General features: G+C 75.4%; 55 protein-coding genes and 4 pseudogenes (1 of these 59 only partly in view). 23 read left to right on the forward strand and 36 right to left on the reverse strand.

The genetic code is table 11. The annotated features are described in order from the left end of the window. The first annotated feature begins 312 nt into the window (after positions 1-312). From ACQPYN_RS12255 to ACQPYN_RS12275, 5 genes are all read left to right on the forward strand, one after another. Positions 313-1260: a manganese catalase family protein gene (locus tag ACQPYN_RS12255; protein ID WP_433037149.1), complete on the forward strand. Its 948-nt coding sequence runs from the start codon at positions 313-315 to the stop codon at positions 1258-1260. 97 nt (positions 1261-1357) lie between these two features. Beyond that, positions 1358-2674 carry an Nramp family divalent metal transporter gene (locus tag ACQPYN_RS12260; RefSeq protein WP_433037151.1) on the forward strand — a complete coding sequence of 439 codons (1317 nt, stop codon included), beginning with the start codon at positions 1358-1360 and terminating at the stop codon, positions 2672-2674. Between the two features lie 5 nt (positions 2675-2679). Then, a complete protein-coding gene (locus tag ACQPYN_RS12265; RefSeq protein WP_433037153.1) occupies positions 2680-2901 on the forward strand; it encodes a hypothetical protein in 222 nt (73 codons plus the stop codon). Positions 2902-3008: 107 nt separating this feature from the next. Continuing rightward, on the forward strand, positions 3009-3428 hold the full coding sequence (locus ACQPYN_RS12270; protein ID WP_274189308.1) for a PASTA domain-containing protein: 420 nt from the start codon (positions 3009-3011) through the stop codon (positions 3426-3428). 137 nt (positions 3429-3565) lie between these two features. Continuing rightward, positions 3566-4708, forward strand: a complete 1143-nt coding sequence (locus ACQPYN_RS12275) for a serine hydrolase domain-containing protein (protein ID WP_433037155.1) — start codon at positions 3566-3568, stop codon at positions 4706-4708. Positions 4709-4735: 27 nt separating this feature from the next. Here the strand turns inward: ACQPYN_RS12275 and ACQPYN_RS12280 are convergent, their stop codons facing one another. Together ACQPYN_RS12280 and ACQPYN_RS12285 are read right to left on the reverse strand one after the other, a co-directional pair. Continuing rightward, positions 4736-5701, reverse strand: coding sequence for a hypothetical protein (locus tag ACQPYN_RS12280; protein ID WP_433037157.1), 966 nt, complete (start codon positions 5699-5701; stop codon positions 4736-4738). A 180-nt stretch (positions 5702-5881) separates the two neighbouring features. Next, entirely contained in the window at positions 5882-6361 is a 480-nt protein-coding gene (locus ACQPYN_RS12285; protein ID WP_433037159.1) for a VOC family protein, read from the reverse strand. Positions 6362-6419: 58 nt separating this feature from the next. Here ACQPYN_RS12285 and ACQPYN_RS12290 point away from each other — a divergent pair, with 58 nt between their 5' ends. Then, positions 6420-7022: a CGNR zinc finger domain-containing protein gene (locus ACQPYN_RS12290; protein WP_433037161.1), complete on the forward strand. Its 603-nt coding sequence runs from the start codon at positions 6420-6422 to the stop codon at positions 7020-7022. A 42-nt stretch (positions 7023-7064) separates the two neighbouring features. Further along, a complete protein-coding gene (locus tag ACQPYN_RS12295; protein ID WP_433037163.1) occupies positions 7065-8444 on the forward strand; it encodes a DUF222 domain-containing protein in 1380 nt (459 codons plus the stop codon). On the opposite strand, the gene ACQPYN_RS12300 is transcribed toward ACQPYN_RS12295, so the two are convergent. Next, positions 8434-9108 carry a GNAT family N-acetyltransferase gene (locus ACQPYN_RS12300; protein ID WP_433037165.1) on the reverse strand — a complete coding sequence of 225 codons (675 nt, stop codon included), beginning with the start codon at positions 9106-9108 and terminating at the stop codon, positions 8434-8436. The genes ACQPYN_RS12295 and ACQPYN_RS12300 overlap by 11 nt on opposite strands. Positions 9109-9326: 218 nt before the next feature. Between ACQPYN_RS12300 and ACQPYN_RS12305 the strand changes: the two are divergent. The 4 genes and pseudogenes from ACQPYN_RS12305 to ACQPYN_RS12320 all read left to right on the forward strand — a co-directional run. After that, a pseudogene (locus tag ACQPYN_RS12305) lies at positions 9327-10322 on the forward strand (phosphoribosyltransferase domain-containing protein); the annotation flags it as partial. A gap of 188 nt (positions 10323-10510) precedes the next feature. After that, positions 10511-11175, forward strand: a pseudogene (locus ACQPYN_RS12310) (cysteine protease StiP domain-containing protein); the annotation flags it as partial. 141 nt (positions 11176-11316) lie between these two features. Next, positions 11317-11574 (forward strand): RNA-binding protein, encoded by a 258-nt coding sequence (locus tag ACQPYN_RS12315; RefSeq protein ID WP_433038855.1) that lies wholly within the window; start codon positions 11317-11319, stop codon positions 11572-11574. Next, on the forward strand, positions 11559-12377 hold the full coding sequence (locus ACQPYN_RS12320; protein ID WP_433037167.1) for an HAD family hydrolase: 819 nt from the start codon (positions 11559-11561) through the stop codon (positions 12375-12377). The genes ACQPYN_RS12315 and ACQPYN_RS12320 overlap by 16 nt, the downstream gene beginning before the upstream one ends. Positions 12378-12389: 12 nt before the next feature. Here the strand turns inward: ACQPYN_RS12320 and ACQPYN_RS12325 are convergent, their stop codons facing one another. The 4 genes and pseudogenes from ACQPYN_RS12325 to ACQPYN_RS12340 form a co-directional block, all read right to left on the reverse strand. Further along, positions 12390-13058: a DUF427 domain-containing protein gene (locus ACQPYN_RS12325; protein WP_433037169.1), complete on the reverse strand. Its 669-nt coding sequence runs from the start codon at positions 13056-13058 to the stop codon at positions 12390-12392. Beyond that, entirely contained in the window at positions 13055-13795 is a 741-nt protein-coding gene (locus ACQPYN_RS12330; protein ID WP_433037171.1) for a 2-keto-4-pentenoate hydratase, read from the reverse strand. The genes ACQPYN_RS12325 and ACQPYN_RS12330 overlap by 4 nt, the downstream gene beginning before the upstream one ends. Before the next feature lie 7 nt (positions 13796-13802). Then, entirely contained in the window at positions 13803-14216 is a 414-nt protein-coding gene (locus tag ACQPYN_RS12335; protein ID WP_433037173.1) for a glycosyltransferase, read from the reverse strand. A gap of 325 nt (positions 14217-14541) precedes the next feature. Then, positions 14542-15048 (reverse strand): annotated as a pseudogene (locus tag ACQPYN_RS12340) (glycosyltransferase); the annotation flags it as partial. Positions 15049-15174: 126 nt separating this feature from the next. Between ACQPYN_RS12340 and ACQPYN_RS12345 the strand changes: the two are divergent. Then, entirely contained in the window at positions 15175-15771 is a 597-nt protein-coding gene (locus tag ACQPYN_RS12345) for an RNA polymerase sigma factor (RefSeq protein WP_433037175.1), read from the forward strand. Beyond that, entirely contained in the window at positions 15768-16397 is a 630-nt protein-coding gene (locus ACQPYN_RS12350; protein WP_433037177.1) for an Asp23/Gls24 family envelope stress response protein, read from the forward strand. The genes ACQPYN_RS12345 and ACQPYN_RS12350 overlap by 4 nt, the downstream gene beginning before the upstream one ends. Here the strand turns inward: ACQPYN_RS12350 and tsaA are convergent. Next, complete coding sequence (gene tsaA, locus ACQPYN_RS12355; protein WP_433037179.1) at positions 16394-16861, reverse strand: tRNA (N6-threonylcarbamoyladenosine(37)-N6)-methyltransferase TrmO; 468 nt, start codon at positions 16859-16861, stop codon at positions 16394-16396. The two genes, ACQPYN_RS12350 and tsaA, sit on opposite strands and share 4 nt — an antisense overlap. A 54-nt stretch (positions 16862-16915) precedes the next feature. Between tsaA and ACQPYN_RS12360 the strand changes: the two genes are divergently transcribed. Continuing rightward, entirely contained in the window at positions 16916-17515 is a 600-nt protein-coding gene (locus tag ACQPYN_RS12360; protein ID WP_433037181.1) for a TetR/AcrR family transcriptional regulator, read from the forward strand. Between the two features lie 7 nt (positions 17516-17522). On the opposite strand, the gene ACQPYN_RS12365 is transcribed toward ACQPYN_RS12360, so the two are convergent. From ACQPYN_RS12365 to ACQPYN_RS12385, 5 genes are all read right to left on the reverse strand, one after another. Further along, on the reverse strand, positions 17523-17939 hold the full coding sequence (locus tag ACQPYN_RS12365) for an ATP-binding protein (protein WP_433037183.1): 417 nt from the start codon (positions 17937-17939) through the stop codon (positions 17523-17525). A gap of 241 nt (positions 17940-18180) precedes the next feature. Continuing rightward, positions 18181-19416 (reverse strand): acyl-CoA dehydrogenase family protein, encoded by a 1236-nt coding sequence (locus ACQPYN_RS12370; protein WP_433037185.1) that lies wholly within the window; start codon positions 19414-19416, stop codon positions 18181-18183. After that, the gene (locus ACQPYN_RS12375) at positions 19413-20384 is read right to left on the reverse strand and encodes an SDR family NAD(P)-dependent oxidoreductase (RefSeq protein WP_433037187.1); all 972 of its coding nucleotides are present in this window, start codon (positions 20382-20384) and stop codon (positions 19413-19415) included. The genes ACQPYN_RS12370 and ACQPYN_RS12375 overlap by 4 nt, the downstream gene beginning before the upstream one ends. A 53-nt stretch (positions 20385-20437) precedes the next feature. Next, entirely contained in the window at positions 20438-20803 is a 366-nt protein-coding gene (locus tag ACQPYN_RS12380; RefSeq protein WP_433037189.1) for an alpha/beta hydrolase, read from the reverse strand. 209 nt (positions 20804-21012) lie between these two features. After that, positions 21013-21666 (reverse strand): alpha/beta fold hydrolase, encoded by a 654-nt coding sequence (locus tag ACQPYN_RS12385; RefSeq protein WP_433037191.1) that lies wholly within the window; start codon positions 21664-21666, stop codon positions 21013-21015. Positions 21667-22155: 489 nt separating this feature from the next. On the opposite strand from ACQPYN_RS12385, the gene ACQPYN_RS12390 reads away from it, so the two are divergent. Next, positions 22156-23226 carry an ATP-dependent DNA ligase gene (locus ACQPYN_RS12390; RefSeq protein ID WP_433037193.1) on the forward strand — a complete coding sequence of 357 codons (1071 nt, stop codon included), beginning with the start codon at positions 22156-22158 and terminating at the stop codon, positions 23224-23226. 1 nt (position 23227) lies between these two features. Here ACQPYN_RS12390 and ACQPYN_RS12395 read toward each other — a convergent pair whose 3' ends face one another. From ACQPYN_RS12395 to ACQPYN_RS12435, 9 genes are all read right to left on the reverse strand, one after another. Further along, positions 23228-23833 (reverse strand): alkaline shock response membrane anchor protein AmaP, encoded by a 606-nt coding sequence (locus tag ACQPYN_RS12395; protein WP_433037195.1) that lies wholly within the window; start codon positions 23831-23833, stop codon positions 23228-23230. Further along, positions 23830-24363 carry a DUF6286 domain-containing protein gene (locus ACQPYN_RS12400; RefSeq protein WP_433037197.1) on the reverse strand — a complete coding sequence of 178 codons (534 nt, stop codon included), beginning with the start codon at positions 24361-24363 and terminating at the stop codon, positions 23830-23832. Before ACQPYN_RS12400 ends, ACQPYN_RS12395 begins: the two co-directional genes overlap by 4 nt. A 3-nt stretch (positions 24364-24366) precedes the next feature. Beyond that, complete coding sequence (locus ACQPYN_RS12405) at positions 24367-24888, reverse strand: Asp23/Gls24 family envelope stress response protein (protein WP_433037199.1); 522 nt, start codon at positions 24886-24888, stop codon at positions 24367-24369. Continuing rightward, complete coding sequence (locus ACQPYN_RS12410; RefSeq protein ID WP_274197018.1) at positions 24885-25064, reverse strand: hypothetical protein; 180 nt, start codon at positions 25062-25064, stop codon at positions 24885-24887. Before ACQPYN_RS12410 ends, ACQPYN_RS12405 begins: the two co-directional genes overlap by 4 nt. Before the next feature lie 53 nt (positions 25065-25117). After that, positions 25118-25390 carry a hypothetical protein gene (locus tag ACQPYN_RS12415; protein ID WP_433037201.1) on the reverse strand — a complete coding sequence of 91 codons (273 nt, stop codon included), beginning with the start codon at positions 25388-25390 and terminating at the stop codon, positions 25118-25120. Further along, positions 25387-25746, reverse strand: a complete 360-nt coding sequence (locus tag ACQPYN_RS12420) for a hypothetical protein (RefSeq protein ID WP_433037203.1) — start codon at positions 25744-25746, stop codon at positions 25387-25389. The genes ACQPYN_RS12415 and ACQPYN_RS12420 overlap by 4 nt, the downstream gene beginning before the upstream one ends. After that, a complete protein-coding gene (locus ACQPYN_RS12425) occupies positions 25743-26255 on the reverse strand; it encodes an Asp23/Gls24 family envelope stress response protein (protein WP_433037205.1) in 513 nt (170 codons plus the stop codon). The genes ACQPYN_RS12420 and ACQPYN_RS12425 overlap by 4 nt, the downstream gene beginning before the upstream one ends. 171 nt (positions 26256-26426) lie before the next feature. Further along, on the reverse strand, positions 26427-27197 hold the full coding sequence (locus ACQPYN_RS12430; protein WP_433037207.1) for a pyrimidine reductase family protein: 771 nt from the start codon (positions 27195-27197) through the stop codon (positions 26427-26429). After that, complete coding sequence (locus ACQPYN_RS12435; RefSeq protein WP_433037209.1) at positions 27194-27640, reverse strand: DUF3072 domain-containing protein; 447 nt, start codon at positions 27638-27640, stop codon at positions 27194-27196. Before ACQPYN_RS12435 ends, ACQPYN_RS12430 begins: the two co-directional genes overlap by 4 nt. Before the next feature lie 109 nt (positions 27641-27749). Between ACQPYN_RS12435 and ACQPYN_RS12440 the strand changes: the two genes are divergently transcribed. The 3 genes from ACQPYN_RS12440 to ACQPYN_RS12450 all read left to right on the forward strand — a co-directional run bounded on the left by ACQPYN_RS12440 (position 27750) and on the right by ACQPYN_RS12450 (position 35822). After that, complete coding sequence (locus tag ACQPYN_RS12440; protein ID WP_433037211.1) at positions 27750-29126, forward strand: glutamate decarboxylase; 1377 nt, start codon at positions 27750-27752, stop codon at positions 29124-29126. A 578-nt stretch (positions 29127-29704) separates the two neighbouring features. After that, a complete protein-coding gene (gltB, locus tag ACQPYN_RS12445; RefSeq protein ID WP_433037213.1) occupies positions 29705-34366 on the forward strand; it encodes a glutamate synthase large subunit in 4662 nt (1553 codons plus the stop codon). Continuing rightward, the gene (locus ACQPYN_RS12450) at positions 34359-35822 is read left to right on the forward strand and encodes a glutamate synthase subunit beta (RefSeq protein ID WP_433037215.1); all 1464 of its coding nucleotides are present in this window, start codon (positions 34359-34361) and stop codon (positions 35820-35822) included. Before gltB ends, ACQPYN_RS12450 begins: the two co-directional genes overlap by 8 nt. A gap of 12 nt (positions 35823-35834) precedes the next feature. Here the strand turns inward: ACQPYN_RS12450 and ACQPYN_RS12455 are convergent, their stop codons facing one another. The 5 genes from ACQPYN_RS12455 to ACQPYN_RS12475 form a co-directional block, all read right to left on the reverse strand. Beyond that, complete coding sequence (locus ACQPYN_RS12455) at positions 35835-36617, reverse strand: alpha/beta fold hydrolase (RefSeq protein WP_433037217.1); 783 nt, start codon at positions 36615-36617, stop codon at positions 35835-35837. 161 nt (positions 36618-36778) lie between these two features. After that, positions 36779-37075, reverse strand: a complete 297-nt coding sequence (locus tag ACQPYN_RS12460) for a hypothetical protein (protein ID WP_433037219.1) — start codon at positions 37073-37075, stop codon at positions 36779-36781. Between the two features lie 229 nt (positions 37076-37304). Further along, positions 37305-38102 (reverse strand): class I SAM-dependent methyltransferase, encoded by a 798-nt coding sequence (locus ACQPYN_RS12465; protein WP_433037221.1) that lies wholly within the window; start codon positions 38100-38102, stop codon positions 37305-37307. Then, a complete protein-coding gene (locus ACQPYN_RS12470) occupies positions 38099-39118 on the reverse strand; it encodes a methylenetetrahydrofolate reductase C-terminal domain-containing protein (RefSeq protein ID WP_433038857.1) in 1020 nt (339 codons plus the stop codon). Before ACQPYN_RS12470 ends, ACQPYN_RS12465 begins: the two co-directional genes overlap by 4 nt. A 47-nt stretch (positions 39119-39165) precedes the next feature. Next, the gene (locus tag ACQPYN_RS12475; RefSeq protein ID WP_433037223.1) at positions 39166-39978 is read right to left on the reverse strand and encodes a hypothetical protein; all 813 of its coding nucleotides are present in this window, start codon (positions 39976-39978) and stop codon (positions 39166-39168) included. A gap of 254 nt (positions 39979-40232) precedes the next feature. Between ACQPYN_RS12475 and ACQPYN_RS12480 the strand changes: the two genes are divergently transcribed. Further along, complete coding sequence (locus tag ACQPYN_RS12480) at positions 40233-40451, forward strand: hypothetical protein (RefSeq protein WP_433037225.1); 219 nt, start codon at positions 40233-40235, stop codon at positions 40449-40451. Here ACQPYN_RS12480 and ACQPYN_RS12485 read toward each other — a convergent pair. The 3 genes and pseudogenes from ACQPYN_RS12485 to ACQPYN_RS12495 all read right to left on the reverse strand — a co-directional run. Further along, positions 40442-40642 (reverse strand): annotated as a pseudogene (locus ACQPYN_RS12485) (DICT sensory domain-containing protein); the annotation flags it as partial. The gene ACQPYN_RS12480 and the pseudogene ACQPYN_RS12485 overlap by 10 nt on opposite strands. Before the next feature lie 163 nt (positions 40643-40805). Continuing rightward, positions 40806-40934, reverse strand: coding sequence for a hypothetical protein (locus ACQPYN_RS12490; RefSeq protein WP_433037227.1), 129 nt, complete (start codon positions 40932-40934; stop codon positions 40806-40808). Continuing rightward, the gene (locus ACQPYN_RS12495; protein ID WP_433037229.1) at positions 40931-42547 is read right to left on the reverse strand and encodes an Hsp70 family protein; all 1617 of its coding nucleotides are present in this window, start codon (positions 42545-42547) and stop codon (positions 40931-40933) included. Before ACQPYN_RS12495 ends, ACQPYN_RS12490 begins: the two co-directional genes overlap by 4 nt. A gap of 199 nt (positions 42548-42746) precedes the next feature. On the opposite strand from ACQPYN_RS12495, the gene ACQPYN_RS12500 reads away from it, so the two are divergent. Genes ACQPYN_RS12500 through ACQPYN_RS12510 form a run of 3 tightly spaced genes read left to right on the forward strand, consistent with a single transcriptional unit; the run spans position 42747 to position 48237 of the window. After that, the gene (locus ACQPYN_RS12500; RefSeq protein ID WP_433037231.1) at positions 42747-43343 is read left to right on the forward strand and encodes a histidine kinase; all 597 of its coding nucleotides are present in this window, start codon (positions 42747-42749) and stop codon (positions 43341-43343) included. Further along, positions 43334-43999 carry a response regulator transcription factor gene (locus tag ACQPYN_RS12505; protein WP_433037233.1) on the forward strand — a complete coding sequence of 222 codons (666 nt, stop codon included), beginning with the start codon at positions 43334-43336 and terminating at the stop codon, positions 43997-43999. The genes ACQPYN_RS12500 and ACQPYN_RS12505 overlap by 10 nt, the downstream gene beginning before the upstream one ends. A gap of 5 nt (positions 44000-44004) precedes the next feature. Next, positions 44005-48237, forward strand: a complete 4233-nt coding sequence (locus tag ACQPYN_RS12510; protein ID WP_433037235.1) for an ATP-binding protein — start codon at positions 44005-44007, stop codon at positions 48235-48237. Positions 48238-48243: 6 nt separating this feature from the next. Here the strand turns inward: ACQPYN_RS12510 and ppc are convergent, their stop codons facing one another. The 5 genes from ppc to ACQPYN_RS12535 all read right to left on the reverse strand — a co-directional run bounded on the left by ppc (position 48244) and on the right by ACQPYN_RS12535 (position 53963). Then, entirely contained in the window at positions 48244-51045 is a 2802-nt protein-coding gene (gene ppc / locus ACQPYN_RS12515) for a phosphoenolpyruvate carboxylase (protein WP_433037237.1), read from the reverse strand. A 98-nt stretch (positions 51046-51143) separates the two neighbouring features. Beyond that, positions 51144-51614, reverse strand: a complete 471-nt coding sequence (locus ACQPYN_RS12520) for an ester cyclase (RefSeq protein WP_433037239.1) — start codon at positions 51612-51614, stop codon at positions 51144-51146. A 58-nt stretch (positions 51615-51672) separates the two neighbouring features. After that, positions 51673-52893 (reverse strand): RNA polymerase sigma factor, encoded by a 1221-nt coding sequence (locus ACQPYN_RS12525; RefSeq protein WP_433037241.1) that lies wholly within the window; start codon positions 52891-52893, stop codon positions 51673-51675. Positions 52894-52900: 7 nt separating this feature from the next. Continuing rightward, a complete protein-coding gene (locus tag ACQPYN_RS12530) occupies positions 52901-53281 on the reverse strand; it encodes a YciI family protein (RefSeq protein WP_433037243.1) in 381 nt (126 codons plus the stop codon). 106 nt (positions 53282-53387) lie between these two features. Then, entirely contained in the window at positions 53388-53963 is a 576-nt protein-coding gene (locus ACQPYN_RS12535; RefSeq protein WP_433037245.1) for a dihydrofolate reductase family protein, read from the reverse strand. A 256-nt stretch (positions 53964-54219) separates the two neighbouring features. Here ACQPYN_RS12535 and ACQPYN_RS12540 point away from each other — a divergent pair, with 256 nt between their 5' ends. Continuing rightward, positions 54220-55257, forward strand: a complete 1038-nt coding sequence (locus ACQPYN_RS12540; RefSeq protein ID WP_433037247.1) for a glutathione S-transferase family protein — start codon at positions 54220-54222, stop codon at positions 55255-55257. A gap of 42 nt (positions 55258-55299) precedes the next feature. Here the strand turns inward: ACQPYN_RS12540 and ACQPYN_RS12545 are convergent, their stop codons facing one another. Beyond that, positions 55300-56074, reverse strand: partial view of an LLM class flavin-dependent oxidoreductase gene (locus ACQPYN_RS12545; RefSeq protein ID WP_433037249.1) — the 3' portion only. The gene runs 407 nt beyond the window's last position; only the last 775 of its 1182 coding nucleotides appear in the window; its start codon lies beyond the right edge, outside the window; its stop codon occupies positions 55300-55302.

Genomic DNA, 56074 nt, shown 5'->3' on the forward strand with positions numbered 1-56074 from the left:
GCCGGCCCGCACGGGACCGGGGAGGGCGGCGCGACTGTCGGCCTCAACGCGCACGGCTCACGGTAGGGACACCACACCCGACCGGCGACTCGGACGGACGTCACGGGGCGGGCAGAGATCGGGTGCCCACCGGAGACGCGATCGAGACACCGGGGAGACGGCGGGGAGACGGCGCAGGGACGGTGCGGGGACGGCGGGGCGACGCGGGGGGCACGCGGCGGGGACGGTCCCGGCGACGTCGAGGGGCACGACCGGGGGACGGCGGCCTCCGAGGGTGGGGCACGCACCGATCGACCCCTCGAGAGGATCCCTGTGTTCTTCCATGTGCAGCGCCTGATCAACGAGATCGTCCCGGACGAGCCGGACCCGGCGGCCGCGAACGCCCTGCAGGAGGGGCTGGGCGGTCAGTTCGGCGAGATGCGCACGATGATGCAGTACCTGTTCCAGAGCTTCAATTTCCGCGGGCCGACGGGCAAGCCGTTCCGCGACCTGCTCTACGGCGTGGGCACCGAGGAGATCGGCCACGTCGAGCTCATCGCCACGACGATCGCGCGCCTCGTCGACGGCTCGCCCCGGTACCAGGGCAACCCGACCCACCTCGACGAGCCCGGCGAGGGCGGGGCGACGCCGCTGTCGGTGGCGCTCGGCGGCGGCAACATCCACCACTGGCTGGTCGGCGCCCAGGGCGCGCTGCCGGTGGACGCGCAGGGTGACCCGTGGACGGGCAAGTACGTCTACGACAGCGGGAACCTGCCGCTGAACCTGCTCTACAACCTCATGCTCGAGTCGACCGGGCGCCTGCAGAAGTGCCGGCTCTACGAGATGACGGCCAACAAGACCGCACGGTCGACGATCGCGTACCTGATCGTGCGCGACCAGGCCCACGAGAACGCCTACGCGAAGGCCCTCGAGGCGCTCGGCGTGGAGTGGAACAAGCTCCTGCCGATCCCGAAGACCAGTGCGGAGCGCTTCCCCGAGGTCAAGACGCTGCTGGACCAGGGACTGCAGTCCAAGCAGTACACGTTCAACATCGACCAGCTCAACGAGGCCGCCAAGGTGTTCAACGGCCCGTCGCCGTCGAAGGACGGGACGGAGCTCTCCACCGAGCAGGCCCCCGAGGGCGCGCCCATGGAGATCGCGGTCGAGCGTCCGGAGGAGTTCGGGCCCGGGCTGGACAGCGAGCTCATGGAGCTCGTCCAGGCCACCGCGGACATGGAGATGTCCACCCCCGCCGGCCAGTACGGGCCGACCGGCAGCTGATCACCAGCTGACGTCCCCGTCACCGGCCCGTCGCCGGGCGGCCCGGGCCCTCGTGGGCCCGGGTCGCCCGGACCGGCCGCCCTGCCCGGAGAGGTCGATGACCGTCGCCCCACCGCACGTGACGCCCGCCCCGGACGTCGGGACCCCGAGCACCGACGCGAGCCCGGCCATCGAGACGACCCGGCCCCCGGCCCCGGCTCCCGGCCGGATCCGCCGCCTGCTCCCGCTGCTCGGACCCGCGGTCGTCGCGGCCACCGCGTACGTCGACCCCGGCAACTTCGCGACGAACACGCTCGCCGGCGCGTCCCACGGCACCCTGCTGCTCTGGGTGGTCGTCACGGCGAACCTCATGGCCGTCCTGGTCCAGTACCTCTCCGCGAAGCTCGGCGTGGCGACCGGCCGCAACCTCCCCCAGCTGTGCCGCGAGCACTACCCGCGCCCGCTGACCCGGACGCTGTGGGTGCAGGCCGAGGCCGTCGCGATCGCCACGGACCTCGCCGAGGTGGTCGGCGGCGCGATCGCGCTGAACCTGCTGTTCGGCGTGCCCCTGCTGCCCGGCGGCATCGCCGTCGGTGTCGTCGCGTGGGCGCTGCTCGCGGTGCACCAGCGCCGTCCCCGGCGCTTCGAGCTGCTCGTCGTCGCCCTCTTCGTCGGCGTCGTCGTCTGCCTCCTCACGACCCTCGGTCAGACCTCGCCCGACCCCGCCCTCGTCGCCGGCGGCCTCGTGCCGGGTCTCGACGGCACCGGCAGCCTCGTGCTCGCCACCGGCATCCTCGGCGCGACCGTGATGCCGCACGTCATCTACCTGCACTCCGATCTCACCCCCACCGCCCGCCGGCGCGCGGGCGGGACACGGGCCGCGCTGCGGGGCCAGCGCGTCGACCTCGCCGTCGGGATGGGCGCGGCGGGCGTGCTCAACGCGGTGATGCTCGTCGTCGCCGCGACGGTGTTCTTCCGCCCGGGGATCGAGCCTCCGGAGGACCTCGAGGGCGTGCACGCGGGGCTCGGCACCCTCGCCGGGCCGCTCGCGGCCGGGGCCTTCGCCGTCGCGCTGCTGCTGTCCGGCCTCGTCTCGTCGGGCGTCGGGACCTACGCCGGGCAGGTGATCATGGAGGGGTTCCTGCGCCGTCGGGTGCCGCTCTGGGTGCGCCGCGCGGTCACGCTCGGCCCGGCACTGCTCCTGCTCGGCCTCGGGACCGACCCGACGCTCGTGCTGCTGATCTCGCAGGTCGTCCTCTCGTTCGGGATCCCGTTCGCCCTCGTCCCGGTGCTCGACCTCGGGCGGCGCCGCGCGCTCATGGGCGCGCTCACCACCCGCCCCGCGGTCACGGCCGTCGCCGGGGTGCTCGCGGTGGTGGTGATCGGCGTCAACGCCCACCTCGTCGTCACCGTGCTCGTCTCGGGGCTGTCGTGACCCCCGTGGCGTCGGGGTCGGCGGGGGTGTCCCCGGGCGTCCCGCCCGGCGCCGCGCTGATGGTGCGCGTGTGGTTCGACGAGGGCGACCTGCGGGTGCGCCTCACCGCCACCGACGACCTCGAGGGCCCCGCCCACACCCTCGGCGTCGCCGGGGACGTGGACGGCGCCTGCGACCTCGTCCGGACCTGGCTGACGGCCGTCGCGGCGACCGGGCGCGGAGCGTGACTCCGCCGGTCGCCGTTCTCCCAGCTCAGCCGGGGTGCTGCCCGCGCGGGGGGCGGGTGATGACCGACTCAGCGTCAGGGGCACGGCAGGATGGGTACCGATATGCCATGACCGGCATGCCGGAGGAGGCGACGATGCACACCGACGAGACGCGTACCGACGCCGAGGGTGGGACCACGATGGGCCACGACGCGACCGACGGCGGGACGACCACCGCCACGATGCCCGAGCTCGTGGGCCTGCCGGCCGCCGAGGCCCACGACCGCGCCCTGGACGCCGGCGTGCTCGCCGTCGGCCGCAACGCGGTGCACACGGGCGCCGGGCGCGCCCACGTGGCCGACCAGGAGCCGGCGGCGGGCGAGGAGCTCGAGCGCGGCGCCGAGGTCGGCATCTGGATCGCGGGCGGCGCCGCCCGGCCCGCCACGGGTCCCGACCCGGACGACGGCCCCGAGGGCGGCGGCGGTGGCGGCGGTGTCCGCCCCGAGCCGAGCCCCGTCGGGCCCGCCGGAGGCGGCTTCAACGGCTGATCGAGCCCGGGTGGGATCGGCCCCTCTGCGACCCCGAGGTCCTCGGATACCGTGCCGATCCGCCGGGTGACGCCGTCGCCCCGCGGGCTCCGCTGGTGCGGAGCTGATCGAGGAGACCGATCCCCGGGGGGGCGCCGGTGCACGCCGACGACGTGATCGAGGGCGTGCGCGGGTCCGTCGAGGCGGGCCTCGTACCCGGCGCGGTCGTCGGGGTCCGCCACCGCGGGGGTACGAGCTTCGCGGCCGTCGGCACCACCCGCCCCGGCGGGGACACCCCGCTGCGTCCCGACGCGGTGGTCCGGCTCAGCTCGAACACGAAGCCCCTGGTCGCGGCGCTGGCGATGCAGCGCGTCGCCGACGGGGCGTTCGCTCTCGACGAGCCCGTCGACCGCCTGCTGCCCGAGCTCGCCGACCGCCGGGTGCTCCGGAGCCTGGACGTCTCGCCGAGCGATCCCGTCCGCGACACCGTGCCCGCGGAACGCCCGATCACCGTCGAGGACCTGCTGACGATGCGCATGGGCTTCGGCTTCGTCACCGAGGGCCCGTGCCCCACCGTCGACCGGGCGGCGGCCCTGGGGCTCGGCTTCGGCCCGCCCGACCCGCACGGTCCGCCCCCTCCCGACGAGTGGATCGCGCGGTTCGCGACGCTGCCGCTGCTCGACCAGCCCGGTCGTGTCTGGCGCTACGAGCTGTCCGCCGCGGTGCTCGGCGTCCTCGTGGCCCGTGCCGGCGGTCGTCCGCTCGGCGACCTGCTCGCCGACCGCCTCCTCGCCCCGCTCGGCACCGACGCGACCGGGTTCGTCGCCGATCCCGCCCGTCTCGTCCCGGCGTTCGCGCGCGATCAGAACGGTGCGCTCGTCGACTTCGACGGCGTCACCGACAGCCGCTGGCTCACCCCGCCGGCGTTCCCCGACGGCCGGGGCGGGCTCGTCGGCACGGCCGAGGACCTGCTGCGCTTCGCGGGCATGCTCCTCGACGGCGGTGCCGGGATCCTCGATCCCGCCGCCGTCGCGGCGATGACGACCGACCGCCTCACGCCCGAACAGCGCGCGGCGCCCGCGGCCGCCCCGTTCCTCGACGGCGGGGGCTGGGGGCTCGGGGTCGGTGTCGTCGACTCGCCCGCCGGGCCCCGCTACGGCTGGGCCGGGGGGCTCGGCACGCTCTGGTACTCCTGGCCGCGCCACGACCTGGCCGCGGTGCTCGTGACTCAGGTCCTCCCGCCCGCCGGGCCGGTGTTCGAGGCCTTCACGCGGACGATCGAGGAGAGGTTGGCGCGGTAGGTCGGCGCGGTCTCAGTGCGCGCGGTCTCAGTGCGCGCCGGCGAGCGCCGGCCACGGCCGCGGGTTGCGCCACGGCACCGGGTCCGGCCGTGCGGGACGCCAGCCCCAGGGACCCGTGCCGCGCCGGGTGGCGGGGGACGGACGCCCGTCGCCGCCGTCCCGCGGGACGGGGGAGGGGCGGCGCGGGGCGCGGGGTGCGGGGACGTCGTCGACGACGGGCTGCGGGACGTCCGGGACCGCCGGGACCTCCGGGACCTCCGCGGGCTCCTCGGCGGGTTCCGGGACGAGGTCCTCGATGAGCTCCTCGACGAGCTCTTCTGCGGGGGTGGGCTCGGGCGTGGGCTCCGGTGCGGGCGCCGGCATCGGCGTCCGGGCCTGGAGGCGCTTCGGCTCGGGTCGGCGAACGGGGTGGCGCTCGGGCTCGGGTCGGCGGGGCGCCGGGATCGGGGCGTAGGTCGTGCCCAGGGCCGCGCGGCCGGGGGCACTCCGGCGGGCCGGGAGGTCCTCGGCCTCGACCACGCCGAGCAGACCGGCCGAGGCCGCGGGCGCCGCGGCGGGCACGACCACGGTGCGCGCGACCTCGCGCCGCCCGCCCGGGACGGCGCCGCGACCGCGGCGGTTGCGCAGGCGACGGCGGGTCTCGGCGGCCGAGGGGCCCCGCGTGCCGTCGAGCGCGGCCGCGAACGCGAAGACCAGTCCGTTGCCGAGCCCCAGCGCGAGGAGCCCGAGCCCCATGAGGCCGCCCGGCTCGATGAGGTCCCCCGGGTCGGGCCGTTCGAGCTGGCCGCCGTAGGGCAGGGAGATCGTCGCGGGCTCGGCGCCGGCGGGGGTCCGTCGCGGCGTGTCCTCGGTGACCGCGTCCGCGAGGAGGACGAGCAGCGTCCCGATGCAGACGCCCATCCCGAGCACCGTGAGCATCCCACCGACGAGCCGGCGCAGGGGCGAGCCACGGAGCTCGGAAGTCCGCTCGCCGAGCGGCGCGACGTACGCCATCGATCCCCCCTGGGCCGGTCGTTGCCCAGGCTCTACCCCGTGATCCACAGCCCGCGATCCCTCAGCCTCTAGTTCACCCTGATGGTGGCGCGATCCTCGGCGTGTCCCTCGGCGTGTCCGGTGGGGCGCACGGAGCGGGCGCCCGTCGTGCCGTCACCTGCCGCCGTTCGGGTGACGTCGTCAGGCCGCGACCGCGGCCGCGCGGGCCTCGGCGATCTCGAGGAAGTGCGGGTTGTGCATGACGCCGAGGACGTTGCCGAACGGGTCCACCACCGACGCGGTGACGAACCCGCCGTCCCCGTGCTCGGTGAGCGGCTGGTACTCCGTGGCCCCGAGCGCGAGCAGGCGCGCAACCGTGCCGGGCAGGTCGTCGACGTGCCAGTGGACGACCGCGCCGGCGGGGCCCGTGGCGTCGCGCGACCCCGACGGGGCGAAGCGGCGGTCGATGATGCCGAACTCGTCGGCGTCGTCCCCGACGCGGAACTCGACGTACGCGGGCGCGGCCGGCGCCGGCGGCATCGCGTAGTAGGCCTCGGCGTCGAACACCTGCGCGTACCAGTCGCGGGCGGCGACGACGTCGTCGGCGAAGACGTTCACGGTGGCGAATCCACGGAACACGGGCTTCTCCTCGAGGTGCAGTGCGGTGGTGTGACCGCTCAACGAAAGTAGCCGGTCACTCAGTGACCGGTCAACGGACTTTGCTGGTAACTTCTTCGTCGTGGATCCACGACTGGCCGTCCTCGGTCGCACGCCGCCCCCGGCGCCGCTGGGCCTCGTGACCGACCTGCTCGACACCTGGTTCGGGCGCACCGCCGACGGCGTGGGGGAGGACGGTCTGCGGACACCGGCCGACCTCGCCGCCTGGTGCCGGGCCCGCGGCACGGACGTCACCGACGACGCGGTGGGGCCGGACGACCTCGATCTCGCGCGGACGGTCCGCGCCGGTCTGCGCGCGGTGCTCGCGCGGCACACCGATCCCGAGCTGGCGGTGGACGCCGAGGCCGTGGAGCGGTTCGACGACGCCGCGGCGGGGTTACGGCTGCGGGTGCGGGCCGATCCGTTCCGCCTGGAGTCCGACGAGGAGCGCGCGGTCCGGCGGGTGCTGGCCACGGTCGTCGCGGCTCCCCTGGAGGTGGACGAGCGCACGTGGGCGCGCCTCAAGGCCTGCCGCGACCCGCTGTGCCGGACGGCGTTCTACGACGGCTCTCGCAACGGCTCGGGTGTCTGGTGCTCGATGAGCGCCTGTGGCGCGGCGGCCAAGCAGCGCGCCTTCGTCGAGCGGCGGCGGGCTCAGCGGCAGGTGGAGCGGGGTTCTTCGTGAAGTGGCCCCTCGTTGTCGGGGGTCGGTTCTAGAATCGAACACATGAGCGAAGGCGTGGGTGTCGTGGAGCGCGAGGCGCTCGCGGCCGCGCGCGCCGAGGAGATCGCCGGCAACCAGGCCTACTACCGGCGCCTGGAGCGCATCGCCGAGATGGATCGTCTCGGGCTCGCTGCGGTGACCGGGGACCGCAGCACCGAGCGCCTGCTGCAGGAGAACTGGCGGTTGGACCCGGCGAAGGCCGGGCGGCTGGTCGCCGAGGCCGAGGACCTGGCTCCGCGCTTCTCGTTGCACGGTCAGCCGCTGCCGCCGCGTCTGCCGTGCACCGCGACCGTGCTGGCGTCGGGGGAGATCTCCCCGGAGCACGTGGCGATCATCCGCCGCACCATGAAGAAGATCGACAAGATGGAGCACGTCGACCCGGCCGAGGTCCCGGCCGCGGATGCCTATCTGGCGGAGAAGGCGACGCTGTTCCCGCCCGCGATCCTGCGGCGCCTCGCCGAGGCGCTGCTACGCCGGCTCGACCCGGACGGTGCGGCGCCGGATGAGGACGCGGACCTGTTCGACGACCTGAAGATGACCTCGGGTCCGGACGGCACGTTGGAGATGCGGATCCGGATCCACGACGCGGTCGACGCCGAGATGATCCGCGAAGGGATCGGGGTGCTGGCCACCCCGACCGGCGCCGATGACCACCGTCCGTTGGGCAACCGGCAGGCGTGCGCATTCAAAGAGGTGTTCGCCGACGCCCTCGGACCCCACGGGCTGGTCACCGACACCCGCCACCACGAGACCGACAACGAGACCGGGCCCGAGCCCGACGCCGACACCGCCGACGGCACCGCTGAGGACGCGCCGCTCGAGGACGCGCTGATCCCCGAGCCCCGCCGCCCCGAGCCCGCGGCACCGGCAGCCCCGGCACCGGAGACCACCCGCGGGCCGGGGCGGGCGCTATTGACGATCACGATGGACCACCGCTGGCTGCAGCTCGCGATCGGGCACGGCACGCTGGACTCCGGGGCGCTGTCCGACCCGGCCACCGTCCGACGGTGGGCCTGCGACGCCGACATCGTCCCCCTGGTCCTCGGGTCGAAGTCCGAGCCGCTCGACATCGGGCGCCGCTCCCGGCTCATCCCCGACGCGATACGCCGGGCGCTCAACTACCGCGACGGCGGCTGCGCCTTCCCCGGCTGCACACGCCGACCCCGCCGCTGCCACGCCCACCACATCGACCTCTGGGCCGACGGCGGCCCCACCTGCCTCGACAACCTCACGTTGCTCTGCCGACATCACCACCAGGTCATCCACCACGGGCACTGGACCATCGACATGATCGACGGCCTCCCGTGGTTCACCCCGCCGCCGTGGATCGACCCCGACCGACAACCCAGACCCGGCGGACGATCCGCCATGATCACGGCGTGATCGGTGCCCCCAGCAGCTCCCGGCACGGCCCGAGGCCGTCGACCTCGGCCGTCCAGGCGGGGCGCCGCCACGTCTCCGGCGTGAGTCGGCTGCGCAGCAGCACCGCCGCGCGGCCGCGCCGGACGTGGTGCTCGACGCCGTCGGGCGCGTAGCCGAGGTGCTCCGACACCCGACGGGAGGCGACGTTGTCGGCGAAGGCGCTCGTCCGGGCCGCGCGGGCACCGAGGTGGTCGAACGCGAGACCGATGACGGCGTGGCGCATCTCGGTGCCGAGGCCTCGGCCCTGCACCGAGCGGGTCAGCCACGAGCCGCTGCGGACCTCGCCGAGGACGCCGAAGTCGGTCGCGGCGAGCGTCTGCATCCCGACGACCCGGCCGGCCTCACGGACGAGGAAGTTCACCGACCAGCGGGTCGGCACGATCTCCGCACGGCAGCGCCACGCGTACTGCAGGATGCCCCGCGCGAAGCCCGGATCGCCGGCGTCGTCGGTCCACGGCTCGAGGAACGGCATCTCGTCGGCCGGGTGCACCCCGTCGATCGCGCGGTCGGCGAGCGCGGCGAGCCCGGCGTCGTCGTCGGGCCGCAGCTCGAGCCGTGGGGTGCGCACGACGAGCTCCGCGAGGGGCCAGTGCCGGACGGGATCGGCCGGATCGGTCGTGACCATCCTGTCCATCCTGACCGTCGGGTGGACACGGGTGTGGCTTTCTCGCGCGAGGTCTGGCATCACGGGGACTCGTGCCTGATCACGCGTGGCCCGGCGAGGTCGTCCGCGACGCCCTCGGTCTCGTGCTCGGACCCGACGAGGGGGCGGTGCCGGTCGAGGACGTGGTCGGGCTCGCCCTGCGCCGCAATCCGCGGCGCGCCCACCTGCCGGTGTCCCGGGTGCTCGGCAAGCATCTCCCCACCGAACCACGGCGGATGCGCGCGGCGGCCGACGACCTCGCCGACACGATCCGGCGATGTCTCGCGGAGACCGCGACCCCGGCGGGCGGCGGGCCCCTCGTGCTCGGGTACGCCGAGAACGCCACGGCTCTCGCCCACCTCGTCGCCGAGGGGCTGGACGCCGACCACGTCGTGCACACCACGCGTCGGGTCGTCCCCGGCGCGTCCGTGCTCGTCGCCCTCGACGAGCAGCACAGCCACGCGCCACAGCACGTGCTCGTGCCCGACGACCCGGGGCGCTGGACCCCCGACCGGCCGCTGGTCCTCGTCGACGACGAGCTGACCACGGGCCGGACCGCCGCGACGACCCTGCGCGCCCTGCACCGCCTGCTCCCGCGCCGGCGCTACCTCGTCGCCACCCTGGCCGACCTGCGCGCGCACTCCGACGACGCCGTCGAGCGGGTGGCCCACGACCTCGGCGTGCGGATCGACGTCGTCGCCTCCGCCCGGTCGCGGCTCGACCCACCGGCCGACGTCCTCGACCGCGCCGCCCACCTGCTCCGGGCCTGGGAGGACGCCACCGCCCGGCCCGAGGGGCGGGCCGAGACGGTGACCGTCCACCTCCCGCTCGACGGGGCGCCCGAGGGCGCCCGGCACGGGCTCGACCGCGACGGACGAGCGGCGCTGGAACGCGCGGTCCCCGGAGCGGCCGCGAGCCTGGCCGACGCCCTCGGCCCCCGCCCGGGCCGCGTGCTGGTCCTGGGCTGCGAGGAGCTCCTCTACCTGCCCCTGCGCCTGGCCGAGACCCTGGCGGCGGGCGGCGCGGACGTCCACCTCGCCGCGACCACCCGCTCCCCGCTCGTGGCCCGCGACGTCGCCGGCTACCCGGTGCGGTCGGGCCTCGCGTTCGCCGCGCACGACGTCGCGCTCGGACACGCCCCGGAGCGCTACGTCTACGGGCTCGGGGCCCCCGGCCACGGGCACTACGACACCGTCGTCCTCGTGATCGACGCCGCCGCCCGGACGCCGGCGCTGCGTCGGCCGAACGGCCTGCTGTCGCGGCTGGGCGCGGTCACGACGCGCATCGTCGAGGCCGTGGTGCCGTGTCGGGGACCTGGGCCGGGGGACCGCGCACGGCCACCGCGCGCCGCGGCCCGGAGTTCGGCTCCTTCGCCCGCGACGAGGTGGCCTGGCTGCTCAGCGACCTGTCGGCCATCGCCCTCGAGACGCCGACGGCCGAGCGGGAGGCGGCGCTCGGCAGCGGCCGGCACTACTCGGAGAGCCTGCCGCAGGAGCCCGCGCCCGCCCCGGACTACGAGCGGGTGGTCGTCCGGGCGCTCGAGCGGTCGGCCGCGCCGGTGGCCGGGGCCGTCGGTGTTCTCGCCGACCGCGTGCTCGCCCTGCGCGGACGTGACGCGGTGCTGGTGTCGCTGGCACGGGCGGGCACGCCGGTCGGGGTGCTGGTGCGCCGGTGGGCCGCGCGGGTCCGGGGGTGGTGCTGCCGCATTACGCGATGAGCGTGCTGCGCGGCCGGGGGCTCGACCGCGCGGCCCTCGACGCCCTGGTCGCGGCGCACGACCCGGGAGCGCTCGTGTTCGTCGACGCCTGGACGGGCGCGGGCGGCATCGTCGACGACGTGGCCGCCGACCTCGCCCGCTACGCCCGGGAGACCGGCGTCGTCGTCGACCCGACGGTCGCGGTGCTCGCCGACCCCGCCCACCGGGCCACGCTGTACGGCTCGCGCGAGGATCTCCTGGTGCCGCAGGCCTGCCTCAACGCCACGGTCGGCGGCCTCGTCTCGCGTACGGTCGACCGCCCGGACCTGCTGCCGCCCGGCAGCTACCAGGGCGCCAAGTCCTACCCCGGGCTCGCCGGCGTCGACCGGACCGCGACCTTCCTCGACGCCGTCAGCGCGCACTTCCCGACGGGTCGGCCCTCGGCCGCGGCCCTGCCGTCCGACCCGGGGAACACCGCCCGGGGACCCCGGTACCTGGCCGCGCTCGCCGCCGACCTCGGGCTGACCGACCCGCGCCGGCTCCGTCCCGGCATCGGCGAGACGACCCGGGCGCTGCTGCGGCGCGACCCCGGCGCGGTCCACCTCGCTCCGGACGCCGGGCCGGACCTCGACCCCGTGCGCCACCTGTGCGCCGAGCGCGGCGTGCCGATCCGTCCCCTGCCCGACCCGGTCGCCGGCCTCCGCTCGCCCTACCGCTGTGTGGGCGTCCTGCGGCCGTGGCACGCAGGGTGAGCACGCTCGTCGCCACCGACCTCGACCGCACCCTCGTGCACTCGGCCCGTGCGGCCGGGCCGGACGTGCCGGGCGACGTCCTGTGCCTCGAGCGCCGGCGGGGCGTGCCGACCGCGATGCTCACGCGCCGGACCGCGGCGACACTGGCCGAGCTCGCCCGAAGCACGACGTGGGTCCCCGCCACCACGCGCTCGGTCGCCGAGTTCCGGCGCCTCGGGCTCGGGCCGGGGATCGGGGGCACCCCGCGGTATGCGGTGTGCGCGAGCGGTGGCGTCCTGCTGGTCGACGGGGCACCCGACCCGGCCTGGGAGGCGCGGGTCCGGGACCTGCTCGCCGACGGTGCGCCGGTCGCCGAGGCCGCCGACCTGGTCACCCGCCACCTCGCGCGCCTCGACCCCGCGACGAGGGGGCCCGTGCGCGACGCCGACGGCGTCCTGCTCGTCGCCCGCGTCGCCGACCCGGCGGCGGACTGGCTCGACCAGCTCGCGGCGGACTGCGACGCCTGCGGGTGGCGGGTCGCGACGCACGGCGCGAAGGTCCACCTCCTGCCGGCGCGACTGGACAAGAGCGTCGCGGTGGCCGAGGTCCGGGAGCGGGTGGCCGCCACGCGGCTGCTCGCCGCCGGGGACTCGCCCCTCGACGCGGACCTGCTCCTCGCCTCCGACGCCGGCATCCAGCCTGCCGACGGGGCCCTGCACGCCGCCGGCTGGCGCGCCGCGCACGTGGCCGTGACGCGCGGCGTCGGCCTGGCGGCGGGGGAGGAGATCGCCGCCTGGCTCCTGGCGCGGGCCGCCCAGATGTGACCGAGCGTGACCTCAGGCGAAGTGCGTGCGCGGCCGCTCCCGGGCGACGCCGTCGACGCTGACGTCGACGCGCTCGTCGTAGAACGCGACGAGGCCCGCGATGCGGGCGACGCCGGCCGCGGGGTGGTCGTAGGACCAGGCGAGGTCGTCATAGCGCCCGGCGGGCGTGCGCACCGACCAGTACCGGCTGGTCACGCCCTTGTACGGGCAGGCGGTCGAGGTCGGCGAGGGCTCGAGACGGGTCATGTCCACGGCCATCGGGTCGAGGTAGGCGCGGGTCGGCAGCCCGGTCTCGAAGAGCAGGACCGGCGCGTCCGACTCGGCGAGCAGGACGCCGTCGAGCTCCACCCGCACCCGGCGCCGGGAGCGCAGCGCGTCGACGCGCGCGTACGGGTTGCGCGGGTGGACGTGGACCTCCTCGTCCTCCTCGAACCACGCGTCGAACGCCGGCCAGGTCAGGGCGATCAACCCCTCGATCTCCCGGTGCTCGGGGTCCGCCGCGAGCGCCGCAGGGGTGACGTCCGCGGCCGGCACGAGCCATCGCGGGTACCAGGGGTGCTCCCAGTAGTAGCGCGCCTCGAGGGTGTCGACGACGACCTGCCCGTCCAGCCGGGCCCGCACCCGTCGCGGGCACGGCTCGACGTGGCCGACCTCCACCGCCGGGCCGGGGTAGCCGGTCACCGCCGCACCGCCAGGCTGGTCCCCGGGAAGCGCGCCTCCACGATCCCGCCGGGTGCCAGCGGGACCGCGCGGGTCAGTCCGCCCGTGATCACCAGATCGCCCTCCTCCAGCGCCTCGCCGCGCGCGGCGAGCCGGCCCTCCAGCCAGGCCACCGCGGCGTGGGGGTGGCCCATCGCGGCGTCCCCGCGGCCGGTCGCCTCGAGCGTCCCGTCCCGCCACAGCTCGACGGTGAGCTCGGCGAGGTCGCCCTCGAGAGCGTCCCCGACGACGACCCCGGCGGCCGAGGAGCCGTCGGCGGTGTTGGCCTCGAGGGTGAAACGGTAGTCGCGCCAGACGGAGTCGACGACCTCGAGCACCGCCCGTGCCCCGGCCGGGCGGCCGTCGGCACCGATGACGATCCCGATCTCGGGCTCCACGCGCGGCTGGACGAGGCCGGGCGGCACCACCGACCCGGGCGGGATCACCATCGTGTCCAGGAGCGGGCCGAGGTTGGGGGAGTCCACGCCCATCTGCTCGCGCATCACCGACGACGTGTAGCCGAGCTTCCACCCGATCCGCCGCGCGCCGCGGCCCTCCCGGAGGCTCGTCAGCGCGCGCTGGACCGCGTAGGCGGCCGGGACGTCGAGCTCGTCGGGGGACGGGGCGTCGAGCAACGCACCGGTCCGGTGGGCGTCGTCGAGCCACGCCGCCCACCCGGGGACGTCCACGGCCCGCCCGGGATCGGAGTGTGGCGCCATCGGCCGATCATCGCACCGGTGCGGGAGGCCGTGCGGCCAGCGCGGCCAGGTCGTCCGCCGCCACCGACACCGGCGGCAGGGCGAGCATCGCGCGCTGGGCCCGGCGGACCTCGGCGCGGATCGCGCCGTCGCCGAGCACCGAGCGGACCGTCGCGGCCACGGCCCCGGGGTCCGGCGCGCTGCGACGCCCCAGCCCGAGCGCCTCAGCCCGGTCGGCGTTGGCCTCCTGATCGCCGAACTGCGGCAGCACGACCATCGGGACGCCGTGGCGCACGGCCTCGCGGATGCTGTTGTAGCCGCCGTGGGTCAGCAGGAGGTCCGCACACGACAGCAGCAGCGGCTGGGGCACCCAGTCCAGCAGGTGCACGTGGCCCGCGGGCGGGGCGCCGTCGGCGACGGGCAGACCGCCGGTCGCCACCACGGCCTCGCAGTCGATCGCCGCGAGGCCGTCGACGATCGTGCGCAGCGCTCCCGACGGGTCGACCGGGGAGCTCCCGGCGGGCGCCCCCGCCGGACCGGGCCTCGCCGGGACGTGCCCCCGCCATCATCGGCAGCGCCGTCCCGATCGCCGCGAGCACCAGCGGCCGGCCCGCCGGCAGGTCCCCGATCCACGCCGGCAGGACGTCGCCACGCGCGACCTCGTCGTCCTGGCGGTACGACCACGCCGGGCCCACGCCGTCGGCGGCGAACGACCACGCGGGCGGCAGGCAGTCGAGCCGGCCGTACCGGTGCAGCGCCGCGCCGGTCCGCAGGGGCTCCAGGCCGAGCTCGCGGCTGCGGGCGACGAGCGCCGCATCGAGGGCGACGGGACGCAGCTGCTGACCCCCGCCGGACGGCGCCGCGACGTGGGGGATGCCGCGCTCCTCGGCCAGGAGCATGCCGGCGAGCTCGGTGCCGTCGCGCAGCACGAGGTCGGGGGCGAACCGCTCCGCGACGGGGCGCAGGAGCCGCACGGTGTCGCTCACGTGGGCGCCCCCGAACAGCAGGGGCGCGATCACGCCGATGTCCCGCGGGCCCTCGAGGTCCGCCAGCTGGGGCCCGAGCGTCGCGACGGTGGCGGCCATCGGCGGCATCACGGGGTCGACGCGCAGCCCGGCCGACGTGAACACCCCGGCGAGCTCCTCCGGGCACGCGACGAGCACGTCGTGCCCGGCCTCGGCCAGGGCCCGCGCGAACGGCAGCACGGCCCGCGCGTGGGACGGCGATCCGGTGACGGTCGCGAGGAACCTCGGCGCGCGGTCGGGTGAACCCACGATCAGGAGACGCTAGGCGTCCCCGTGCCGGGACGCCCGTCGACGAGCAACGGCCCCTCACCCGCCCCTCACCCGCCCGGGCGACGATCTCCGGTCGTGCACGGCCGATCGTGAGAGGCTTCCCCGGTGAGCACCCCGGGCCGACGCTCCGGCCCGGACGAGGGGCGGTCCTCGGGTCTGGACGACGAGGCCGACCGCTGGCTCATCGGCAAGGTCCGGGCCGGCGACCGGCACGCCTACGAGGAGCTCGTCCGGCGGCACCGCGACCGGATCTACCGGATCGCCCTGCGCATGCTCGGCAGCGCCGCCGACGCCGACGACGTCGCGCAGGACGTCGTCATCCAGCTCTGGACGGCCCTGTCGGGCTTCACCGGTGGTGCCGCCTTCACCACCTGGCTCTACCGCGTCGTCGTCAACCGCTGCCTGAACCACCGCCGTGGGCAGCGGCCCCACCAGGAGCTCCCGGATGCCGACCACGCCGCCGACCATCCCTCGGTGCCGGGCCCCGAGCGACAGGTCCTGGCCGGTGAGGAGCTGCAGGCCGGGCTCCGGGCGATCGCCGCCCTGCCCGACGACCAGCGCGTGCCGCTCGTGCTGGTCCAGCTCGAGGGACTGTCCTACCGGGAGGCCGCGACGGTGACGAAGACGACCGAGGCCACCGTCCGGGGGCGGCTCGCCCGTGCCCGCGCGACGCTGATGTCCGAGATGAAGGACTGGACATGACCCAGGAGCGCACCCCCACCGGTGCCCCGATGCCGGCCTCGGGCCGCCTGCCCTGCGGACGGGACACCGACGCCCTCGTCGAGCAGGTCGCCGACGGCGCCGGCGACCGGCGCGACGCCCACCAGCAGACCTGCCCGCACTGCCAGGCGGCGCTCGCCGAGTTCGAGCGGCTCTGGGCCCCGGTGCGCGCGGTGTCCGACCACCGCCCGCGGGCTCCCGAGGGCCTGCTCGACGAGGCGTTGCGCAGCATCCGCGGCGTGGCCGCCGACCCCGAGTTCGGCCGCATCGAGAGCGACCGCGGCCGGACGCGGGTCAGCGCGCGGGTGGTCGTGGCCCTGGCGCGCCACCTCGCCTCCCGGGTGCCGGGGGTGCGCGTGGCGCTGAGCCGCCTCGTCGCCGCAGGCGAGGGCCCGGAGACGAGCGTGATCGACGGCCCCGGGCCGGAGGTGACGGCGGGCGTCGTCGGCGGCTCCACGGTCGTCGCGATCACCCTCGCCGCCGACTACGGGCAGGACCTCGAGGCGCTCGGGACGCGCATCCGGACCGTCGTGGCCGACGGCATCCGCGCCGTGACCGGCCTCGAGCCCGTCGCGGTGCAGGTGCACGTCGACGACGTGCTGCTCTAACCCGGCGCGCCCGCACCCGGGTTGTGGCAGCGGTCGCCGACCGGGCCGAGCACCGGCTTCACGTCCACCACCGGCGTGCCGTCGATCGCCTCCAGGTCGGACACCCGCAGCACGTCCCCGTCGACCGCGAGGACGCGGACGTGGTGCAGGCCGAGGGGGTTGGGGCGGTCGGGGGAGCGGGTGGCGAACACCCCGGTCTCGGGGAGCGAGAGGTCGCCGCGCGGGTGCACGGCGAGCACGTCCCTGTCGGCGCGGTCGAGCCAGGTGATCAGCAGGATCTCCTGGCCGACGACGAGGTCGCGGAGCGCCGGGACGAGGTCGGGCGCGAACCGCACGACGGCCTCGGGGCCGCCCTCGTCGCCCTGGCACGGGGCCTCGCGGCGGTCGGTGAGGGTCGAGGAGATCCGGCCGAGCACGCGCAGGACGGGGGCCGTCCCGTCCTGGTCCACAGGGTCACCGCTCACCCGAGCACCGTAGGCCGGACGGCCCGCGATCCGTACCCTGCGCAGGTGCCCCGCGTGACCTCACCCCGCGCCGAGGCGACGGCCGCGACGCGGGCGGGGCTGGTCGAGGCGGCCACCGAGCTCTTCGCCGTCCGGGGCTTCGCCGAGACGTCGATCGACGACGTCGCCGCCGTGGCCGGCATGACCAAGGGCGCGGTCTACCACCACTTCGCGGGCAAGGCGGCGCTCTTCGAGGCCGTGTTCTCGGCCCAGGAGGCGGCGGTGCACGAGCGCCTGGGCGCGGCCCTCGACGGCGCGCCCGACCAGCTCACCGGCGCCCGCGCCGCGCTCACGACGTTCCTCGAGGCCTGCACCGAGCCGACGTACGGGCCGATCGTCTTCCGCGACGGGCCGCTGGCGCTCGGGTGGCAGCGGTGGCAGGAGTGCGAGCGGGACTACGCCTACGCGCTCATCGCGCGGGTGCTCGACGGGCTCGCGCGCGAGGGTCACCTGGCCCGCGCGCCGGGGGCGTCCTATCCGGCGGTCGTGCTCGGGATGCTCTCCAGCGCCGGCCAGCTGCTCGGCCAGGCGCCGCCCGAGCAGCACGCGGCGTTGCGCGAGGAGCTGCTCGGCTTCTTCGACCAGGTGCTGGCCGGGCTGACCGCCCGACCCTGATCAGCGCCTAGGGATGCGGCTCGCGCTCCTGGCGCAGGGCCACCGTCGTCCCCGCCGCCGTGTGCCGGATCGCGACGCTGTCGACGCTGCGGTGCATGAGCACGAAGCCGCGCCCCCGGGTCGCGTGTGATCCCGGGTCCGCGGGCACGGACCCCTCCGACCAGTGCCCGTTGTCGGTGACCCGGACGTTCACCGCGTCGGCCTCGGCCCACAGCGTCAGCTCGACGGTGCCCTCGGCGTCCTCGGGGTAGGCGTGCTCGACGGCGTTCTCCACGGCCTCCGACACCGCGGTCAGGACCCGTTCCCGGGCCTCCTGCTCCAGGTCCAGTCCGGCCAGCCAGTCCCGTGCCTCGTGGCGCATCCGCTGTGCCTCGTCGGCCCGCGCGGGATGGACCACCCGCGCGAACTCCACCGCGTCCGTCATTGCTCGTCCCCCGCCCGAGTCGTCCCCTGCGAACCGCAGGCAACCGTTCGATCACCACGTGTCATCGCGGCTCGGCATGCCCACGGTGATGGGTCGATCACTCCGAGGTCGACCGTCGATCTCGCGAGCGGTGTGTGCCGCGCGATCGGCGGGTGAACGGTCGCCAACGCCCGGCTCCGGGGCGCCGACCGGGTGAAACACACACTCGGCATCCGGCCGAACGGATCTCGCGCATCCGGGCTCAGGGCTTCAGGAGGGCGTCCGAGATGATCTTCCGCTGGATCTCCGAGGTGCCCTCGAAGATGGTCGTGAGGCGCGCGTCGCGCCAGTAGCGCTCGACGGAGTGCTCGGTGGTGTAGCCGTTGCCGCCGAAGATCTGCAGGGCGTCGCTCGTGACGCGTTCCGCGGTCTCGGAGGCGAACAGCTTGGCCGACGACGCGGCGACGTCACCGCCGGGTGCGCCCTCGTCGAGCAGCCACGCGGCCTGCCACCACAGCGTCCGAGCGGCGTCGACGGCCGCGGCCATGTCGGCGAGCTTGTGCCGCAGCGCCTGCTGATCGGCGATCGGGTGACCGAACTGCTCGCGGCGGCGGCTGTAGGCCACGGCGTCCTCGAGGGCGCCGCGCGCCAGCCCCACGGCCCGGGCCGCGGTCTGCACGCGCGCGGTGCCCAGCCACCGCAGGCTGTCCTTGAAGCCCTGGCCCTCGTCCTGACCGGTGTCCTGGAGCGCGTCGGCCGGCAGGCGCAGGCCGTCGAGCTGCAGCTCCCAGGTCGTCAGGCCGAAGTAGCCGATCTTGTCGATGGGCGTGCCGGTCACGCCGTCGGGGAAGCTCCCGCGCTCCTTGGGCACGAGGAAGAGCTCGAGGCCGTCGGAGCGGCTCTCGCCCTCGCGCGGCGGGCGGGTGCGGGCGAGCAGGTGCAGGAAGTCCGCCGACAGGGCGTGGCCCACCCACCGCTTCGTGCCGTCGACGACCCAGCCGTCACCGTCGTGGCGCGCGGTGCACTCCACACCCGCGAGGTCCGACCCCGCGTGGGGCTCGGAGAAGGCGATCGCCCCGATGTAGCGGCCGGCGGCGCTGGCGCGCAGCAGCTCGGCGCGGCGCTCGGGATCGGGTGAGGCGCAGCCGGTGCCGTTGCCGCGGGCGATGATGCTGCCGACGCTCATCCAGGCGCGGGCGAGCTCCTCGGACACCAGGCAGTACTCGACCACCCCGAGCCCCAGCCCGCCGTGCTCGGCGTCGACGAGGATCCCGAAGAACCCCAGCTCGCCCATCCGGTCGAGCAGCGACTGCGGGATGTCCTCGCGGCGCGGGTCGAGCTCGTCGGCGACCGGCAGGACCTCCTCCATCGCGAACGCGCGCGCGGTGTCCTGCAGGGCGCGGCGCTCCGGGGTGAGCAGCGGGGCCGCCAGGGGCGCCTCGGTGCGCACCTCGTCGAGCCCCCGGCGCTTCCAGGTCGGGCTCTGTCCCTCGCTCACGCGCCCGCTCCGGTCGCATCCACGCAGAGCGTCCAGAGCGCGGCCCGGGCCTGCGGGCTCTCCCCACCGCGGGGCAGGTAGTGCGTCGGACGGGGAGCGCGGTCGTGCCAGAACACCCCGGTGCTGTGTCCGGGCTCGGCGGCCGCCTGCAGCCACACGACGGTGTCGGCGCCCTGCGCCTCGGTGCGCAGCAGGGGACCGGTGACGCGGTGGAAGCCGGGCATGGAGCTCGCGACTCCGGGGGTGTCGGCCCAGCCCGGGTGCATGCTGTGCACGACCGTGCCGTCACCGGCCAGGTCGTCGGCGAGCAGCTCGGCGAGCACCACCTGCATCCGCTTGGTGCGGGCGTAGGCCGCCCCGCCCGAGTACGTGCCCTGGCGGAACTCGGGGTCGTCGACGTGCAGGGCCGCGGTGTACATGCCGCCGGAGGAGACGAACACGACCCGCGACGGGGCGGTGGGGCTCGCGCCGGCGCGCAGCACGGGGCGCAGCTCGCGGGTGAGCAGGAACGGCCCGAGCACGTGCGTGGCGAGCGCCGTCTCGTGGCCCTCGGCGGTCTCGGTGCGCTCGGGGGGCATGACGCCGGCGTTGTGGACGAGGCCGTGCACCGCGGCCTCGCGGTCGCGCACCTCCGCCGCGTAGCGCCGGACGTCGGCCAGGGAGGACACGTCGCAGGTGGCGACGTCGACGGCGGCGCCGGGGTGGTCGGCACGCACCGCGGCGGCCGTCTCCTCGCCCCGCTCGGGGTTCCGCACCACCATCTCCACGCGCGCGCCGAGGGCGACGAGTTCGCGGACGGTGGCCGCGCCCAGGCCGCCGCCGGCTCCGGTCACGAGGATCGTGCGCCCCGAGAGGCACCCGGCCGGCAGCGTCGACCAGCCCGCCCGCCGCACGGTGTACCCCAGTCGGGAGTAACCGGGCACCACCAATCGGTCCAGCGCGGCGTCGACGAGGCGGGGGAGCTGCACGACGCGCAGGTTACGCAGGTGGGCCGTGCCCGGCCCGGGAGGTCACGAACCTCTCAGGGGGGACAGACCGTCCCCGCCTGGGGCAGGACGCCGTCGCGCAGGTAGCCGCCGACGGCGTCGCGGATGCAGGGCGTCGCCGGGTAGGCGCCGTGCCCGGCGCCGAGCCAGGTGACCAGCGTGGCCGAGCCCAGCTGCGTCGTGACCCGCTCCGAGCCCGCGAGCGGGGTCACCGGGTCGCCGCGGGTGCCGACGACCAGCGACGGCGGGCCGGCCGCGGGGCCCACCTCGGGCGCCTCGGTGGGCACCGGCCACGACCCGCACAGCAGGGCGTCGTGGGCGAAGTACGCCCCGAACAGCGGGTCGGCGGCGCGGGCCCGTTCGGCGTCTCCTGCGACCTGGTCGGGCGTCGGGCGCTCCACGGTGTCGTTGCAGGTCAGCAGCACATCGGCGTCGAAGCCGCCACCGTCGACCTCGATCGGCGCGAGCAGGCCGAGGATCCCCGCCGGGTCGCCCTGGCCCGCCGCCGCGATCGCCGTCGCGAGCCCGGACCACCGCGCCGGCTCCGCGAGGCCGGTGACCAGCGCCCGCGTGACCGTGCCGTCGGTGACGCGCCGGCCGTCCGCGCCGGTCAGGGCGCCGCGCGCACGTTCGCGAGAATGCCGGCCACGACGCTCGCAGGGTCCGGACCGAGCGGGCAGTCCGGGCGCGCGGAGCAGTCGGAGGCGAAGGCGGTGAGCGCCTCGCGGGCGGCGGCGGCGCGCTCGCGGGCGCGCTGGGAGAACGTCGTCGTGGGGTCGGCGACGCCGTCGAGCACCGTGCGGCCCACCGACGCCGGGTACCGGCGCGCCCAGGTGGCGAGGACGCCCGCGCCGTCGCCGACCCCGACGACGTGGAGCCGGTCGACCCCGAGCGTGATCCGGACCTCCTCGAGGTCCTCGGCGTCGACGCCCGTGCGGTAGTCGGTCAGCGCGTTCTCGAGCACCTGGGTGCAGGTGCGCGCGGCGGTGGTCGCGGCCTCGCGCAGCGGGGCGAGGGACACCGGGTCGGCGGCGAGCGGGTCGGCGTCGACGAGGGCCTCGCGCGTGCTGGGCGTGATGCAGTCGACCGGCTCGGAGTTGCCGGTGCCGCGCAGGTCCACCCCGTAGAACGCGGTCCCCGCGAGCATCGGGGCGGGCGCGGTCGCGGCGAGCCGCACGGCCCGTTCGGAGCCGGTCGGCCCGCCGGCGTCCCCGACCACCGCGACCGGGACCGGCCCGCCCGGCGGCACGGGGCCGACCGTCACCTGGAGCACCCCGACCTCGGCGCGCGACGAGCCCCGCCGCGGCCGCCGCCGACGGGCACGCTCTGGCACCCGAAGCGCAGGTCCCGCCCGCCGAGGGCGGCGGCGCCCATCGAGGTCCGGATCTCGGAGGTGCAGTCGGTGAACCCGGCGGGCGCCGCGGGCGCCGGCAGCAGCGGGGGAGCAGGGACGGCGGCGGCCCGGGCAGCGCGGTCTCCGGCGCGGGCACCGGCGTCATCGTGTCGTCCACCCGGGTGGCCACGGGCGGGCGCTGCGACGGCCCCACCGCGCACGCCCCGAGCAGCAGGGCGGCACCGAGGACCACGAGGACGACCTTGGGCACGACCTCGGGCACGAGGCCGACGGCAGCCCGGGTCGTCGGACGGGGCACGCGGCGCTCCTCGCGATCTGATCTCTGAGCGGACCCCGGGAGTCTGACTCCCGGGGGCGGTGCCCGGTGTGAGGGGGCGGCCTGCGCGGCATGATGCCCTCGTGGACCTGCCCGTCATGCCGCCCGTGTCCCCGATGCTGGCCAAGGCCGTGGCGGAGATCCCCGCCGGGCAGCGGTACGAACCGAAATGGGACGGCTTCCGGTCGGTGATCTTCCGCGACGGCGACGAGGTCGAGATCGGCAGCCGCAACGAGAAGCCGATGACGCGCTATTTCCCGGAGCTCGTCGAGGCGTTCACCGCCGCCTTGCCGCCGCGCTGCGTCATCGACGGCGAGATCGTCGTCGTCGACGCCGAGGGGACCGGGCTCGACTTCGAGGCGCTGCTGCAGCGGGTGCACCCCGCCGCGTCGAGGGTGCGCAGGCTGGCCGTCGAGACCCCGGCGCACTTCGTCGCGTTCGACCTGCTCGCGCTCGGCGACGACGACCTCACGGGGCGGCCCTTCACCGAGCGCCGCGAGCGCCTGGCGGAGGTCGTCGGCGGGCTCGAGCGCCCCGACGTGCACCTCACGCCGATGACCGAGGACGTCGACACCGCCCGCGACTGGTTCGAGCGCTTCGAGGGCGCGGGGCTGGACGGCCTGATCGCGAAGAAGGCCGACCTGACCTACCAGCCCGACAAGCGGGTCATGAGCAAGATCAAGCACGAGCGCACCGCCGACTGCGTCGTCGCGGGCTACCGGGTGCACAAGTCGGGGCCCGACGCCGTCGGCTCGCTGCTGCTCGGGCTGCACACCGAGGACGGGTCGCTGCAGAGCATCGGCGTGATCGGGGCCTTCCCCATGGCGAAGCGCCGCGAGCTCTTCGCCGAGCTCCAGCCGCTCGTGACGTCCTTCGAGGGCCACCCGTGGGCGTGGGCCGCGCAGGAGGAGGGCACGCGCACCCCGCGCGAGGCCGAGCACAGCCGGTGGAACGCGCAGAAGGACCTGTCCTTCGTGCCGCTGCGCCCCGAGCGCGTGGTGGAGGTCAAATACGACCACATGGAGGGCGTCCGCTTCCGGCACACCGCGCAGTTCAAGCGCTGGCGCCCCGACCGCGACCCGGCGTCGTGCACCTTCGAGCAGCTCGAGCGCCCGGTGCGGTTCGACCTCGCGGAGGTGTTGATCGCTCGCTGAGCTACTGCACCCGCGCCGGCGTCGGCGCCGAGGTGGCGTCGAGCTCGAGGCGCACGGCCGTGGGCAGGGCGGACACCGCGAAGGCTTCGCGGGCCCGGGCGAGCACCCGGCCGTCGAGGTCGGCCCACACGTCGCGGACGTCGGTGCCCTCGACGAGCGTGAGGGACAGGCGCAGCGCCGGCTTCTGCGGCGTGCCGACGAGGCGGGCGCGGGCGCGGCTCACGCCGTCGATGAGCTCGGCGTCGTGACGGACGGCGTCGCAGATCGCGGCGTGCTCGACGGTGAGGCGCTCACCCGGCAGCTCGGAGAGCGAGACGTCCGGACGCGGCTCGGGCCGCAGCGAGCGCAGCGTCCACCACAGGCCGATCAGGAAGAGCACGACGCCGATGCCGATGGCGATCCACCGGGCGGCGGTGGCGTGCGCGGACGCCCACTCGACGATCATCGGGTCGATCACCGGGCGCTGGGCGCGGAAGCTCCCGAACACCCCGTAGCCGACCAGCAGGGCGAGCACCGACGCGGCGACGAGGACGAGGCCGAGGACGGTGGTCAGGGTGCGGTCGCCACCGGCGGAGCGGGCGACGGCGGCACGCGAGCGGCGGCTCACTTGACCCCCTTGGTGGTGGTGACCGACACCGCGACGCGCGGGCGCCGGGCGAGCGGCAGGCGGGCCAGCGTCGTCTCGACGAGCTCGCGCACGGTGTCGCGCACCTCGGCGGCGGGGTCGAGGGTGGCGGCCTTGACGGTGACCTTCTTCGCCGACGCGACGACCGACGCCGAGACGACCTCGTCGTGGGCCCGCACCTCGTGGCCGACGGCCCGGGCGATCGAGCGCGGCGACGTCGTCACCGTGACCTCGGGGACGGGGTCGGCGAGGAACACGTCGTGGCGGCGGGCGACGAGCCCGAGGATCAGCACGAACAGGCCGATCACGCCGACGACGATCGCGGCGGCGCGGACGCCGCCCGACTGCCAGGTCAGGCCCTCGGCGGCGGCCTGCCACGTCGGCCACGGCACGATCAGGGGGCTGGAGGTCGGCGAGACCCACAGCGTCACCGTCTCGACCACCACCGCCAGGCCGACGACGGCCAGCAGGAGGCCGAGCAGCGGCGCGAGCACGCGCAGGAGCAGGCGCACTTCTCACTCCGTCCGGGAGGTCGGGGTCCGGGGGGTCGCCCGGGCGGCGGGGTCGGTGAGGGCGGAGACGCCGATGTCCAGCGTGCGGACGCGGTAGGGCGTGAGGGCCTGCACGCGCTCGCGGACGTGGTCGCGCACCGCGGCGGCGCTGTCGGTGATGCGGGCCGGGTAGGCGAGCGGCACCTCCAGGCGCAGGTCGACCTGCTCGCCGTACCCGGACACCTTGGCGCTCGTGCCGGACTCGCCGAGGTCCAGCCCGGCCAGGCGGCGCTGGGTGCGCACGGTGCCTGCGGTGTGGTCCGCGGCGTACTCCGCGATCTTGCGGACGACGGAGAGCGCGACGTCGAGGCGCCCGCGCTCCGCGGCCTCCTCGTCGTCCGCGAGGGCGACAGCGGCGGCCGGTGCCGGGTCCGTGCCCCGCGTCGTCTCGGTGAGGGGCACCGTCCCGGCGCGCGACACCGGGGTGGTCGGGGCGTCACCAGGCGCCCGGTCCGGGGCCGCCGGACCGTCGGTCGGGGTGCTCATCGGTCGCGGCCGCGCCCGACGAACTGGTTGACGTCGAGCTCGCCGTCGAGCACGCGGCCCACGACGAAGCCCAGGACCCCGAGCACGAGGGCGATGAAGAAGCCCTGCAGGCCGCCGGCGGCGGCCGCCACGCCCAGGATGAGGCCGACGAACATGCCGGCACGGGTGGCGCTCATGACCACTACCTCCACGGTGTGCGCCGCCCCGCGCTGCGCGGGGCGGGAAAGCTCTAGAGCACGCGGGCGGACCCGCGGCGGGGGTCGTACCGGCGCGCGAGGCGCCGGCCCATCCGCCCGAGGCGGGCGAGCCGGCGGTCGGACACGACGACGATCGGCGCGTCGAAGCGGGGGTCGCCGTCCCCGCCCGGCGCCTGCCGCAGCCTCGCGCGGAACGCGGCGAGGCCCGCGCGGAAGGCGGCCGGATCACCGCCGACGTCGGGGTGGTGCGTGCGCACGAAGGCGCGCAGCTCCGCCCGGACGTCGACGGACGACGCGGCGTTCATTCCGGCAGCTCCATGTCGGTGACGATCACGTCGACCCGCCGGGACCCGTGGGCCCGGGCGACGATGCGACGCAGCTCGGCCGCCGTCTTCTCCACCGGGGCGCCGTAGTGCAGGACCACGGCGATCCGGTCGGGCTCGTCGCCCTCGCCCAGCACGATGCCGGGGAGGCGACGTCCGGGCAGGTAGCTCGCCACCGTCCCGTACGGACCGCCCGAGAGGGCCGCGACGCCCGGGTGGGCGAGCAGCTCCTCGGCGATCCGTTCGGGCAGCGGCCCGAGACCGGGTGCCTCGGGGGTGCCCGGGGCGACGGCGGTACCGCTCGGGTGGGCGGAGCGCCGGGGGTCGGGAGTGCTCACTCGACGCGGGTGCTGGGCTGCGACTGCGCCTGCTGCCCCTGGTCGTCGTCGCTGTCGTCGCCCGGCATGTGGATGTCGTTGACGGCGATGTTGACCTCGATGACCTCGAGGCCCGTCATCTGCTCGACGGCGGCGATGACGTTGCGGCGCACCGCGCGGGCCAGCTCGACGATGCCGGCGCCGTACTCCACGACGATGTCGAGGTCGATCGCGGCCTGCTTCTCGCCGACCTCGACCTGCACGCCGGCGGCCTGCGAGGTGCCGCTGCCGCCGGGGATGCGCTCGCGGATCGCGCCGAAGGCGCGGGAGACCCCGCCGCCCATCGAGTAGACGCCGGAGACGTCGCGCGCGGCGATGCCGGAGATCTTCTGGACCACGCCGGAGGCGATGGTGGTCTTGCCCTGCCCCGTGTCGTCGGCGAGACGGGCCGGGGTGCTTCCGGTCCCGGTCCGACCGCTCGACACGGCTGCGGCCTCGGAGCCGGTGGCGGTGCTGGGGCTCTGCGTCATGGTGGGGCGCTCCCTGGTGCGCGTCGCTGGGGATCTCTGGAGGGATCTCCGAGGAGATCTCTACGGACCGGAGGACCCGATCGTCTGCCGATCCGATACCCGTGGGACCCACCAGCGGCCGGGTCGTCATGGATCGTCACCCGAAAGAACCACAAAGGTGACCGGCGTCTCCTACGGCCGGGCACCGCCGACCTGGTAGCGCAGGAGCAGCCCGTCGTCGTGGGCGACGACCGAGGCGAGGTGCAGCGGCCGGGGACCACCCGATCCGGCGCCGGCGACGATGCGCCCGGCGGCCCCGCCCTCGAGCTGCGGCGCGAGGCTCAGGCAGAGCTCGTCGACGCGGCCCGCGTCCAGCAGCGCGCCGAACAGCGCCGGGCCGCCCTCGCACAGCACGCGGGTCAGACCCCGGTCGGCGAGGGCGCCGACCACCGCGTCGGCGGTGGAGCCCGGATCGCCACCGACGTCGACCACCTCGGCCCCCGCACCGGCCAGGGCGCTGCGCACGATGTCGGGCGTGGCGCCGGTGAGGAGCACGAGGGGGGCGACGGCGGTGTCGGTGAACAGGGGTGAGGCCGGGTCGAGGTCCCCGCGGGTGGTGACGACGGCGATCGGCGGCACCGGCGACTGCCCGCGCGCCCGCCGCCGGGCCTCGCGCCCGGGGGAGGTGCGCGCGCCGCGGTAGCCCTCGGCGCGCACGCTGCCCGCGCCGACCAGGATCACGTCGGCGAGCTCGCGCAGGAGGCCGAAGACCGTCCGGTCCCCGGGCGCCTCGAGTCCGGAGGAGACGCCCTCGACGGCGACGGCCCCGTCCGCACTGGCGACGAAGTTGACGCGCAGCACGCCCTCGGGGTGGGCGTAGAGCTCGGCGAGGCCGTCGCGGTCCAGCTCCCTCTCCGGCGCGGCCCGGGGGCTCGTGCCCTCCAGGGGCCAGACCAGCCTCACTGGGCCTTCTGCCTCAGCTCGTCGATCGCCCGCGAGGCCTCCGACTTGTTCAGTCCCTTCGGCGGCTCCTCGCCCGCCTGCTGGGCCAGGGTCTCGAGGTAGCTGGCCTGGGGTCCGGTCATGGGCTCGTCGCCGGTCACCCAGTCGGTGGTGGGGCGCTCCTGGCGCGAGAGGTCGGGCTGCCCGTCCCCGTCCCCGCCGTTGCCGTCGCCGCCGGAGGGGGTCACCGAGCCCTGCAGCCGCTCGATCTCGTCGGACGCCTGCGCCTTGGTCAGCCCGGTCGGCGGCTCCTCGCCGGCCTGGTGGGCGAGCGTCTCGAGGTAACTGGCCTGGGGTCCGGTCATCGGCTCGTCGCCGGTGACCCAGTTCGCGTTGTCCTTCTCGGCGGAGGAGGTGGTGGACGGGTCGGTGCCCTGCTGCTTGACCTCGTGCGGGTCGGTCACGGAACTCTCCTCGGTGGACGTGACATCATCGAACACGCGTTCGACCGACATCGGATACCCCGTCGCGACACGCGAACACCTCCGCCCCGTGCCCATTAGGGTCCGGATCATGACCGGCCCTGCCGAACGGGACGAGCTGCGCCCGGTGTTCTCCCGCCCCGCCGAGCTCGCCGGTCAACCGCGCGACCGACTGGGCGACGACGAGATCCTGCCCGCCACCGCGTACCAGATCGTCCACGACGAGACGATGCTCGACGGCAACGCCCGTCTGAACCTGGCGACGTTCGTGGGCACGTGGATGGACGACCACGCCGGGCGGCTCTACGCCGAGTCCGCCGACAAGAACATGATCGACAAGGACGAGTACCCGAGCACCGCCGCCATCGAGGAGCGGTGCTGGCGGATCCTCGCCGACCTCTGGCAGGCGCCGTCGCCAGAGGAGGCGATCGGGACCTCGACCACCGGGTCGTCCGAGGCCTGCATGCTCGGCGGCCTCGCGTTCAAGCGGCGCTGGCAGCACGCGCGCCGGGCGGCCGGCGCGTCGACGGAACGCCCCAACCTGGTGATGAGCTCGGCGGTCCAGGTGTGCTGGGAGAAGTTCTGCAACTACTTCGACGTCGAGCCCCGCTACGTCCCGATCACCGACGAGCGCCCCGTGCTCGACGGCCACGACCTCGCGTCCCACGTCGACGAGAACACCATCGGCGTCGTCGCGATCATGGGCGTCACCTACACCGGCATGTACGAGCCGGTGGAGCAGATCGCCGCGGCGCTCGACCGCATCCAGGCCGACACCGGCCTCGACGTCCCGATCCACATCGACGGGGCGTCCGGCGCGATGGTCGCGCCCTTCCTGCAGCCCGAGCTGCGGTGGGACTTCCGGCTCGAGCGCGTGCACTCGATCAGCACCTCGGGCCACAAGTACGGCCTCGTCTACCCGGGGGTCGGCTGGGTGGTCTGGCGCGAGCGCCGGTGGCTGCCCGAGGACCTCGTCTTCGACGTCAGCTACCTCGGCGGGAGCATGCCGACCTTCGCGCTGAACTTCTCGCGCCCCGGCGCGCAGGTGCTGCTGCAGTACTACCAGTTCCTGCGTCTCGGCCGGGCCGGGTTCACCGAGGTCCAGCGCGGCTCGCAGGCCGTCGCCCGCCACCTCGCCGCCGGTATCGCCTCGATCGGGGCGTTCGAGCTGTGGAACGACGGCTCCGACATCCCGGTGTTCGCGTGGCGGCTGAAGCCCGGCCACACGGACAGGTGGACGCTGCACCACCTCTCCGACCGGCTGCGGATGCGGGGCTGGCTGGTGCCGGCCTACCCGCTGCCCGACGCCCTGTCCGACCGCACGGTGCAGCGGATCGTGGTCCGCAACGGCCTGTCCGGCGACCTCGCCGACCGCCTGCTGGACGACATCACCAGCGCCACCGCCTACCTCGACCGGCTCTCGTCGCCCATGCCCGCGGAGGGTCAGCAGCCCTCGTTCCACCACTGATCCCGGCCCGGATCGGTGCCGGATCCGGCCCTGATCAGGCCCGACGCGCCCGGCATCGGGTGTCCCCCGGACGGGGGCAGCGTCGTACCGCTCGGTAACGCCCCTTGGCGTCCCGGTGTGTCGCCCGGCAGACTGACCGGCGTGTCGGGATCGATCACGAGGGCAGCGGGTTCAGGGGGTCACCAGGCCTCGCTGGGCTCACCGCGCTCTCCGGGCGACGTCGCCGCGGCCGGGATGCCCGGCCGCGACCCCTACGGCGCCACGGACAGGCGTTCCAGACGCTGAACCGCGTCACGGGGCGGCCGACGACGCAGCGTCGTAGACGCTGTGACGACGCCGTGACGACGGGTTGCCGCCACGTGGCGATGAGCACTCTTTCGGAGGCGTCCACCCCGTGCGCTGCGGCGGCGGCGGAGGTTAACGTCAGGTTGCCCCTCCGGTCGTCCACCGCCGACCGGTGCGCCGGGCTGTCTCCGGGGTGAGCGTCACGCTCCCCGCCCCACTGTCTACCCCGCTGTCCACCCCCGCCGGGCGACCGGCGACCACCACCTGCACGCGAGAACGATGGGAGGGGCCACGTGGCTGAGACCGGACGCCCAGAGACCGGACGTCGTGCGCAGCGGACGGGGACCCTCGCGAAGGGTCGTCCGGCCGAGGGCCTCTACGACCCGGCCTTCGAGCACGACGCCTGCGGCGTCGCCTTCGTCGCCGACATCGCGGGCCGTCGCGACCACCGGACGGTCAGCCGTGGCCTCACGGCCCTCATCAATCTCGAGCACCGGGGTGCCCGGGGCGCCGAGCCGAACACCGGTGACGGCGCGGGCATCCTGATCCAGGTCCCGGACGGGCTCTACCGCCCGCTGCTGGCCGAGGCGGGCGTCGAGCTCCCGCCCGCCGGCCGCTACGCGGTGGGCAACGCCTTCCTGCCCGCGGACGCCGACCCGGCCGACCTCGAGGTGATCGTCGCGCACGTCGCCGCGGAGGAGGGCCTCGAGGTCCTCGCGTGGCGCGAGCTGCCCGTCGACCCCGACGGCGCCGGCATCGGCCCCACCGCGCGGGCGGTCATGCCGCGCTTCCGTCAGCTCTTCGTGGGCCTGCCGCCCGAGGTGGACCACGTCGTCGACACCCCGAACGCCGGCGACGACGACGCGGGCATCGTCCTGACCCTCGAGCGCCGCGCCTTCGCCCTGCGCAAGCGCGTCGAGCACGAGTCGCGCACCGCGGGCGTCGAGACCTACTTCCCGAGCCTGTCCGGGCGCACCGTCGTCTACAAGGGGATGCTCGCCGAGGAGCAGGTCGAGCCGTTCTTCGCCGACCTCGCCGACGAGCGCACCACGAGCTCGATCGCGCTGGTGCACAGCCGCTTCTCCACCAACACGTTCCCGGCGTGGAGCCTCGCGCACCCGTACCGCTACCTCGCCCACAACGGCGAGATCAACACGCTGCGCGGCAACCGCAACTGGATGGCCGCGCGCGAGTCGATGCTCGCCACCGGCGCGTTCGGCGAGGCCGAGCTCGACCGGCTGTTCCCGATCGTCACCCCGGACGCCAGCGACTCGGCGACCTTCGACGAGGTGCTCGAGCTGCTGCACCTCGGCGGGCGCACGCTGCCGCACGCCGTGCTCATGATGATCCCCGAGGCGTGGGAGAACCACGCCGAGATGGACACCGCGCGGCGCGCCTTCTACCGCTACCACTCGACGCTGATGGAGGCCTGGGACGGCCCGGCGCTCGCGGCCTTCACCGACGGCTCGGTGATCGGCGCGGTGCTCGACCGCAACGGCCTGCGTCCCGCCCGCTACTGGGTCACCGAGGACGGGCTCGTCGTCCTGGGCTCCGAGGTCGGCGTCCTGGACATCGACCCGTCGACGATCGTGCGCAAGGGCCGTCTCGAGCCCGGCCGCATGTTCCTCGTCGACACCGTCGGGCGCCGGATCGTCGACGACGACGAGATCAAGGGCGAGCTCGCCGCCGAGCACCCCTACGACGAGTGGCTGCACGCCGGGATGGTCGAGCTCGCCGACCTGCCGTCGCGGTCGCGCGACAAGTTCGACCGCCACGTGCTCGTGCGCCGCCAGCAGACCTTCGGCTACACCGGCGAGGAGGTCTCGCTGCTGCTGCGCCCGATGGCGCAGAGCGGGGCCGAGGCCACGGGCTCGATGGGCAACGACGCCCCGCTCGCGCCGTTCTCGTCGCGCAGCCGCGTGCTGTTCGACTACTTCATCCAGCTCTTCGCCCAGGTCACCAACCCGCCGCTGGACGCCTACCGCGAGGAGCTCGTCACCTCGCTGCAGGTGCACCTCGGGTCGGAGACCAACCTGCTCGACGCCTCGCCCGCGTCGTGCCGTCGCGTCGTGCTGCCGATGCCGGTGGTGGACGACGACGAGCTCGCGCAGCTCGCCGGGATCAACGACGACGGCGACATGCCCGGCTTCGCGCCGTACCTCGTCTCCGGGCTCTACGACGTCGCGGGCGGCGGGGACGCGCTGCGCGCCCGGCTGACCGAGATCCGCGAGGAGGTCTCCGCGGCCGTCGAGGACGGCGCCCGCGTGATCATCCTGACGGACCGCCACTCCGACGCCGAGCACGCGCCGATCCCGTCGCTGCTGCTCACCGGTGCGGTGCACCACCACCTCGTCCGCGAGAAGAGCCGCACGCGCGTCGACCTCGTCGTCGAGGCCGGCGACGTCCGCGAGACCCACCACGTCGCGCTGCTGCTGGGCTACGGCGCGAGCGCGGTGAACCCCTACCTCGCGCTGGACACCGTCGACGACCTCATCGACCGCGGCGTGATCACCGGCGTCACCTCCGGCACCGCGACCCGCAACGTGGTCGAGGCGCTCGCCAAGGGCGTGCGCAAGGTGATGAGCAAGATGGGCGTCTCGACGGTCGCCTCCTACGTCGGCGCCCAGATCTTCGAGGCCATCGGGCTGGGCACCGAGGTCGTCGAGGACTGCTTCGCCGGCACCACCTCGCGCCTCGGCGGCGTGGGCTACGACGTCCTCGCCGAGGAGGTCGCGATCCGCCACCGTCAGGCCTGGCCGGCCGACGGCGTGCGCCCCGACCACCGCGAGCTCGCCGTCGGCGGCGAGTACCAGTGGCGCCGCGAGGGCGAGCTGCACGTGTTCAACCCGCACACGGTGTTCAAGCTCCAGCACTCCACGCGCACCCAGAACTACGACACGTTCAAGGAGTACACCTCCGCCGTCGACGAGCAGAGCTCGCGGCTGATGACGCTGCGCGGGCTGTTCGGCTTCAAGGACGCCGCCGACACCGGCCGCACCCCGGTGCCGATCGACGAGGTCGAGCCGATCTCCGAGATCGTCAAGCGCTTCAACACCGGCGCCATCTCCTACGGGTCGATCTCGCAGGAGATGCACGAGGTCCTCGCGATCGCGATGAACCGTCTCGGCGGGCGCTCCAACACCGGCGAGGGCGGCGAGGACCCGGGCCGCTTCACCCGCGACGCCAACGGCGACTCGCGGCGCTCGGCGGTCAAGCAGGTCGCGTCCGGGCGCTTCGGCGTCACGAGCGAGTACCTCGTCAACTCCGACGACATCCAGATCAAGATCGCGCAGGGCGCCAAGCCCGGCGAGGGCGGCCAGCTGCCCGGCCACAAGGTCTACCCGTGGATCGCGAAGACCCGGTTCTCGACGCCGGGGGTCGGGCTGATCTCGCCGCCGCCGCACCACGACATCTACTCGATCGAGGACATCGCCCAGCTCATCCACGACCTCAAGAACGCCAACCCGCGGGCGCGCGTGCACGTCAAGCTCGTCTCGCAGGTGGGTGTCGGCACGGTCGCGGCGGGGGTGTCGAAGGCGCACGCCGACGTCGTCCTGATCTCCGGGCACGACGGCGGCACCGGCGCCTCGCCGCTGAGCTCGATCAAGCACGCGGGCGGGCCCTGGGAGCTCGGCCTCGCCGAGACCCAGCAGACGCTCCTGGCCAACGGCCTGCGCGACCGGATCGTCGTGCAGACCGACGGCCAGCTCAAGACCGGCCGCGACGTGGTCATCGCCGCGCTGCTCGGCGCCGAGGAGTTCGGCTTCGCGACGGCGCCGCTGGTGGTGTCGGGCTGCATCATGATGCGCGTCTGCCACCTCGACACCTGCCCGGTCGGCGTCGCGACCCAGAACCCGGTGCTGCGCCAGAAGTTCGACGGCAAGGCCGAGTACGTCGTGGCGTTCATGGAGTTCATCGCCCAGGAGGTGCGCGAGCACCTGGCGGCGCTGGGGTTCCGGAGCATCTCCGAGGCCATCGGGCACACCGACGTCCTCGACACCCGCGCCGCGGAGTCGCACTGGAAGGCCGAGGGGCTCGACCTCTCGCCGGTCCTGCACCGCCCCGACGTGCCCGCGGCCACCGTGCTGCACCAGGCGGTGCCGCAGGACCACGGCCTGGAGAAGGCGCTGGACCACACGCTGATCCAGCTCGCCGAGGGCGCGATCGCCGACGGCACGCCGGTGCGCCTCGAGCTGCCGGTGCGCAACGTCAACCGGACCGTCGGCACCATGCTCGGCTCCGAGGTCACCCGGCGCTGGGGCGGCGCGGGCCTGCCCGACGACACCATCGACATCACGTTCACGGGGTCGGGCGGGCAGTCGTTCGGCGCGTTCCTGCCGCGCGGCGTGACCATGCGTCTCATCGGCGACACCAACGACTACTTCGGCAAGGGCCTCTCGGGCGGGCGGCTCTCGGTGCGCCCGCACCCCGACGCCCCGTTCGTCGCCGAGCAGAACATCGTGGCCGGCAACGTCATCCTCTACGGCGCCACCGCCGGCGAGGTGTACCTGCGCGGCAAGGTCGGCGAGCGCTTCTGCGTCCGGAACTCCGGCGCGGTGGCCGTCGTCGAGGGCGTCGGCGACCACGGCTGCGAGTACATGACCGGCGGGCGTGCGGTGATCCTCGGGCCGACCGGGCGCAACTTCGCCGCGGGCATGTCCGGCGGGATCGCCTACGTGCTCGACCTCGTCGAGGGCCGGGTGAACCACCAGATGGTGGAGCTCGAGGTCGTCGGCGAGGAGGATCTGGCCGAGCTGCGCACGATGGTGGAGCGGCACTACGCGCTCACCGACTCGGCCGTGGCCCACGCCCTGCTGACCGACTGGGACGCCGCCGGGCCGCGCTTCACCAAGGTGATGCCCACCGACTTCAAGCGGGTCCTCGAGGCCACCGCCGACGCCGAGCGCAACGGCCGCGACGTCAACGAAGCGATCATGGAGGCCGCTCGTGGCTGACCCCCGTGGATTCATGACCACCGGCCGGGAGCTCCCGCGTCGCCGGCCGGTCGACATCCGGATCCGTGACTGGCACGAGGTCTACGAGGAGCTCAACCCGACGACGCTGCGCAAGCAGGCCGGGCGCTGCATGGACTGCGGCATCCCGTTCTGCCACCAGGGCTGCCCGCTCGGGAACATGATCCCCGAGTGGAACGACCTCGTGTGGCGCGACGACTGGGCCGAGGCCATCGAGCGCCTGCACGCCACGAACAACTTCCCGGAGTTCACCGGCACGCTCTGCCCGGCCCCGTGCGAGTCGGCCTGCGTGCTCGGCATCAACTCCGACCCCGTGACGATCAAGCAGGTCGAGATCGAGATCATCGACCGCGCCTGGGACGAGGGGTTCGTCCGCCCGCAGCCGCCCGAGATCAAGACCGGGAAGTCGGTCGCCGTCGTCGGCTCCGGGCCGGCGGGGCTCGCCGCCGCGCAGCAGCTCACGCGCGCCGGGCACGACGTCACCGTCTACGAGCGGGCCGACCGCATCGGCGGGCTCCTGCGCTACGGCATCCCCGAGTTCAAGATGGAGAAGAAGCGCCTCGACCGCCGTCTCGAGCAGATGGTCGCCGAGGGGACGCGGTTCTTCGCGGGCGTCGAGGTCGGCGGCCCGGCCGAGGGCGACCTGTCGGTCGAGAAGCTGCGCGCCGACCACGACGCCGTCGTGCTCTCCGTCGGCGCCACCGCGTGGCGGGACCTCCCGATCACCGGGCGCGAGCTCACCGGCATCCACCAGGCGATGGAGTACCTGCCGCCGTCGAACAAGGTCCAGCAGGGCGACTACGAGCGCTCGTTCATCGACGTCGAGGGCAAGCACGTTGTGGTCATCGGCGGTGGCGACACCGGCGCCGACTGCGTCGGCACCGCCCACCGCCAGGGCGCCGCGTCGGTCACCCAGCTCGAGATCATGCCGATCCCGCCGTCCGAGCGGCCGAACGCCAACCCGTGGCCGACCTATCCGATGATCTTCCGGGTGTCGTCGGCGCACGAGGAGGGCGGCGAGCGCCTGTTCTCGGTGAACACCGACGAGTTCCTGGGCGACGAGCACGGCCACGTGCGCTCGCTGCGGCTGGTCGACGTCGAGCGGGTCGACGGGCGCTTCGTGCCCGTCGAGAACAGCGAGCGGGAGATCCCGGCCGACTTCGTCTTCCTCGCGATGGGCTTCCTCGGCCCGCAGAAGGAGGGCCTGCTCGACAGCCTCGGCGTCGAGTACGACGACCGGGGCAACGTGCGCCGCGGCGACGACTACCAGAGCTCGGTGCCCGGCGTGTTCGCCGCGGGCGACGCCGGGCGCGGCCAGTCGCTGATCGTGTGGGCGATCGCCGAGGGGCGTTCCGCCGCCGCCGGCGTCGACGCCATGCTCACCGGCCGCGACGTCCTGCCGCGCCCGATCAACCCGACCGACCGCCCCCTGGTCTAGCGCTCTCTGCCCTCACGCCACGACGAGGGCCGGGGCGGCGGGCCGGGTTCCGCAGCGAACGCGCGGTTCGCTGCTTCTACGCGTACGAACTCCCCGTTCGCGGCGGGCGGGGACGGCTGCGGGGACGGCTGCGGAGGCGATCCGGGCGAGCACGTCGACGTCCTTGAGCAGACCGCAGTGCCCGACGCCGTCGACGACGACGGTCTCGGCGCCCTCCGGGACGGCGCTGTGCACGTCGACGACGACGTCGGCCCGGGAGGCGACGGCCAGCCAGGGGATGCCGGCCGGCACGGCGGGGGAGCCGGCGCGCAGGTCGCGCACGGCGCCGACGGGGAACAGGTGCGCCCAGCGGGTGCCCCGCAGCGGCGCGGCGACGGTGACGACGCGGGTGACGACGCCGTCGAGGCGCCCGCCGGCGAGGCTCGCGGCCACGATCACGCCGCCGAGGCTGTGGCCGACGAGCGTGACCGACCGGGCGCCGCTGCGACGCGCCAGGTCGGTGACCTCGTCCGCGAGCTGCGCGCCGAGGGTCTCCACGCTCGAGGTCCACGTGTAGCGGTGGGTGACGACGGCGACCCCGGGCCCGCCGAGGGCGGGGATCGCCGCGTCCCAGCAGTCCGGCCCCGCACCGAAGCCGTGCACCAGGACGACGAGGGCGCGGGCTGTGGCGACGGGGGTCTCGGGCGTCGCGCTCCGGGTGCCCACGGCGGCGAGCAGCAGGGTGGCGGAGACGGCCGTCGCCACCCGCAGCGCCGCGCGGACCTCGCGGAGGTGATCGTTCACCGACGGACCCATGACCCACCTCCGTGTCCAGGAGCCGGGTCCCTCGCCTGGCATCTCTCCTGGTCACGATCGTGATCGGCGGCGGGCCACGCGTCGGGAGGGCCTACCCCTCTTCGGGGTGGGGTCCTCCCTACGAGCGCCCAGCGTCCTGGAGCCGACCGCGGCCGGCCCGGTCAGGCGGGTCGCGGCGTCCGCGTCGCGGCGATGGCCGGGATGGTGACGCGCAGCCGGTGCGGGGCGACATGCCAGTAGCGGCGCTCGGGGTCGGCCCGGCGCCAGCGCTCCGCGAGCTCGGTGACGCGCTGCTCGTCGGCGGGGGCCGGACGGGACCGCCAGCGGCGCGAGCGTCCGCGGACCAGCGTGTCGAGGGCGGCCCACGCCTCGTCGGCCGAGCCGTGGACGCTGACCGCCGCCGGGCCCTCGCCGTCGCCGAACAGCACCGTGTAGGCACTGACCGCGTCGTAGGTCACCTGAGCTCCTCCCGGAGCCGTCCGACGGCACCGCGGACGCGGGACCCGTGTCGGGCGGCTCCGCTCCATACAAGCCGTCCGGGGTCGCCCCGACGAGCGCGACGGGCGGTGTCGCGCCGAGCTGAACCGATTCCGCGTCGGGTGGTCCGGCCACCCGTGTGTCCCTCGTCCGGCCGTGCCGCCTGCCGCAGCGGGAGCACAGGGGGACCAGATCGGGTTTCGGGTGCCGTCACACCGCCGTCGTGCGCAGCAGGTGCATCGTGATGAGGCGCTCGCCCATCAGCCGACCGATGATCCGGTCCTGCTCCGCGGCCTGCTGCCACGCCGGGTGGTCGCGGTGGTGGCGCGCGATGTACTCCTCGACGCGGTCCGCCCGCTCGCTCCAGGCGATCGGCGCCCCCGGCAGGCGGGCGGCGTCGACCTCGTCGTCCACGCGGAGGCCGGCCTCGACGATCTGGCCCTCCAGCTCGTCGCGGGTGGGGAAGTCGTTGCCCTCGGGCTCCTCGGGCAGGGGCGCGCCGGCGTGGAGCAGCACGAGCAGCCCGAGGCGCCCGCCCGGCACGAGGACGCGGCGCAGCTGGGCGAGCATCCGCGCGCGCTCGGCGGTGACGCACAGGACGCCGAGCGACCACGCCGCGTCGACGCTCGCCGTCGCGATCGGCAGGTCCTCGGACGCCGCCGCGGCGACCGGGAAGCCGAACAGGCGCCGCGCGGACTGCGCCGCGTGCACCATCGGCTCGGTCAGCACCGGGCGGCCCGACCAGCGGCCCTCGAGGTGCTCGGACAGCCACGCGGCGGGTCCGCCGAGCCCGGCGCCGGAGTCGAGGAAGCGCTGGTCGCCGTGCAGGTCCAGCCCGCCCGCGATCCAGGCGAGGTCGGCGGGCGAGCCGCTGCCCCGGCACCCGGCGGGGATCGCGTGGTCGTGCCCGAGCGCGCGCACCGCTTCCTCGGTCCAGGCCGCGACCGTGTCGAACTCGGCCTCCATCGCGGAGTCGCGCGCCGACCCGAGGTCGTCCTCCGTGCTCACGAGCGCCGCCCCGCGAGCCGGGAGGCGATCTCGGCCTTGACCTCGGTGCCGACGCGCCAGCCGCGCGCGGAGGCGCGGCCCGAGAGGTTCACGCCGACCACCCCGGGCACCTCGAGCATCGCCTCGGCCTCGGCGACCGCGGCGTCGATCCCGGCGGCGAGCGGGTCGGGGGCGTTGAGCACGGCGGCGACCGCCTCGGGGTCGAGGGCGAGGCCCGGGAAGGCGGACAGCACGGCGGCGGTGTCGGCGTCGGTGTAGACGGCGACGCCCGCGATCACCGGCAGGTCGGCGCCGGCGTCGCGCGCCTCGGCGAGGAAGGACGCGAGGTCCTCCGGCGACCCCACGTGGTTGGCGACGGCGAGGGTGGCGCCGGCCCGCTGCTTCTCCGCGAGCGCCTCGGCCCGGCGCTCCGCGGGCGGGGCGGCCGGGACGACGGCGACGGCGGCGGGGACGCCCGCGGTCGCGGCGAGGTGCGCGAGGCGGGTGCTGTCGAGGTCGAACACCTGGGTGATCTCGGGCCGCACGTCGGGGCCCCGCGCGTCGCCGGTGACGCAGAGGACCCCGGCGACGCCGAGCTCGGCGAGCCCCGCGAGCTCCTGCTCGAGCACGGCGCGGTTGCGGTCGCGACAGGTCAGGGTGATCCACGGGGCGCCGCCGGCGGCGAGGATCTCGGCCGCGATCATGGTCGGCGGGAAGTCGGGGGAGTGCTGGTCCTCGCCGATGAGCAGGCCGTCGGACACCGGCGCCAGCGTCTCGAGGATCGCGCGCGTGGCCCGCAGGTCGTAGGGCGGAGCCGTGAGGTCGGTGAGCACGACCGGCGCTGGGTCCGGGACCGGGGCGGCGGCGACCGGCTCCGGCCACGCCCGGATCGCGGCGGGCCCGGACGGGTCGCACCACGGGCACGGGAGGCCGGCGTCCAGCTCGCAGGACCCGTCGCCGCGCACCCCGCCGCAGGGGCCGAAGACCATCCGTTTCGGACAGCCCGGGGTGGGCGGGTCGATCAGCGTCGGGGTCATCGCGGTCGAGATACCGCCGCGCGACCCGGGACAAACCCCGCGGACGGCTACGACGCCGTGGGTGGCGTCTCGTCGCCGACGACGGCGGACGGGCGGAAGAGCGCCGCCGACCGGACCGCCGAGGGACGGGGCGTGCGGCGGGGGAGGCCCGAGACGAGCTCGGAGACCTCGGCGCCGTCGGAGCCCGACCCCGACCTCGCCACGTCCTCCGGGATGCGGATCCGCGGCATGCGCTCCGTGGTGGGCTCGGGCTCCGGGTCGGGCCCGGTGCCGTTCCGGCGATGATGCGCGCCGACCGGATCGGGCACCTCGCGGACGACGATCGGATCGCCGGCGAGGGTGCTGGCGGGCTGTTCGGGGGTGCCGAGGGCGAGGTGCAGGTCGTCGAGCGGCAGCGGGCGGGCCAGCGTCACCGTCCAGGCGATCGGCCCGACGAGCGGGACGTTCGGGTAGCCGTCGGAGGACAGCTCGAGCTGCTCGACCACGGCGTCCACCAGCGACGCCAGGTGGCGCGACGAGGCGCCGGGCACGATGAGGGCGAAGGCGCGCTCGGAGAGGCGGACCGCGGCGTCGACCGGGCCGAGGGGCTCGCTCACGGCGGCGGCCACCCGGCGCGCGGCGTGGTACGCCGCGCGGCGCCCCAGACGGTGCTCGGCGCCGTCGAGGGCCTCGACGTCCACCAGCGCGACGCCCACCGGCAGCGCCGTCGGCCCGCTGTTGTCCGCCCAGCGCGAGAGGAACTCCGGCGTCGTGAGGCCCGACTGCGGGTCGACGTGCGCCGCGCTCCGGGCGGCCACCGCGGCGTGCGCGTCGACGAGCTGGGCGCGCAGCACCCGGCTGCCCTCCCGCGCGTCCTGCATCCGCTGGACCATCCGGTGCAGCGCGTGCGTGGCCCAGCGCTCGCCGTCCGTCCCTGCCGACGCGGCGGCCGCGCCCCGGTCGGCATGACCTGCGCGAGCAGCGCGTCGACGGTGTGGCCGACGGCGGTGTCGAGGCGGGCGCCCAGCGCCGAGCGCAGGCGTGCGAGCTCGTTCGCGGCCTGCACCCGCGACCAGCCCCAGCGGCCCACGAACTCCCGCCCGGCCTCCAGCGTGTACTCGGTGGGGTCGATCTGGTGGGCGTCGGTGGCGACGAGGTAGGCGCCGGCCCGGGGTCCGACGGCGACGACGCTCCACTCGTCGGCGAGGGGCTCGTCGGGGTCGAGGGCGACGACCCGGCAGCCCGCCGGGACCCCTGCCGTCGTCCCCCTGCCGTCGCCCTGTCCTCGCTGTCGATCTCGTCCTCGGCGAACCCGAGCACGACGACCGCGCCCGACGCGGCGACCCGCTCGTAGACGGCGGCCTCGCGCGCGAAGTAGGCCCGGCGCTGGAAGAGGGCGACGACGACGGTCGGCGTCGTCACCGGTCCGGCGAGCACCGCCTCGATCGCGTGGGACAGGGCCACCAGGGACCTCTTGGACGCGACGGTCGGCTGGTCGGGAGACCACTCCGCCCCGACCTCGTGCGTGCGCTCGACCTCGCCCATCGGTGTACCCCCGATCCGACCCTTCGTGCGCGTCCCCGACGAGCGCACGACCGAAAGAGTGATCACGCGATACCCGGAATGGGGGTGCCGGCCACCGCAGGGTCAGCGATTCCCGCGTCGAGCGGCGCCGGGAGTGCGCCGAACGGAGGACGCGCCGCCCGTGTCAGCGGAGGTAGATCACCGCGGCGGCGACGAGACCGGCGAGCACGAGCAGGGCCACCACGGCGATCACGACGGTGCGGGTGCGGGTCGAGCCGGCCGGCGGATCGGCGCTTCCCGGCGTGCGCGTCACGATCGTCGGGGTGTCGGGGGGCTGCGGTCCGGGAGCCGGGGCTCCCGTGGGCTCCGGCCGGGGCCCGACGGGGCCGGGTGGGCGAGGCGGGCCGGCCCAGGGGTCGGGCGGGGGCCGGTGTCCGGGCGGGGGCATCGGCGGGCGGGGGCCGGGGCGCGCGGGTCCGCCCCGGTCGGGGCCGGCGTGGCCGCCCGAGACGGGGCGCGGGTGGTAGCCGCTGTCGAAACCGCCCGGAGGTCGGGCCGGACCGGCGGGTCGCCCGGGCGGCGGGGCGCCCGGACCGGGCGGGGCGCCGGGCCCGCGACCCGGTCCCGGTCTCGGCGGGGAAGGCGCCGGCGCCTGCGCGGCGGCCGCACGGACGGCGGCCGGGTCGCGGGGCAGCGCGCGGGTCGCGGCCATGGGGTCGGGGGAGTGCACGACGGTGGGGTTCGGGGCATAGGTGACAGGCAGGTTGACCGGCAGGGCGGCCGGGGACGGCGGCGGGCTCGTGGGCCGGGTCGTCCCGTCGGCGCCCAGGGGCGCGCCGCCGCGAGGCCGCCGACCGCCGCCGACCCGCGGGCCGCGACCACGGCGGCGCCCAGGGCGACCGCGTGCTTGGGGTGGCTGTCGACGACGGTGCGGCAGCCCAGCGCTTCGCCGACCATGCGGGCGACGAGCGGGATGCGCGACGACCCGCCGACGAGCAGCACCGCCGTGAGCGCGTCCGCGCCGACGCCCGCGGACTCCAGCGCCCGGCGCAGCGCGTCCACCGTGGAGGTCAGCGGCGCGCGGATCATCGCCTCGAACTCGTCGCGGGTGACGGTCACCTCCTCCTGCCGCGTGGGCAGCAGGACCGGGACGTTCGCGCGGTCGTCGACCGACAGCGTCTCCTTGGCCACGACGCAGTCCTGCCGGACGCGGGCGGCGGCGGCGCGGGCCCGGGAGTCGTGCGCGTCCAGCTCGCTCACCGCGCCGCCGCAGGCCTGGTCGACACGGCCGAGGACGGCCTCGTCGAAGTCGACGCCACCGAGGTGCTCCATGCCCTCCGGCGCCCCGAGGATCTCGACGCCCGCCGCGCGCCCGCGCAGGACGGCGGCGTCGAACGTGCCCCCGCCGAGGTCGTAGACGCCGAGCAGCTCGCCCTCGGCGAGACCCCGGGTGACGCCGAAGTGCACGCCGGCGGCCTCGGGCTCGGTGAGCATCGGCGGGTCCTCGAGACCGGCCTCGGCGGCGACGTCCTCGAACAGCCCGCGCCGGTAGGGACCCCAGTTCGCCGGGTGGGTCAGGACGACCCGCGACGGCGGCTCACCCTCCTCGGCGGTGATCCTCGCGAGGACGTCGCGCAGCATGGCGGCGAGGAGCTCGCCCGCCGGGCGGGCCTCGCCGCCCAGCGCGACCGGCGTCGGGTCGCCCAGTCGCCGCTTCACCCCCCACGCGACGTCGCCGGGACGGCTGCCCGCCTGCCGCGCCGCGGCGTCGCCGACGGCCAGCGACCCGTCGTCGCGGCGCAGGACGACCGAGGGTTCGGTGACCGTGCGGTCACCGAGCGGCACCATCTCGACCCGCTGCCCGTCCCGGGAGATCGCCGCGGCCACGAAGGTCGTGCCGAGATCGATCCCGAGGCTGTACGACACGTCCCCTCCTCCGGCAATCTTGACGGATAGTAACCTCGCGGCCCGTTCACCGGCGACGGATCGACGGTCGGTGACCAGCATGGAGGTCGCGATGCGCACGCGCCGTGATCGGCGACGACGGGGGAGAGGGCGTCGTCCCCGCGTCCGTGCCGGCTCCTCCCTCTGGCGCAGGACCCGGTCGCGGGACGAGGCTTCCCCGATGACCCCGGGGCGTGACGACGCTCGCCGCAGCGCGGAGCGGTGGCGCGACCGGCAGACCCTCGAACGACGACTGCACGACGGACCGGCGCAGCGGCTCTCGGCCCTCGCCCTGCGCCTCGGGGTGCTCCGCGCGGACGCGCCGGGCCGGGACGGTGACCCCGCGGACCACGCCTGGCACCGGGGTCTCGACGTGTTCCAGTCCGAGCTCGAGAGCGCGCTCCAGGAGCTCCGCGAGGTGGCCGGCGCGCTCTACCCGCCGCTGCTCGACGAGGCAGGCCTCGGGCCGGCGCTGCGCGAGCTGGTCACGGCCACCGGGGCGGTCGCCCGCGTCGACGTCGCCGACGTCCGGTGCGGGACCGCGGCCGAGGGCGCGGCCTACTTCGCGGTCGCCGGGTGCCTCGCCGCCGCCGACGCGACCCCCGGCCGTCCCGGGATCGGCATCCGCGTGCGCGTGGAGGACGACGCCCTGGTCCTGACCCTGAGCGGGGTCGACCCCGACCAGCGCCGGACGGTGCTCGACGAGGCCGCCCCCCTGGGCGGCTGCGCGGAGCTCACCGGACCGGCCGAGATCACCGCGAGGTTCCCGTGCGCGTAGCCGTGGCCGAGGACGGCGCCCTGTTCCGCCAGGGGCTCGTCCTGCTGCTCGAGGCGGCGGGGCACGAGGTCGTGGCCTGCGAGGCGGGCGGCGACCCGCTGGTCGCGCAGCTCTCGACGATCCCCGCCGACGTCGCCCTGCTCGACATCCGCATGCCCCCCGAGCCCGACGGTGGGCTCGTCACCGCGGAGCGGCTGCGGGCGGCGCACCCGGACATGGGGCTGCTGTTCCTGTCGCACTACGCCGAGTCGCACTACCTCATGCGCATCCTCGAGATCGGGACCGACCGCATCGGCTACCGCCTCAAGGAGAAGGTGGGCAGCGTCGAGGTCCTCTCCGACACGCTGACCCGCATCGCCGACGGCGAGATCGTCATCGAGCCGGAGCTCGCCAAGCGGCTCGTCGAGCGCCCCCGGAGCGAGAAGCGGGACCTCGTCGCGTCGCTCTCGGAGCGCGAGCGCGACGTGCTCAAGCTGATGGCCGAGGGCCGGTCCAACAACGGGATCGCCTCGACGTTGTTCGTCAGCGCCAAGGCCGTCGAGAAGCACGTCGCCAACATCTTCGACAAGCTCGGCCTGCACGCCGACACCTCGGCGCACCACCGCCGGGTGCAGGCCGTCCTGACCTACCTGCGCTCGCAGCGCGGCGACGCCTGATCACCGTGCGCACGGCCGGACGACTCGGATGGCCGGTGCGGCCGGTGCTGCTCGGCGGCGTCGTCGCGGCCGTGCTGGCGGTCGTCGTGGCGCTCGGGGCGCTGCTCGCCGGGCCGGCGCCCGCCACCGTGGTGGGCCCGTTCGTCGCCGCCGCGCTCGCCGTCCCGGCGGCGCGGGCGGCCCGACCCTGGGCGGACCGCGTCGCCGGGCGTCTCGGCCCGCGCCCGGCCCCCACGCCGTACACCGTGCTCGCCGACACCGCCGCCCGCGTCCGGGAGGGCTCGCTGACCGACGCCCTGCCGGGCCTCGCCCGCGTCCTCGGCGAGGGCACGGCCGCCGAGCGGGCGGTCGTGTGGCTGGTGGTCGGCGACGTCCTGGTCGCCGAGGCGGCGTTCCCGCCGGACGGGGGCGAACGGGTCGCCTCGCTGGGCGCGCTGCTGGCCCGCCCGGGTGTCGACCACGCGGTGCCGGTGCTCGACGGCGAGCGCCTGCGGGCGGTGCTGACCATCGGCAAGGCCGGGCGACCGGTCACCGCCGGCGACCGGCGCCTGGTGCGCGACGTCGCGGGCGGCGCCCACCTGGTGCTGCAGGGCGTCGCGCGGGGCGCCGAGCTCGCCGCCCGGGTCCGCCGCGTCGACGAGCTCGCCGCCGAGACCGCCGCGTCGCGCCGCCGGCTGGAGGTCGCGCGTGAGGTCGAGCGCCGGCGCCTGGTCACCGAGCTGCAGGGGGCGACGGCCGACCGGCTCGCGGCGTTCCGGCAGTCGATCACCGACGCCGCCGAGGCGCTGGAGGACGCGGACGACGAGGAAGCGCCCGAGATGGCGCGCCACCACGTCGAGGAGGCCCGCGAGCGGCTGACGGAGCTGATCGACCGTTTCCGGGTCATCGCCCGCGGCGTCCACCCCGCCGTCCTGCGCGAGCAGGGCCCGCGCTCGGCGCTGGAGGAGGTGATCGCCGACCTGCCGCGGCCGGTGCACCTCTCCGGGCGGCTGGCCGAGCGGCTCCCGTGGGAGATCGAGTCCGGGCTGTACTACGCCGCCGCGTCGGCGATCTCGCTGCTCGCGGCGCGCGGCGGACGCCCGCCGCTGGAGGTGCACCTCGACCGGCACGGCGACCTCGTCCAGGTCCGGGTGACCGACGACGACCCCGACGACGCCGACGAGCTGCGCGCGGCCCTCGTCGACGACGTCGACCGCCTCGCCGCGCTCGGCGGCGCGCTGGACCTCGTCGACCACGGCGGGCGCCTCGAGCTCCGCGCCTGGCTGCCGGACCGGTTGCGGCCGGTGCTGCTGGACGCCGGGGAGGGGCATCGGGGGAGCACGCCGACAGGGGGCGGAGCCGACCCGGGCCGGGGGTGTCGCATGACCGGGACCCTCGCGCCGCCGACCTCCCCGGCCCCCGACGACGCCCGCGGCGAGGCCGGAACCACCTCCCGGTGGACGGTGCCGGCGTGGTGGGTGGCCCTGGTCGCCTGCTCCGCGCTGACGCTCGTCTGGCTCGCCCTCGGGGCGCTGGTGGCGCTCGCCGCCCACGTGCCCGCCGTGGGCGACGCGGTCGGCGCCGCGGCGGGCGCGGGCAACGCCTGGGCGGGCGGGGTCGTCGCAGCGGGCGCGCTCGGCGAGCCGGTCGGGCAGGCGGTGCTGGACTACCTCGCGAGCGCGGTGAACCTCGTCGTCGCCGTCGTGCTCTGGCGGCGCGGCGGGCGCACCTGGACCATCCGCCTGCTGATCCTCGCCATGATCGGGTCGGCGGGCGCGTTCAACCTCCAGGCGCACGCCGCGACGCTCGTCGTCCGGCGCGGCTCCGGGCTCGAGATCGGCGAGCTGCACCAGGTCCTGCTGCACGGGGTCGCGAGCGCGGCCTACGTCGGGGCGCTGCTGCTGTTCCCGGCGGGCGTGGCGGCCGTGCGCGGCGGACAGCGCCTGCTCGTCGCGCTCGCGGGGATCGCGCTGTTCGTCGCGGGCATGGGCACCGCGTTCCTCCCGCACACGGTGAGCTGCGTGGTGTTCTTCGGGTTCGGGGTGCCGCTGGTGGGCGCACTGGGTGTGTCGCGTCACCTGCGCACGGGCTCGAGTCCCGAGCGGCGCGACCAGGCGCGGCTGCTGATCACCGTGCTCACCGGTGTGCTGGCGACGGCCACCGTGCTCGCCCTGGTCACCGTCGTCATGGCCCTGCTCGGCCAGCCGGGGCTCACGCTCGACGACCCGACGGCGCGCCACGAGGGGGGCGGCGGCGCACCGACCGCACTGCTCTTCTGGTTCGCCAGGCTCTCGGCGGCGGCCCTCGCGCTCGCCGTCCTGGCCGCCTACCGCCCGTGGGTGCGCTCGGCCGCCGACCGGCTGCACCGCGCGTTGACCACCGTCGTCGTGGTGGTCGCGGTCGGCGGGGCCGTCGCGCTGGTCCTCGCGGTCGCGCGCGAGGGACCGATTGCGTGGGTGGTCGGCGCGGTCGTGGGCGCGCTGGTCTACCTCGCGGTGTCGGCGCGTGCCGACCGGCTCGTCGAACGCCTGCTGCACGGCCGCCGCCCGACCCCGTACCGCGTGCTGCTCGAGATCACCGAGCTCACCCGCACCGCCGCGCCGGGTACCGAGCTCGACCGCCTGCCCGAGGCGATCGGCCGGCACCTCGGCGCCCGGACGGTCCAGCTGACCGCGCACCGCCCCGGCCTGCGCGACGGGGTGTTCCGGTGGCGACGCGAGGACGCCGGCGAGGCCGACGCGTCGGTCGTTCTCCCGATCCGGCACCGCGAGGACGAGGTCGGCGTGCTGGCCGTCGACGGCGAGGCGGTCGCGGGGGGCAGCGAGCGCCGGCAGCTGCTCGCGGACGTCGCGGACAGCCTCGGTGCCGTGCTCCAGGCCCACCGCGTCGAGATCGAGCTCGAGCGCCAGCTGCGCGCGGCGGTGGCGCACGGGGAGCAGATCGCGACCTCCCGGCGGGCCGCGGTGGCCGCGATGGACGGCGAGCGCCGCGCCCTCGAGCGCAACCTACACGACGGCGCCCAGCACCACCTGGTGTCGCTGCGCCTCGCGCTCGGGCTCGCCGAGCACCAGGTCGGCGCGGGGCAGCTCGACGCCGCCCGGGACCGGCTCGGCCACATCCTCGAGCAGGTCGACATCGCCGAGGCGGTGCTCGCCGAGACCGCCACCGGCGTCTCGTCGGCGACCCTCGCCGAGCGCGGGGTGGTCGAGACGCTGCGGTACGAGACCGCCGGTGCGGGGTCCGCCGGTGCGGGGTCCGGGGTCACCGTCGACGCCGCGGGCGTCCCGCCCGGGCGCCGGTACGGCACCGACGTCGAGGCGGCCGTCTACTTCTGCTGCCTCGAGGCGGTGAACAACGCTCGCAAGCACGCGCCCGGTGCCGCGGTCACGATCACCGTCGCGGAGGTCGACGGCATCCTGCGCTTCTCGGTGCGCGACGACGGCCCGGGCTTCGCGATCGACCCGTCCGCCGCCGGCCACCAGCGGGGCATGCGCAACGTCGCCACGCGCATCACCGCGGTCGGCGGCACCGTCGCGCTCGACTCCGCCCCGGGGCGGGGGACCACGGTCGCCGGCTCGATCCCGCTGGCGGACACGACCCCGGGCACGGCCCCGGAACCCGACCCCGACCCCGCCACCGGCCCGATCACCCTGCCCGCCCCCGACACCCCCGCCACCCCCGGCGCGGCACCGGAGGGCAGCGCCTTCCTCGACACGGTCCGCGACCTGCTCGACGGGCTCGAGGTGCCGCCGCCGGCCGTCCCGCGGATGCGGGAGATCGTGGCCGAGCTGCACGCCTCGCCGGTCCCGGACGCCCCACGCCTGCCCGCGCCCCTGCGCGCCCGCCGCGCCCTCGACGGCCTCGAGGCCCTCGCGCGCCGGGGGACCGGGGGCCGCGACTGGTCGTGGCAGGTGCTCTACGCCGTGGAGCGCGCCCGGCTGGCGGGCGCGCGCGAGCTCGCCGAGGGTGAGCTCGCCGACGCGCTGCGCCGCGGCGCGGTGGTGCTGCCGGCGGGCGAGCAGGCCGCCGCGGAACGGCTCACGGGCGGCGCCGGGACGTCCGCCGCCGCCCGGCTCGGGCTGGCGGACGACGCGGGACCCGAGGACCTGCGCCGCGCCGCGCAGGAGCAGATCGCCACGTGGAAGGCCCGCGCCGGGCACCCCGCGTCGTCCCGGGCGGTGCGCGAGGCCGCACTCGTCCTCGCCGGGGTCTGCGAGGCCGTGCTCGCCGACACCGCCCCGGCGCGCACCCGGGACTGAGCGGGGCTACCCCGTGTTCCGCATCCCGGCCGAGATCCCGTTGACCGTGAGCAGCAGGGCCCGCTGCAGGTCGGGGTCGGGCTCGTCGACCTTGCGGCGCTCCGCGAGCGTGTGCACCTGCAGGTGGTGCAGCGGCTCGAGGTAGCCCTCGCGGATGTCCAGCGTGCGGCGCAGCAGCGGGTTGCCGCCGAGCAGCTCGTCACCGGGGGTGAGCTTGAGGACCTCGCGCTCGGTCGTCCGGTGCTCCGCCTTGATGATCTCGAAGACCTCCTGCAGCTCGGGGTCGACGAGTTCGGAGACGTAGAACCCGGCGATGCGCATGTCGGTCTTCGCCAGCGTCATCTCGACGTTGGAGATGAGGTTGGCGAAGAAGGCCCAGTCCCGCATCTCGTCGATGACCTCGGAGTAGCCGGCGTCGTGCGCGGCCTTCAGGCCGCTGCCGAGCCCGAACCAGCCGGGGACGATCATGCGTGTCTGGGTCCAGCCGAACACCCACGGGATCGCGCGCAGGTCCGCCAGGGACGTCTGGCCACCGGCGCCGGGGCGCTTGCCCGGCCGCGAGCCCACGTTGAGCATCGAGAGCTCGTCGACCGGCGTGGCCTGGGTGAAGAAGTCCGGCAGGCCCTCGTGCTCGATGAGCTTCGTGTAGGCGTCCTGGGCGGCGTCGGAGATGACGTCCATCGCCTCGTCCCAGCGCTTGAGTGTCGCCGCCTCCACCCGCGAGGTCTGGTGCAGCAGCGTCGCGTCCAGCACCGCCGAGAGCATGATCTCGAGGTTGTCCTTCGCCAGCGCGGGCAGCGAGTACTTGTCGGAGATGACCTCGCCCTGCTCGGTCACCTTCATCACCGCGTCGACGACGCCGTGCGGCTGGGCCGCGATCGCCTCGCCGGCCGGCCCGCCGCCACGCCCGACGGAACCTCCGCGGCCGTGGAAGAGGCGCAGGCGCACGCCGTGCTTGGCGGCGACGTCGCGCAGCTGGCGCTGGGCCGTGTGGATCGACCACTGCGACGTGGTCAGACCGGCGCCCTTGTTGGAGTCGGAGTAGCCCAGCATCATCTCCTGGACGTCGCCGCGGGCCGCCACGAGCGCCCGGTACGACGGGTCGGAGAGCATCCCGTCGAGCAGGTCCCCGGAGATCTTCAGCTCGGTCGCGGTCTCGAACAGCGGGACGATGTCGATCGACGCGACGGCCTCGACGGCGTCGCCCTCCCCGCCGGTGATCTCGACCAGACCGGCCTCCCTGGCGAGCACCGCGACGGCGAGGATGTCGTCGACGTTCTGCGCCATCGAGATGACGTAGGTGTGCAGGGCCTCCTCGCCGTAGGTCTCCTGCACCGTGCGGATGCAGTCGAAGACCTCGAGCGTCTCCTTGAAGCTGTCGTCCCCGATGCCCTCCCAGTTGCGCCGCGGGGTCAGCGCCCGGCGTCCCGCCAGCTCCTTGGAGAGCACCTCGGTGCGCCCGGCGTGGTCGAGCTCGCCGTACGGGGTGTCCAGCTCGCCGAGGCGGTCGAACAGCGACTGCAGCGCCGTGTGGTGGAAGTTCGTGTGCTCGCGGACGTCGACGCTGGCCAGGTGCAGCCCGACGGCGTTCGCCGAGCGCATGACGTCGCGCAGGCCGCCGTCGGCGATCCGCTCGCCCTGGTGGGCGCGCAGCGAGCGGTCCATGACGACGAGGTCGCGCAGGTACTCGTCGGCCCCGAGGTAGTCGCGCCCCGGCTGGTGCGGGGTGCCCTCGACGTAGCGGCGCCGGGTGTTCTCCAGCCGCGCGTGGATGTACGAGCACTTCAGCCGGTAGGGCTCCTCGGCGTTGAGCCGCACGAACCGGTCGTAGACCTCCGGCAGCGCGCGGCGGTCGCGGGCGAGGCTGCGCCGCAGGTCCTCGCTGACCCCCACCAGCCGCGTCGACACCGACAGCTCCTGGACGAGGTCCTCGAGCAGCTCGGACTGGATGCGCACGCCGCGCTCGCCGTAGATCCGCATCGTCTCGAGCGTCAGCTCGGCGGTGACGTTGGGGTTGCCGTCGCGGTCGCCGCCGACCCAGCAGCCCAGGACGAGGGGCCGCGAGCCCTCCGGCAGGTGCAGGCCGACGCGGGCGAGCTGCTCGTCGAGCTCGGAGAGCACCTCGGGCACGGAGCGGCGTCCGAGCTGGTCGAGGTAGTAGGACACCGAGCGGGCCTCGTCGAGCACCGTCGGACGCTCGGGGCGGATCTCGTCGGTCTGCCAGATGAGGTCGACGAGACGGTGCAGCCGGACCTCGGCCTGCTCCTCGGGCAGGCCGCGGGCCAGGACGTCCGCGATCGCCCGGAGCTTGCCGAGCACCGACTGGCGCTGCGCTTCCGTCGGGTGCGCGGTGAACGTCGGCTTGAGCTCGAGGCGCGACAGCGCGGTGTCGAGCTCGTTCGGGTCGGCGTCGGCGACGAGCCGGTCCACGACCTCGTGCAGGGGACCGCGGCCGTCGGCGTGCACCGCCGCACGCTCCTCGGCGCGGTGCAGCTGCTCGGCGAGGTTCGCGAGGTGGAAGTACGTCGCGAACGCCCGCCCGAGCACCGCGGCGGTGCCCGGGTCGAGCTCGCCGAGCAGGTCGCGGATCTCCGTGTCGCCCCTCTCCGGGACCTCGCGCACGAGCCGGCGGACCTTCTCGACCAGCTCCAGCATGTCGTCGCCGTGCTGCGCCGCGACCGTGCGGCCGAGCAGCGTCGAGAGCAGGCGGATGTCCGCGCGCAATGCGGAGTGCTCGGATTCGGAGGCGACGGTGCCCTCGGTGGAGACGCGGTCGGCTCGCGCGGAGCGCTGTCCGGTGTCGCTCATCGGTCGTCCTCCTGGTCGGCGTTCCCTCCTGGTGGGTCCGCGACGGTGGGGACGCCGACAGATTGTGCCCCCGATCGGCGGCGCCGACACCCCGAGGGTCACCCCGCGCCCGCGACCTCCGGGAGGAGCCCGAGGCCGGCGAGGAGACCGTGGTGGTCCCAGAGCGTCCGGTACTCGGTGACCCGCTCCTTGCGCACGGCGACCACCGAGATCGCGAGGACCTCGACGTGCCGGCCGGTGGGGGCGACGCCGGGCAGCAGCCACGGCAGCTCGCGGTCGTGGGTGAAGGCGACGCGTGCCTCGTCGACCACCCGGAACCGGTCGCCGGTGCGCGAGACGCGGGTGGTGATGAGGTCGGCAGGGCGGTGGGGGAGGACGTCCTCGGCGAGGTGGCGACGCAGGGCGTCCGCGCCGCGCGCCCCGGTGCCCGCCGGGAGCGTCGAGAACGCCACGTCCGGGGCGACGCGTGCCATGGCGGCCTCGAGGTCGCCGTCGGCGAAGACGGCGGTGGCGAAGGCGTCGCGGGCCCGCTCGACCGCGACCATGAGGTCCTGGACGGCCTTGGTCACCTCCCGATGGTCGCACCCGGATCGCGGGTCCGGCAGCGGCTGTCTCAGGCCGGGTCAGTCAGGGGAGGGCCTCGAGCCGCCGGGCGAGCAGGTCGCGCTCCACGTCGTTCGCCGTGAGCATCGCCGCCTCCCCGAGCGCGATCCGCGCCTCGTCGGACCGTCCGGCCCGGTGCAGCAGCTCCCCGCGGGCGGCGGCGAGGTAGCCGTACCCGGCGAGCCGGGGCTCGTCGGCGAGGGCGTCCAGCGCGGCGAGGCCGGCGTCGGGACCGTCGGCGAACCCCAGGGCGACCGCCCGGTTGAGCGCCACGACGGGCGACGGCCAGCGCGCGGCGAGCACGTCGTAGAGCCCGACGATCTCGACCCAGTCGGTGTCGTCGGCCTCCGGCGCGTCGGCGTGGACGGCGGAGATCGCGGCGAGCACGGCGTAGCGGCTCACGGGCCGGGCCGGCAACGCCTCGAGGACCAGGGAACGGCCCTCGGCGATCATCGCGGCGTCCCAGCGGGACCGGTCCTGGTCGGCGAGCAGGACGAGCTCGCCGTCGGGGCCGGTGCGGGTCCCGCGACGCGCATCGGTGAGCAGGACGAGCGCGAGCAGCCCGGCGACGTCGGGGTCGTCGGGGAACCTCGAGCGCAGCAGGCGCGCCAGGTCGTGGGCCCGGTCGAGGAGGTCGGCGCGGACGAGCGTCGCCCCGGTCGGCGCCGTGTGGCCGGTGGTGAGCACGAGGTGCACGACGCTGAGCACCCCGCCGAGACGGCGCGGCATCTCGTCCGCACCCGGCACGCGGAACGGCACCCCGGCCGCCGCGATCTTCTTCTTCGCCCGGGTGAGCCGCGCGGCCATCGTCGGCTCGGTGACGAGGAACCCGCGCGCGATCTCGGGTGTCGAGAGCCCGCCGAGCAGGCGCAGCGTCAGCGCGACCCGGGCCTCGGGGGTCAGCGCGGGATGGCAGCACGTGAACAGCAGCGCGAGCAGGTCGTCGGGCGGTGCCCCGAGGGGTTCCGGAGCCGTCTCGTCGACCACGAGCAGCGGGAGCGCCCGCTCGGCCACGGCCGCCCGGCGGTGGAGGTCGAGCGCGCGACGCCGGGCGGCGGTGGTCAGCCACGCACCCGGTCGCGACGGGACGCCGTCGGCCCACGCGACCAGCGCCTGGGCGTAGGCCTCCTGCACGCACTCCTCGGCGAGGTCGAGATCGCGCGTGACGCGCACCGTCGCGGCGAGCACGGAGGCCCACTCGCGACGGTGCGCGTCGGCGACGGCCCCGGCGGGGTCGGCGCTCATCGCGATCTCACATGTCCCGCAGCGGTCGCACCTCGACGCCGCCGAACGGCGCCGGCACCTCCCGGGCCAGCGCCAGCGCGGTGTCGAGGTCGGGGACCTCGACGAGGTAGAACCCGCCGAGCGCCTCCTTGGTCTCGACGAAGGGCCCGTCGGTGACCAGGGCGTCCTCGCCCGCGGCGAACCCGTCGCGGTCCTGGCTGCCGCCCCCGCCGGGGCTGCGCACCGTCGTGGCGGTCGCCGTCGGGTGGAGCCACCCGCCGCCGCGCAGCACGTCCCCGTGCGCCGCGCCGAAGCGGCCGTGGGCGGCCAGGATCTCGCCGGCCTCGTGCTCACCGACCGCCGCCCAGGAGGCCTCGTCCTCGTACAGCAGGATCAGGTACTGGCCCATGTCGTCTCCTCGACTCCGGGGCCCCGTGGCGGGGCCCTCATCATGACGTCGCGGAGCGGTCGCGGGAATCGACAGGTCCCCGCCTCCGGGTCACCGCGCCTCAGGATCACCGTCGGCGGTGGTGGGTGACGACGGCGCCGGTGGGGATGGTCGCCACGGACTCCGTCGACCACGTCGAGGCCGGGAGCGGGCCGTCGAACATCGGCAGGCCGGCCCCGAGGATCGCCGGCACCCGGACGATGCGCAGCTCGTCGAGCAGGTCCGCGGCGAGCAGGGCCCGGATCACGCTGACGCTGGAGAGCACCGCGATGTCGCGGCCGGGCGCCTCGCGCAGCGCGCGGACCTCGCCTTCGAGGTCGCTCGCGACCCGGGCGTTCGTCCAGGTCGCCTCGGAGAGCGTGCGGGAGACGACCACCTTCTCGACGTCGTCGAACCAGCGGGAGAAATCGCGGCTGCGCGGGTCGGCGGCGGGGTCGTCGGCCACCGACGGCCAGAAGCCGTGGAAGCCCTCGTAGTTGGTGCGGCCCAGCAGGACGGTGTCGACGCCGCGGTAGAAGCCGGCGAAGCCGGACGCGCACTGCTCGTGCAGGGCGGTCTCGATGAGCCAGGACATGTCCCCGCCCGGTCCGGCGGCGTAGCCGTCGAGGGAGAGCGTGATGTTGGCGATGACGGTGCGCGGCATGGGTGCTCCTCGGGTGGCGGACCCCGGTCCGGGTCGGTCACCACGACGTCGAGCGGGGGCGTGGCAGTCGGTCAGCCCTTCGGTGATGGTCGCCGGACGTCGGACGATCGAGCACGATGTCTCCCGACTGCTGCGCCGATCGTCCCGTGTCGTCTCGCCAGGGGCACCTTGCGCATGATCGACCGGCGTCGGGGCCTGCGGAACGTGCCCCTCGCCGCGGGTTGCCGGGGGCCGCGTGTGGGGCATACAGCCCCCGATGAGCACCACCGTGGGCAACAGCCCGTACGCCGAGTCCAGCGGATCCTTCAAGCGGCGCGGACCGCGGTTCACCGACCGGATCGTCGCCTCGCCGTCCTCGGAGCAGGAGTGGCGGGCCGAGCCCGGCCGCTACCGCCTGGTGGCCTCGCTGGCCTGCCCCTGGGCGCACCGCTCGGTCATCGTGCGGCGCCTGATGGGGCTCGAGGGCGCGATCTCGCTGGCGATCGTCGACCCGTTGCAGGACGACCGGTCGTGGCGCTTCTCCCTCGACGAGGACGGCCGCGACCCGGTGCTCGGCTACCGGTACCTCTCGGAGGCCTACCTCGCGCGCGACCCGGAGCACGGCACCGAGAACGGGGTGTCCGTCCCGGCGATCGTGGAGGAGTCCAGCGGGCTGCTCGTCACGAACGACTACCCGCAGATCACGATCGACCTCGGGATCGAGTGGGCGGAGTACCAGCGTCCGGGCGCGCCGACGCTGTACCCGGAGGAGCTGCGCGAGGAGATCGACGCGGTCAACGAGGGCGTCTTCCACGACGTCAACAACGGCGTCTACAAGGCGGGCTTCGCGACGAAGCAGGCGCGCTACGAGGAGGCGTACACGGCGCTGTTCGCCCGGCTCGACGAGCTCGACGAGCGCCTGGCCGGCCGGCGCTACCTCGTCGGCGACCACATCACCGAGGCCGACATCCGGCTGTTCACCACGCTGGTGCGCTTCGACGCGGTGTATCACGGCCACTTCAAGTGCAACCGGCAGAAGCTCGCCGAGTTCGACAACCTCTGGCCGTACGCCCGCGACCTCTACCAGACCCCCGGTTTCGGGGACACAGTCGACTTCGACCACTTCAAGCGGCACTACTACCAGGTGCACACGTCGATCAACCCGACGCAGATCGTGCCGCTGGGCCCGGAGCCCTCGGTGTGGCTCGAGCCGCACCACCGCGAGCAGCTCGGCGGGACGCCGTTCGGCCCGGACGGCACCCCGCCCGAGCCGCTCGACGGCCCCCTGCGCCCGCTGCCGCCCCTCGACATGTGAGCGAAGTTCCCGGCTATAACCGGGAACTTCGCTCACGGGTCGTCAGCCCTTCGACGCCACCTCGTCGGCGTACTTGTTGGTCATGTGCTCGACGGCGGCCATCTGGGAGGCCGAGTGGCCCTCGCGCGCCGCGGCGGCCCGGCCCTTCGCGGCCAGCGTCGACTCGGCGTGCGTGCGGCCGGACCCCTGGAAGTGCGGGACGACCTGCTCGGCGACGAGCTCCCAGGAGCGCTTCGTCGCCTGCGGGTTGGCCCACTCGTGCCCCATGAGCAGCATGCAGCCGAAGCCGCCCGACTGGTCGGCGAGACGCTGGACCTGCGCGCGGCCGTCCTCCGGCGTCCCGATCGCCCCGATGCCGGCCTCGTTGACGAAGTCGATCATCTCCTTGACGTCGCCGCCCTCGACGGCCATCTGCGGGAAGGCCGCCGTCTTCTGGAAGTAGCGGAACCACTCCTCGATGCCGAACTCGACGTCGCGGTAGGCCTGCTCGCGGGTCTCGGCGATGTGCATGAGGCCGACGAGACGCCAGCCCGAGCGGTCCGGGGTCGGCTGCCCGAAGTGCGCCGCGCGCTCCTCGACCACGCTCCAGTGGTGGGCCAGGGCGTCGAACCCGTCCTGGGTCAGCGTCGCGCCGATCGAGAGCAGCCCGGTGCCGTGACGGCCGGCGAGCCGCGGTCCGGTCGGCGACGCCACGGCGGCGACGGCCATGTCGAAGCGCGGCTCGGTGTAGGGCCGCAGCTGCAGCTGGGCGTCGACCAGGTTGTGGGTCTTCGTCTGCTCGGTGACGCTCTCGCCGGCGAGCAGCCGCATGATGATG

It is taken from the genome of Actinomycetospora sp. CA-053990 (genome assembly GCF_050948445.1).
GTDB lineage: Bacteria > Actinomycetota > Actinomycetes > Mycobacteriales > Pseudonocardiaceae > Actinomycetospora > Actinomycetospora callitridis.

Coding starts and splice junctions, on each gene's coding strand:
- ACQPYN_RS12405 (WP_433037199.1), bottom strand. CDS start 24,888: ATGAGCACCCCGACCGACGGTCCGGCGGCCCCGGACCGGGCGCCTGGT.
- ACQPYN_RS12365 (WP_433037183.1), bottom strand. CDS start 17,939: ATGACGGACGCGGTGGAGTTCGCGCGGGTGGTCCATCCCGCGCGGGCC.
- ACQPYN_RS12535 (WP_433037245.1), bottom strand. CDS start 53,963: ATGCCGCGCACCGTCATCGCCAACATCACGCTCTCCCTCGACGGCTAC.
- ACQPYN_RS12300 (WP_433037165.1), bottom strand. CDS start 9,108: ATGGTCACGACCGATCCGGCCGATCCCGTCCGGCACTGGCCCCTCGCG.
- ppc (WP_433037237.1), bottom strand. CDS start 51,045: ATGAGCGACACCGGACAGCGCTCCGCGCGAGCCGACCGCGTCTCCACC.
- ACQPYN_RS12260 (WP_433037151.1), top strand. CDS start 1,358: ATGACCGTCGCCCCACCGCACGTGACGCCCGCCCCGGACGTCGGGACC.
- ACQPYN_RS12530 (WP_433037243.1), bottom strand. CDS start 53,281: ATGGGCCAGTACCTGATCCTGCTGTACGAGGACGAGGCCTCCTGGGCG.
- ACQPYN_RS12525 (WP_433037241.1), bottom strand. CDS start 52,893: ATGAGCGCCGACCCCGCCGGGGCCGTCGCCGACGCGCACCGTCGCGAG.
- ACQPYN_RS12475 (WP_433037223.1), bottom strand. CDS start 39,978: ATGCAGGACGCGCGGGAGGGCAGCCGGGTGCTGCGCGCCCAGCTCGTC.
- ACQPYN_RS12455 (WP_433037217.1), bottom strand. CDS start 36,617: ATGGGTCCGTCGGTGAACGATCACCTCCGCGAGGTCCGCGCGGCGCTG.
- ACQPYN_RS12440 (WP_433037211.1), top strand. CDS start 27,750: ATGACCGGCCCTGCCGAACGGGACGAGCTGCGCCCGGTGTTCTCCCGC.
- ACQPYN_RS12280 (WP_433037157.1), bottom strand. CDS start 5,701: ATGGCGTACGTCGCGCCGCTCGGCGAGCGGACTTCCGAGCTCCGTGGC.
- ACQPYN_RS12410 (WP_274197018.1), bottom strand. CDS start 25,064: ATGAGCGCCACCCGTGCCGGCATGTTCGTCGGCCTCATCCTGGGCGTG.
- ACQPYN_RS12295 (WP_433037163.1), top strand. CDS start 7,065: ATGAGCGAAGGCGTGGGTGTCGTGGAGCGCGAGGCGCTCGCGGCCGCG.
- ACQPYN_RS12350 (WP_433037177.1), top strand. CDS start 15,768: ATGACCCAGGAGCGCACCCCCACCGGTGCCCCGATGCCGGCCTCGGGC.
- ACQPYN_RS12470 (WP_433038857.1), bottom strand. CDS start 39,118: ATGACCCCGACGCTGATCGACCCGCCCACCCCGGGCTGTCCGAAACGG.
- ACQPYN_RS12270 (WP_274189308.1), top strand. CDS start 3,009: ATGACCGGCATGCCGGAGGAGGCGACGATGCACACCGACGAGACGCGT.
- ACQPYN_RS12415 (WP_433037201.1), bottom strand. CDS start 25,390: ATGAACGCCGCGTCGTCCGTCGACGTCCGGGCGGAGCTGCGCGCCTTC.
- ACQPYN_RS12330 (WP_433037171.1), bottom strand. CDS start 13,795: ATGGCGCCACACTCCGATCCCGGGCGGGCCGTGGACGTCCCCGGGTGG.
- ACQPYN_RS12425 (WP_433037205.1), bottom strand. CDS start 26,255: ATGACGCAGAGCCCCAGCACCGCCACCGGCTCCGAGGCCGCAGCCGTG.
- ACQPYN_RS12500 (WP_433037231.1), top strand. CDS start 42,747: ATGACCCCGGGGCGTGACGACGCTCGCCGCAGCGCGGAGCGGTGGCGC.
- ACQPYN_RS12540 (WP_433037247.1), top strand. CDS start 54,220: ATGAGCACCACCGTGGGCAACAGCCCGTACGCCGAGTCCAGCGGATCC.